Genomic DNA, 56,831 nt, shown 5'->3' with positions numbered 1-56,831 from the left:
CATTAGATATGGGTACAGTAGTAGCTGGGACAAAATATCGTGGTGAATTTGAAGATCGTTTGAAGAAAGTGATGGAGGAAATTCGCCAAGCAGGCAATATCATTCTATTCATTGATGAGCTTCACACATTAATTGGCGCAGGAGGAGCAGAAGGTGCGATTGATGCATCGAACATCTTAAAACCTTCTCTAGCTCGTGGAGACTTACAATGTATCGGAGCTACAACTCTAGAAGAATATCGTAAATATATTGAGAAAGATGCAGCCCTTGAACGTCGTTTCCAACCAATTCAGGTAGATGAACCTACTAATGAAGAGTCTGAACAAATCTTACAAGGCCTTCGTGACCGTTACGAAGCACACCACCGTGTGACGATCACAGATGAAGCAATCAAATCAGCTGTAAAACTTTCAGACCGATATATCCAAGATCGTTTCTTACCAGATAAAGCGATAGACTTAATTGATGAAGCAGCTTCTAAAGTTCGCTTACGTTCTTATACAGCACCACCAAACTTAAAAGAATTAGAACAGAAGCTTGAAGAAGTTCGTAAAGAAAAAGATGCAGCCGTTCAAAGTCAAGAATTTGAAAAAGCAGCTTCTCTGCGTGATAACGAACAAAAGCTTCGTGAAGAGTTAGATAAAACGAAAGATGAATGGAAGGAACAACAAGGTCAAGAAAACTCAGAAGTTACCACTGAGGATATTGCGTCTGTTGTATCTACATGGACTGGAGTTCCGGTTTCTAAGCTAGCCAAGGATGAAAGTGAGCGTCTTCTTAACTTAGAAGAAGTTCTCCACGATCGTGTCATAGGTCAGGGAGAAGCTGTCAAAGCTATCTCAAAAGCCATTCGTCGTGCACGTTCAGGTCTTAAAGATCCAAAACGACCGATTGGCTCATTCATATTCTTAGGACCAACAGGTGTAGGTAAGACAGAACTAGCACGCGCATTAGCAGAAACCATGTTCGGTGAAGAAGATGCTATGATCCGTGTTGATATGTCTGAGTACATGGAGAAACACTCCACGTCTCGACTAGTAGGTTCACCTCCTGGCTATGTAGGCTATGAGGAAGGTGGTCAATTAACGGAGAAAGTTCGCCAAAAGCCTTACTCTGTAATTCTGTTGGATGAGATTGAGAAAGCTCACCCAGACGTCTTCAATACACTGTTACAGGTATTAGAAGATGGACGCCTAACAGACTCAAAAGGTCGTACAGTGGACTTCCGTAATACGGTTATTATTATGACTTCAAACGTTGGTGCACAAGAGTTGAAATCCAACAAATATGCTGGATTTACAATGGATGACTCCGGCCAAGATTATAAAGACATGAAGTCTAAAGTAATGGAAGAAATGAAGAAAGCATTCCGTCCAGAGTTCTTAAACCGTATTGATGAAATCATTGTCTTCCACTCTCTTGAGAAGAAGCACATGAAAGACATCGTGAAACTGATGGTAGATCAGCTTCAAAAACGCTTAACAGAACTTGAGGTCGACTTCTCTCTTACAGATGCTGCTCTAGAAAAAATCGCAAATGAAGGCTTTGATCCTGAATATGGTGCCCGACCACTACGTCGCTCTATTCAGAAAAACGTAGAAGACCTTCTTTCTGAAGAGCTTCTAAAAGAATCGATCTCTCAAGGCGAAAATGTTGTAATTGATGTGAATAAAAACGATGAATTTTACGTTTCATCAAAATAAAACAAAAATTTCTGGTAGAAGCATCTATTGAAAATTTTATGAATCGGAAGGCGTTAGCCTTCCGATTTTTTTTCATATCCGATAAGATCAGGGTATATAGAATTTTAATACGTACAGTACACTTCATTACGTAAAAGAACGTAACGAGAATGTAAACGCATTGTAACCCAATACAAAAGGGATCGTATGAGATAATAAGAAGAGTAAGACTCTTCTTTAAGGAGAGAAAATAGAATGGCCAAGCAAAAATCGAAATTTGTATGTCAGGAATGTGGTTATGAGACGCCAAAATGGATGGGAAAGTGTCCAGGATGTCATAAATGGAACACTCTTGTAGAAGAGAGAGTAGCATCGAATACATCTGGTCGACATACATTTGTAACAGGGGATACTTCTGGTAAAGTAAAGCCGGAAAAGATAACAGAAATCGCATCCCAAAAAGAACCTCGAATTGAAACAGATATGCCAGAGGTGAACCGCGTACTTGGAGGAGGTATCGTACCAGGATCACTTGTCCTCATTGGTGGTGACCCTGGAATTGGTAAGTCTACCATTTTGCTTCAAGTTTCATCTCAATTAGCTCATAAAAAGAATAAAGTACTCTATATATCCGGTGAGGAATCTCCTAAGCAAACAAAGCTGCGAGCAGATCGTCTAGGGGTTTTATCAGATCACCTATATGTCTTGTCAGAAACCAATATGGCAGATGTTTCTCAAAATATTGATCAAATCCAACCATCGTTTGTTGTTATTGACTCGATTCAAACCATCTTCAAAGAAGAAGTAGCGTCTGCTCCGGGAAGTGTCTCTCAGGTAAGAGAATGTACAAGTGAATTAATGCGAATAGCTAAACAAAAAGGAATTCCGATATTCATTGTTGGACATGTCACTAAAGAGGGGTCTATTGCAGGTCCACGCTTACTCGAACATATGGTTGATGCTGTTTTATACTTTGAAGGAGAACGTCATCATACCTTCCGAATTTTAAGAAGTGTTAAAAACCGTTTTGGTAGTACCCACGAAATGGGTATATTTGAAATGAAAGAAGAAGGTCTGCGAGAAGTAGAAAATCCTTCTGAAATCTTTCTGGAAGAACGGTCGCAAGGTGCAGCTGGTTCCACAGTTGTTGCATCCATGGAAGGAACACGCCCGATTCTTGTGGAAATCCAATCTCTTATATCTCCAACAAGCTATGGCAATCCAAGAAGGATGGCCACAGGAGTAGACAGTAATCGTGTGCCACTTTTAATGGCAGTACTAGAAAAACGTGTTGGGTTGCTCCTACAAAATCAAGATGCTTATGTAAAGGTAGCAGGTGGAGTCAAGTTAGATGAACCTGCCATTGATTTGGCTGTAGCTGTAAGTATTGCCTCGAGCTTTCAAGACCGTGCATCCAAAGCAGATGATGTTTTGATTGGGGAAGTTGGATTAACAGGTGAAGTGAGAAGGGTTGCTCGAATTGAACAGCGTGTCCAAGAAGCTGCAAAGCTAGGTTTCAAGCGTGCAATTGTACCTAAAAAGAACCTTAGTGGCTGGACGTTCCCTGATAATATAGAGATTATCGGCGTGAATTCTGTTCAGGAGGCTTTGAAGCAGACGTTGGGAGGATCATAAATGGAATGGTATGAGCAGAAAGAGTCTATGATTGGAGATATATTACGATTTGTAGCTCCCGGTACTCCAATTCGAGAAGGAATAGAGAATGTATTAAGAGCTAATACAGGCGGGTTAATTGTCTTAGGATATAACGATAAGATGCTACATCTAGTAGATGGAGGCTTTCATATTCAGTCAGATTTCTCACCGGCAAACCTTTATGAACTGGCTAAAATGGATGGAGCGATTATTCTAAATGGAGATGGAACAGAGATATTATATGCAAATGCCCAGTTAATGCCCGACCCATCTATTCCATCAACGGAGACAGGAATGAGACATCGTACTGCTGAGCGTGTAGCAAAGCAAACGGGTAATCTGGTTGTTGCTATTTCTCAACGTCGTAATGTGATCACGCTGTATAAGGGCAGTTTACGATATGCACTTAAAGATATTGGCGTAATTTTAACAAAGGCTAATCAGGCTATGCAGACGCTTGAGAAGTACAAAAATGTGTTAGATCAAGGGATTACCAATCTTGGAGCTTTGGAATTTGAGGAGATGGTCACATTCTCTGAGGTCATACAGGTCATTCACCGCATTGAGATGGTGCTTCGTATTAAGAATGAAATGCTCAATTATGTGGATGAACTTGGAACAGAAGGGCGCTTAATTCAGCTCCAACTGACAGAGCTTGTTTCAAATGTTGAAGATGAAGCGGCTTTATTGATTAAAGATTATAGTAAACGCTCTGATTACGAACCGTATTATATGCTGAAAAAATTACAAGAAGTAAACCAAACAGAATTATTAGATGACGCACAAATTCTCAAATTATTAGGATATAGCTCAACTACAAAGTTAGAAGATCCTGTAATGCCTCGAGGGTATCGTATCCTGAATCGTATTCCACGCTTACCATCTCTAATCGTTACACACATCATTGATCGTTTTGGAACGTTGAATGAAGTGGTTAAAGCTTCTACGAAAGAGTTGGTTGTAGTAGATGGTGTAGGTGAAGTAAGGGCGGGTAAGATCAAAGAAGGATTAAATCGTATTCAAGAGCAATTGTTTATTGATCGAAATATTTAGTTTGAAATGAAATTGACATAATATCAAATACTATGTTAAGATTTAATGTTCTAAATTAATTGACTATTTTTGTAAATTGTGATACTGTTTCGTCAGACAATAAGATTTTTTATGACAATGGATTTATATCGATTAGATTTTAATATTATTGGTAATACTGCATGCTAGGAGGTGACCGTAGTGCTTAAACGAATTGTGCAATTATTTATTCTTATTGCAGGCGGAACGTTGGGCTTTTTGTATCTTCCGGATTTATTTGATAATTTTTGGAATGCAGACAATTGGCTTCATAGCGTGACCGGGATGATTACTGGAGCACTTATTCTTTATTTACTAACATTTTGGTTTGTCGATTATATTGTGGATTTCTTAAGATGGATTGAGGAAACGCTTGTACGCGTTCCTGTTGCTGATCTTTTATTTGGTAGCTTTGGATTACTAATTGGTTTATTAGTAGCTTATCTTGTGAACATAACCCTACAAGATATTGAGTTTACACTCGTATCTCAAGTACTTCCCATTTTCATAACAATCTTTTTAGGCTATTTAGGATTTCAAGTTGGTTTTAAACGTAAGGATGAATTTGTTAGTCTATTAACGATTGCGACGAAAAAGGAAAAGGACAAAGAAAAAACGAATTCCACTGATTCAGAGAATGATGATGAAAACACAGTAGACCAACCAAAAGCAAAAATTCTTGATACAAGCGTTATTATTGATGGACGCATCGCTGATATTTGTCAGACACATTTCCTTGAGGGAACAATTCTAATTCCTCAATTCGTATTGGAAGAACTACAGCATATCGCTGACTCTTCAGACGTATTGAAACGAAATCGTGGACGTCGTGGTTTAGATGTTCTGAATCGTATGCAAAAAGAAATCCCTGTAAACGTTGAGATCTATGAAGGGGATTTTGAAGACATTCAAGAAGTTGATAGTAAGCTTGTGAAACTTGCAAAATTAATCAATGGCGTGGTTGTAACGAATGATTTCAACCTGAATAAAGTATGTGAGTTTCAAAATGTACAAGTTCTAAACATCAATGATCTCGCCAATGCTGTTAAGCCAGTTGTTCTTCCAGGTGAAGAATTAACGGTGAACGTTATTAAAGATGGTAAAGAAGAAAATCAAGGTGTCGCTTATCTTGACGATGGAACGATGATTGTCGTTGAAGAAGGTAAGAGTTATATTGGCCAAACGATTGAAGTACTTGTAACGAGTGTACTTCAAACATCTGCTGGACGTATGATATTCGCAAAGCCAAAACTACTTGAAAAAGCGCTATAAAAACGGTATAAACAAATAGGAGCATACAAAAGTGATAACAGTTTATGTTATCGCTTTTGTTATTTCAGGAACATAATTATAGAATGGATCAATAGGGTGGCTTAACATGATTTCATATCAGGCGATTGTTTTAGCAGCGGGTCAAGGGAAGCGGATGCAGGCAGGACAGAACAAGCAGTTTCTAACGTTACAAGGAAAACCGCTCATCATACATACACTACTTATTTTTCACCAGGACTCTGCTTGTCAGGCCATAAAACTTGTGGTGAACCCACGAGAAGAAAACATAATACAGGAACTTATAGATCAGTATCAGCTTGGCGATAAGGTAGAAGTCGTACATGGTGGTAAAGAACGTCAGGATAGCGTTTATGAAGGCTTACGTGCTTGTGAGGGGGAAGGAGAAGTCGTACTTATTCACGACGGGGCTCGTCCTTTTGTGCAGCATGAAAACCTTCGTAAATTGACAGAACAAGCGATACAGAGTGGAGCGGCTCTATTAGCAGTACCGGTAACGGATACAATAAAGAGTTATCAAGAGGGCTCGCTTTCGACACTAGATCGGAAGCAGTTATGGGCTGCACAAACCCCTCAAGCTTTTCGTTTTTCCGTTATTAAAGATGCTCATGAAAAAGCAAAGCAAGAGGGGTATTATGGAACAGATGATACCTCTTTGGTGGAAAGACTCAACCAAAAAGTAGAAGTTGTAGCTGGAAGTTACGACAATATAAAACTAACGACACCTGAAGATATGGAAAAAGCCCATGCTATACTTAAAAAAAGAGCAAATGAACAGAAAAAGGAGAGGAACAGTATGTTTCGTATCGGACAAGGCTTTGATGTTCACCAATTTGCAGAAGATCGTCCTTGTATTATCGGAGGCATTGAGATTCCATATGAGAAAGGGTTGTTAGGACATTCTGATGCAGATGTGCTTCTTCATACTGTAGCGGATGCTTGTTTGGGAGCTATCGGTGAAGGTGATATCGGAAAACATTTTCCGGATACAGATCCATCTTTTAAAGATGCAGACTCACAAGCGTTGTTAAGTCATGTATGGAGTATCGTGAAGGATCAAGGGTATTCCCTGGGTAATATTGATTGTACAGTTATTGCGCAAGCTCCAAAGATGGCTCCATACATTGAAGATATTCGAAATAATATCGCACGCATATTAGAGGTAGAACCTTCGCAAATTAATGTCAAAGCAACAACGACAGAGAAACTAGGATTTCCGGGTCGAAAAGAGGGAATCGCAGCTCAAGCGGTTGTTTTACTCCAACGCTCATAATCGCTATAATATGCTAGGGAACAATGTTGAGGCAAAATAGATCCGTAGATGATAAAATAGAGGCAAATGCTTCGGAAGCACACGAAGGAAGGGGAAAAATTATGACAAACGAAGTTCGCGTACGTTATGCACCAAGCCCGACAGGCCATTTACACATAGGAAATGCGCGTACGGCTTTATTTAATTACTTATATGCTCGCCACCTAGGAGGTAAATTTGTAATCCGTATTGAGGATACAGATGAGAAACGTAATGTTGCTGGTGGAGAGCAGAGCCAGATGGAATTCCTGAAATGGCTCGGAATGGATTGGGATGAGAGCGTCGACGTAGGCGGCGACTATGGTCCTTATCGTCAAATGGAACGCTTAGATATCTATCAAAAATATATCGATGAATTGCTTGAAAAAGGACTAGCTTATAAATGCTATATGACAGAGGATGAGCTGGAAGCAGAACGTGAAGAACAACGCGCTAAAGGTGAGGTTCCGAAATATTCAGGGGCACATCGCGATTTAACAGAAGAGCAAATAAAACAATTTGAAGATGAAGGTCTTCAGCCGAGTATCCGTATTCGTGTGCCAGAAGGTAAGACATATACGTTTACTGATATTGTACGTGGTGAAATCACATTTGAATCAAGTGACTTTGGTGACTGGGTAATCGCGAAGAAAAATGGTACACCAACCTATAACTTTGCGGTAGCAGTCGATGATTACCTTATGAAAATCACCGACGTATTGCGTGGAGAGGAGCATATCTCAAATACGCCTAAGCAGATGATGGTGTATGACGCATTTGGTTGGGAAGCTCCAAATTTTGGCCACATGGCATTAATCTTAAATGAACAGCGTAAGAAATTAAGTAAGCGTGATGAACATATCCTTCAGTTCATCGGTCAATATGAAAAGTTGGGTTATTTACCGGAAGCGCTATTTAACTTTATTACACTTCTTGGCTGGTCTCCTGTTGGTGAAGAAGAAATTTTCACAAAAGATCAATTGATTGATATCTTTGATCCAGCTCGTTTATCTTCTTCTCCTGCTGTCTTTGACCCAGCGAAACTGAAGTGGATTAACAATCAATATATAAAAGCTGCTGATTTAGATCGTGTTGTAGAACTTGCTCTTCCTCATTTAGTAGAAGCGGGGCGTCTCCCTGAAAACATGAGCGATGACCAAAAGCAATGGGCACGTGAACTGATTGCTCTTTATCAAGAGCAATTGAATTACGCTGCTGAAATTGTTGAATTAACGGAGTTATTCTTCAAGCATGAGATTGAGTATGATGAAGAAGCAATGGAAGTACTTAAAGGGGAGCAAGTTCCAGAAGTACTTGAAACATTTAGTGCGAAGTTAGATGAGCTAGATGAATTTGAACCAGACGCTATTAAGAAAGCGATCAAAGCGGTTCAAAAGGAAACGGGCCACAAAGGGAAGAAATTATTCATGCCTGTTCGCGTTGCAACAACGGGTCAAACACATGGTCCTGAACTTCCAAATGCTATTCGTTTAGTTGGTAAAGATACTGTTCAAGCACGCCTTCAGAACGCAATCCAACAATTAAAAGCATAGAAGTTCACATTTTGAGGGAAATGTAATATAGTAAATATACAATATTGAACGTTGATGAGGAGAAGTAAAAAGTCGGAACCTTATCCAGAGAGGATCACCATCGGCTGGGAGTGATCTTAAGGAACTCTTTTGAAATGCACCTCAGAGTCTCTTGTAGAAAATAGTACACAAGAGCGGTTAGCTCACCGTTAACAGAGTTAAGTTGGAGATAGGCTTATATACACTCAGTCTATTCTCAAACAGAGTGGAACCGCGCAACCAAGCGTCTCTGTGTTAGATCTAACACAGAGGCGTTTTTTATTTAGAAAAGCGAAGGCTCATAGGAGCCGGAGCTAGACATAAAAAACAAAGGCGACGAACTAGGTTTTATTAAAGGAGGAGAAGCAAGTATGGGGAAACTTTTGAAGATGTTTAAAGAAGATGTCGACGTGGTGTTTGATCAAGACCCTGCTGCTAGAGGTCGATTCGAAGTTATTTTGACATATGCAGGCTTACATGCGATCTGGTCGCACCGTATTGCTCATGCTTGTTATAAAAGGAAATTTTTCTTTTTAGCTAGAGTGATCTCTCAAGTCAGTCGCTTTTTTACAGGTATCGAGATTCACCCAGGTGCACAAATTGGGCGTCGTTTTTTTATTGACCATGGTATGGGAGTAGTCATTGGCGAAACGTGTGAAATAGGAGATAACGTAACCCTTTTCCAAGGAGTTACACTTGGAGGGACAGGTAAGGAAAAGGGAAAACGCCACCCGACTTTAAAAGACAATTCCCTCGTAGCTACCGGTGCAAAGGTGCTAGGGTCGATTACAATTGGGGAAAACTCTAAAGTGGGAGCAGGTTCAGTTGTCTTACATGAGGTTCCGGATAATTCAACTGTTGTTGGGATCCCAGGAACTGTCGTTATGCAGGATGGAAAGAAAGTAAGTAAGAATCTAGATCATCACAAGATGCCTGATCCAGTCGCTGATAAAATAAATGAACTAGAACAACAAATTGAGTCGCTAAAACAAGAAATCAATGAACAAAAAGGAAAAAGGAGTGAGTGACGATGTCGATTAAAATCTATAACACTCTAACTCGTCAAAAGGAAACGTTCCAACCGATAGAGGAAGGTAAGGTAAAAATGTATGTATGCGGTCCGACTGTGTACAACTACATCCATATCGGTAATGCACGTCCAGCAATCGTGTTCGATACAGTTCGCAGGTATTTTGAGTATCAAGGTTATGAAGTGGAGTACGCATTAAACTTCACGGATGTCGATGATAAGCTCATTAAGGCAGCGAATGAAATGAATGAAGAAGTCCCAGATATTGCGGAGCGTTTTATTAAAGCTTACAAAGAAGATGTAGGGGCATTTGGAATTAGAGAAGCGGTACACCACCCTCGTGTAACAGAAAATATGGATGAAATTATTGAATTTATCCAAACCTTAGTTGATAAAGGTCACGCTTATGAATCAGGTGGAGACGTTTACTTCCGTACACGTTCCTTTGATTCTTACGGTAAACTTTCACACCAATCCATTGATGAATTACGCTCGGGTGCTCGTATTGAAGTTGGAGAGAAAAAAGAAGACCCAATTGATTTCACATTATGGAAAAGTGCTAAAGATAATGAAATCTCATGGGAAAGTCCTTGGAGTAAAGGGCGTCCTGGCTGGCATATCGAATGCTCAGCTATGGCCAAGAAATACTTAGGCGACACCATTGATATTCATGCTGGTGGACAGGATTTAACCTTCCCGCACCACGAGAATGAAATTGCGCAATCAGAAGCATGCAATGATAAGACATTTGCTAATTATTGGATGCATAATGGGTATATCAATATCGAAAACGAAAAAATGTCAAAATCGCTAGGGAACTTTGTACTTGTTAACGACATCATTAAACAGCACGATCCACAAGTTATTCGATTTTTCATGCTAACAGTTCATTATCGTCATCCGATTAACTTTAGCGAGGCATTACTTCAAGGCGCGAAAAGTAGTCTAGAACGAATTAAGAATGCTCATCAAAACTTAGAGCATCGTAAACAATCTAGTACAAACTTAAACGGAAAAGATGAAGAGTGGCTAACAAAGTTGGAAGAATTCAAGCAACGTTTTATGGATGAAATGAACGATGACTTTAATACAGCCAACGCCATTTCGGTTCTCTTTGATATCACAAAAGAAGCGAACGTTTACCTGCAATCTTCCCATACATCTCAAGAAGTAATTGAAGCATTCCAAAAGGCTATTGTCGATCTAGCAGGTGTACTAGGTGTTCAAATTGAAGAAGCGGATGAGTTACTTGATGATGAAATTGATGCATTGATTCAAGAACGTATTGATGCTCGTAAAAACCGTGACTTCCAACGAGCTGATGAAATTCGAGATAATCTAAAAGAGCGCAATATTATTTTAGAAGACACTCCTCAAGGTACACGTTGGAAAAGAGGTTAAGCATGAATCAACAAGAAGTAAATGCGAAACAAATGAAAAGCTTAACGCTCGCTTATATGGGGGATGTGGTCTACGAACAGTATGTTCGTGAACACCTTATTCGAAGCGGAAGCATTAAGCCACAGCAGCTTCATCAGGCTGCTGTGAAATTTGTTTCTGCAAAATCCCAAGCAAATGTATTGAGAAAATGGTTTGAGGAAGATCAACTTTCTGATGAAGAACAAGGGGTTGTTCGTAGAGGGCGTAATGCAAAATCTGGTTCTATACCTAAAAATACGGATGTACAGACGTATAAATATAGCACAGCATTTGAAGCATTATTGGGGTATCATTACCTTTCTGGCAACGAAGAGAGGCTTTATCAATTGGTTGGTCATGCCATTCAAATTGTAGAGGAGGGAAATCAACATGAGTGAAGAATGGGTAATTGGTAAAAATGCCGTACAAGAATCGTTAAGATCAGGACGAGCAATAAATAAAATCATGGTATCTGAGCATTTGCAACGTAAGGCTAGTCAGAATATCCATCAGCTTGCAAAAGAAAAAGGAATACAGGTGCAACAAGTACCTCGAAAAAAGTTAGATCAACTAGTAGATGGTAACCACCAAGGTGTAATTGCATCTGTTGCTGCTTATACGTTTAGCGAAATGGATGACATCTTTAAAAAAGCAGAAGAGCAAGGGGAAGCCCCTTTTCTCTTGATCCTTGATGAGATTGAGGACCCGCACAATCTGGGTTCAATCTTACGAACAGCTGATGCTGCAGGTGTGCATGGTGTGGTTATTCCGAAGCGGCGTTCTGTCGGCTTAACAACGACTGTAGCCAAAACATCTACAGGGGCAATAGAGTATATACCTGTTGTTCGTGTGACTAACTTATCCAGAACAATTGAAGAACTAAAAGAAGAACATGTATGGGTGGTTGGTACAGATGCAACTGGTGAAGAGGATTATCGTCAGCTTCAAGGAGATATGCCTATTGCGCTAGTCATTGGTAGTGAAGGGAAAGGAATTAGTCGTTTAGTAAAAGAGAAATGTGATTGGACTGTTCGTTTACCAATGGCTGGTCATGTTACGTCTCTGAATGCATCCGTCTCTGCAAGTTTATTGATGTATGAAGTGTTCCGAAAACGCCACCCATTAGGGGAATAAGAATGAATGTTCTAATTGTAGATGGCTACAACATTATTGGAGATTGGCCAGAACTCCAAGCACTTCGTAATAAAGACCTTGGTCAAGCTCGTGATTTACTGATTGATAAGTTAGCTGAATATAAAGCTTATTCGGGTGATCGAGTGATTGTGGTATTTGATGCTCACATGGTGCGCGGGATTGAGAAGAAAGACAAGAACCACAAAGTGGAAGTTGTTTATACAAGAGAGAATGAAACAGCAGATGAACGAATTGAAAAATTAACACAAGAAGTGAAAAATGTTCGAAATCAAGTTTATGTAGCAACATCTGATTACACAGAACAAAGGACGATCTTTGGGCAAGGCGCTTTACGTAAATCGGCTAGGGAACTCCATATTGAAGTGAATAATATAGAAAAAGAGATAGAAAAAGAATTAGAATCTCAAAAACAGGTTCAATATAAACCGAAAATTCCGATAAAAAAGGAAGTACTAGACGTTTTTGAAAAGTGGCGAAGAGGTGAAAAGTAGCCATAAGCGCTGTTGACGCTTTTGAAACGCTTACTGTATAATATTTCTATATCCAGGGAAGTACGGTCGGGGGGAATCCTTACGTGAGCATCGGACAATTGGAGACGGACATCACGGACTTAGAAAATCTAGCTGATGAGGATATTGTTGAATTTGTGCACAAAGGAGATAGTCGCGCACTTGAACATTTAATTAATAAATACAAGAATTTTGTGCGTGCTAAGGCTCGAACATATTTTCTCATCGGAGCGGATCGAGAAGATATTGTGCAAGAAGGCATGATTGGACTATATAAGGCGATACGTGACTATCAAGAGGACAAGCTCTCTTCGTTTAAAGCCTTCGCCGAACTATGTGTCACCCGCCAAATTATTACTGCAATTAAAACAGCCACCAGACAAAAACATATTCCACTCAACTCATATGTTTCTTTAGACAAGCCCATTTATGATGAAGAATCCGATCGCACGTTGCTTGATGTGATCTCGGGTGCAAAAGCATTAGATCCTGAAGAATTAATTTTGAACCGAGAACGATTTGGTGATATGGAATTAAAAATGTCTGAATTGTTAAGTGATTTAGAACAAAAGGTCCTTACACGCTATTTAGATGGACAATCCTATCAAGAGATTTCAAAAGAGCTAAACCGACATGTAAAATCCATTGATAATGCACTTCAGAGGGTGAAAAGAAAGCTTGAACGCTACTTAGAAGTAAGTGAAATCACATTGTGAAGACAGCGTTGACACGGTTTTGAGAGCATGATACAGTAATGAAAGTTATGAACCCTGATAAGGGGGAGAGAGAAGTATGAGTAAGAAAATCGTCTTAGCATGCATCGAGTGCTTGAGCCGAAATTATACCACTGATAAAAATGCTACTACTCAATCTGAACGACTCGAAGCTCGAAAATTTTGTAAAAAATGCGGTAAACATACCCTACATCGGGAGACAAAATAAAAGACGAAGCCGTTTTTGGTGAAAGTTTGGGGGTACCATCATTGTTTAAATTTCTTAAAAATGTATCTCGAGAGATGCAAAAAGTTAGTTGGCCTAAAGGCAACGAATTGACTAAGTATACAATTACTGTTTTGACAACAGTAGCATTTGTAGCTATCTTTTTCGCAGCCATAGACCAAGGAATTTCAATGATTCTGGAATTATTTTTCGAATAAAGCACTGATCTTTATGTTATAATGATACTAAATATGTTTCATGCTCAAAAACCCGTTCTACGGGTTTTTTCATGTGGTTAAAAAATCTAAGTACACGACAAGGGAGGGAAGGGCAACCATTTGTCCTAACACTATGGAAAAAAGATGGTATGTCGTTCACACCTATTCTGGTTATGAGAATAAGGTAAAAAAGAATTTGGAAAAACGTGTGGACTCAATGGGAATGGAAGATAAAATTTTCCGTGTTCTAGTTCCAGAAGATGAAGAAACGGAAATTAAAAACGGAAAAAGAAAGACAGTAAACAAAAAAACGTTCCCGGGTTATGTTATAGCTGAAATGGTTATGACAGATGATTCCTGGTATGTTGTGCGCAACACACCTGGAGTAACTGGTTTCGTTGGATCAACTGGATCAGGGTCCAAGCCAATCCCTCTCTTACCAGAAGAAGCTGAGGCAGTGCTGAAACGCATGGGTATGGATGAGCCTATTCATGACATTGACTTTGAAGTGAAAGAAAGCGTCACTGTAACAGATGGTCCGTTTGCAAACTTTACTGGTACAATCGAGCATATTGACTTGGACAAGCAGAAGGTGAAAGTTCACGTCAACATGTTTGGCCGTGAAACACCAGTCGAGCTAGAGTTCTCTCAAATAGAAAAATTATAAGAATCCCCCTTGCATTCTTTTTGTCATAATGATAGAATTTTTATGTTCTTTATGCCTCGAGCAAAGAGGATTCATGTTATATGAAAAGAGTGGGAGGGGTTAACCCCCAGTAACCACATCACGGACTTAAGGAGGTGTGTCTCGTGGCTAAAAAAGTAGTTAAAGTTGTAAAACTTCAAATCCCTGCAGGTAAAGCAAACCCAGCACCACCAGTAGGACCAGCACTTGGTCAAGCAGGTGTTAACATCATGGGTTTCTGTAAGGAATTTAACGCTCGTACAGCAGATCAAGCTGGCATGATCATTCCGGTAGAAATCACGGTTTTTGAAGACCGTTCATTTACATTTGTTACTAAAACTCCACCTGCTGCTGTTCTTCTTAAAGAAGCAGCTGGAATTAAATCCGGTTCAGGTGAACCAAATCGTAACAAAGTTGCCACAATCAAGCGTGACAAAGTACGTGAGATTGCGGAAACGAAAATGCCTGACCTTAACGCTGCTGACGTAGATGCAGCTGTGCGTATGGTTGAAGGTACAGCGCGCAGCATGGGAATCATTGTCGAAGACTAATCCCACAGCGGCTCTGGATTGAGAGAAGGTTGCGAGCATGGGGGATTTCCATATCGCAACCTTTATTCGTGGGAGGTAAAACCGTTAAAACCACAATTAGGAGGATGTAAAAAATGGCAAAACGAAGCAAACGTTATGAAGATCTTTTAAAATTAGTTGATAAATCAAAAGCTTATGAACCAAAAGAAGCTGTTGAACTTGTAAAAGAAACTGCTAAAGCTAAATTTGATGAAACAGTAGAAGCTGCTTTCCGTCTTGGCGTTGACCCTAAGAAAGCTGACCAGCAAATCCGCGGCGCAATGGTATTGCCTCACGGTACTGGTAAATCCCAACGCGTTCTAGTATTCGCAAAGGGAGATAAAGCGAAGGAAGCAGAAGCTGCAGGTGCAGATTTTGTTGGTGAACAAGATCTTATCAACCAAATCAACCAAGGCTGGTTCGACTTTGACGTAGTTGTTGCTACACCAGACATGATGGCAGAGGTAGGTAAGCTTGGTCGCGTACTTGGACCTAAAGGCTTAATGCCAAACCCTAAAACTGGTACAGTAACTTTCGAAGTAGAAAAAGCTGTTAACGAAATCAAAGCCGGTAAAGTTGAATACCGTGTAGATAAAGCAGGAAACATTCACGTACCAATCGGTAAGGTTTCATTCGATACTGATAAGCTAGTAGATAACTTTGACGCAATCACTGAAACACTTATGAAAGCGAAGCCTCAAGCTTCTAAAGGAACTTACATGCGTAACGCATCTGTTGCGTCTACAATGGGTCCTGGTGTTCGTGTTGACGTTTCTAATTACAAGAAATAATTTGTTGTTGACTTTTCAATAACGATTAGCTATAATTTTTCATGTTGTAAATAAATACGTTATACCGTAGACAGTGGGTGCGAACCAATCGCTTAATTTCCTACCGAGGTGTGTTGATATAAGAGAACGCCGTTCGTAAAACACGTTCTCTCAACCAAAGTGCCTCTATGTCTACTCATAGAGGCACTTTTTTTCTCTGAACGGTATGATGAAAAGTCAATAGGAGGTGGGACGATGAGCAGAATCATAGAGCACAAAAAGCAAATTGTGTCTGACATTGCTGAGAAGCTTCAAAATAGTAAATCTACAATCCTAGTCGATTATCGCGGCCTAGACGTAGAAGCTGTTTCAAGCCTTCGCGAACAGTTGCGTGAAGCTGGTGTAGAATTCAAGGTTTACAAAAACACGATGACTCGCCGTGCAACTGCAGAAGCAAACCTTACAGATCTTGATGAAACATTGCAAGGACCAACTGCACTTGCTTTCAGTGCGGACGATGCAGTAGCTCCTGCGAAAATCATCAACAACTTTGCTAAAGAAAACAACAACCTTGAGATCAAAGGTGGTGTAGTTGAAGGTTATGTAGCTTCCCTTGAACAAATCAAGGAGCTTGCAGAACTTCCAAACCACGAAGGTCTTGTATCTATGCTACTATCTGTACTTCAAGCACCAATGCGCAACTTCGCGCTTGCTACGAAGGCAGTGGCGGAACAAAAAGAAGAACAAGGCGCTTAATAGCCTGACGTTTTCGGTCATATAAACTAAAAACAAAAATTCTAAGGAGGATTTATCATGACTAAAGAACAAATCATCGACGCGATTAAAGAAATGAACGTTCTTGAACTTAACGATCTTGTAAAAGCAATTGAAGAAGAATTTGGAGTAACTGCTGCTGCACCTGTAGCTGTAGCTGGCGGAGGCGGCGAAGAAGCTGCTGAAGAGCAAACTGAATTTGACGTAATCCTAGAAGACGCTGGTTCTTCTAAGATCAAAGTTGTTAAAGCAGTTCGCGAAATCACTGGTCTTGGTCTTAAAGACGCAAAAGATCTAGTTGACAACACTCCAAAAGCAGTTAAAGAAGGCGTTTCTAAAGAAGAAGCTGAAGAAATGAAAACTCAGCTTGAAGAAACTGGCGCTAAGATCGAACTTAAGTAAAACAAAAGTACAACACAAAGCTCGCTGTTCATCGGCGAGCTTTGCTATTGTTATGACTTTAAAATGATAGTGGGTAACCTTTCTGGTTATATCCTCATGGACTAGTGATTTAAGAGGTTGCCGCCGATTTTTATAAATTTGAGTGGGTAGGTGTATGGGATGGCTGAACATTACTTTTCAAAAAATCCCGGATCGAAGAGTACTCCGAAACAATGGTCCTTTACGTTAAGAGGGAAAGACCTAAATCTTAGCACGGATCAAGGAGTATTTTCTAAAAATGAAGTAGATTTTGGTTCGAGAACATTAATTGAATCTTTCGAAGAACCGAGTGTAGACGGAGAATTTCTTGATCTAGGCTGTGGTTACGGTCCGATAGGTATATCCCTTGCTAAGGATTTTCCTAATCGTAACATTGTTATGGTAGATGTGAATGAACGCGCAATTGAGCTTTCAGAACTAAATGCCGAACAAAATGGTGCGACCAACGTAGAAATCCTGCAAAGCGATCGTTTCCAGGCACTCGAAGGTCGTTCTTTTGCATCAATACTAACCAACCCGCCTATACGTGCTGGTAAACAAACAGTTCATGCCATGTTGGAGGAGAGTTATCATCACCTTCTTCCGTCAGGTGAATTGTGGGTAGTTATGCAAAAGAAACAAGGGGCGCCATCTGCTCAAAAATTATTGCAAGATTTATTTGGTTATGTTGACGTAGTAAAACGAAATAAAGGCTATTACATTCTTAAAGCAAAAAAAGTTTGACTCGGTATTTTCTGTGTGATAACATTGAAAAATGCCAATATGTCACTTTTGGCATTGTCAAGAGAAATTTTTACTTTTTTACGTATATTTCATTTCTCGTCGGCAAGACTGGTAAAATCGAATGAAATGAATGAGGAAATGCGGTTTTTATAAACCCTTTTTTTCTTTTTGTCTAACGTTAGAGAAAACGAAAACTTATTTACAATTACATTCGCTTCGGTGAATGTATAATATACCTTTAACTCGCATAGTGGTCAAGATCTTTTCTGTGTGAGTCAGTTCGACATGTCTTTTGTGTCGAACGATTTTTTCTTTATTAAAATGCTTGATTTGAGGGGTGAATCAGTTGACAGGTCAACTAGTTCAGTATGGACGACATGCCCAACGCAGAAGTTATGCGCGCATCAATGAAGTGTTAGACTTACCAAATCTAATCGAAATTCAGACCGCTTCTTATGATTGGTTCTTAGAAGAAGGTTTGAAAGAAATGTTTAAAGACATTTCTCCAATTGAAGATTTTACAGGAAATCTTTCTCTTGAATTTGTGGATTACACATTAGGAGAGCCGAAGTACCCTGTAGATGAATCTAAAGAGCGAGATGTCACCTATTCCGCTCCTCTTCGCGTAAAGGTTCGCTTACTTAACAAGGAAACTGGCGAAGTGAAAGAGCAAGAAGTATTTATGGGTGATTTCCCATTAATGACGGACACTGGTACTTTCATTATTAATGGTGCAGAACGTGTAATCGTTTCGCAGCTTGTTCGTTCACCAAGCGTGTACTTTAGCCCGAAGGTAGATAAAAACGGAAAGAAAGGGTACACAGCTACCGTTATTCCGAACCGCGGAGCTTGGTTAGAATTTGAAACAGATGCAAAGGACGTTGCGCATGTACGTATAGATCGTACACGTAAACTTCCAATCACAGTTCTGTTGCGTGCTTTAGGGTTTGGTACAGACCAGGAAATCATTGACCTAATTGGTGAGAATGAATTTCTTAAAAACACGCTAGAAAAAGATAATACGGAAAACAGCGAAAAAGCTCTATTAGAAATTTATGAGCGACTTCGCCCTGGTGAGCCACCAACCGTAGAAAATGCGAAGAGTTTATTAGTCTCTCGTTTCTTTGATCCAAAGCGCTATGACCTTGCACACGTTGGTCGTTATAAGATTAATAAGAAGCTTCATATTAAAAACCGTCTCTTTAACCAAGTACTAGCAGAAACACTAGTGGATCCTGAAACAGGTGAAGTGTTAGCTAATGAAGGCGATAAGTTAGATCGTCGCTTGTTAGATAAAGTTCTACCATATCTATCTGGCCAAGATGAAAACCTTGGTGAAGCTGACATTGAACCACAAGATGGGGTTCTAGATGAACCTATCAGAATTCAATCGGTTAAAATTATCGACCCAACTGATCCAGAAGGCGAAAAAACGCTGAATGTTATCAGTAACGGTGATGTTGACGAAGATACGAAGAATATTACGCCAGCTGACATTCTATCAGCAGTTAGTTATTTCTTTAACTTATTGCATGATGTTGGTGGAACAGATGACATTGACCACTTAGGTAACCGTCGTCTTCGTTCTGTAGGCGAATTACTTCAAAATCAATTCCGTATTGGTCTATCTCGTATGGAACGTGTTGTTCGTGAGCGTATGTCCATCCAAGACACAGCTTCAATCACGCCACAGCAACTAATTAACATTCGCCCGGTAATTGCATCAATTAAAGAATTCTTTGGTAGCTCACAGCTATCCCAGTTCATGGATCAGACAAATCCGCTTGCAGAATTAACGCATAAGCGTCGTCTATCTGCACTAGGACCTGGTGGTTTAACGCGTGAACGTGCTGGTTTCGAAGTTCGTGACGTACACTACTCTCACTATGGTCGTATGTGTCCGATCGAAACGCCGGAAGGACCGAACATCGGCTTGATTAACTCTCTATCAAGTTATGCGAAGGTTAATAAATTTGGTTTCATAGAAACACCTTTCCGTCGCGTAGACCCTGAGACGAATAAAGTAACACCACAAATCGATTATCTTACAGCTGACGAAGAGGACAACTATGTTGTTGCTCAGGCTAACGCCAAGTTAGAAGAAGATGGATCCTTTACAGATGATGAAGTTATTGCTCGTTTCCGTGGTGAAAACACGGCTGTGAAACGTGACCGTGTTGATTACATTGACGTTTCTCCGAAGCAGGTTGTATCTGCTGCGACTGCATGTATTCCGTTCTTAGAGAACGATGACTCCAACCGTTCCCTAATGGGTGCGAACATGCAACGTCAGGCAGTACCATTGATGGAACCGGAATCTCCAACTGTAGGTACAGGAATGGAGTACGTTTCTGGTAAAGACTCAGGTGCTGCTGTTCTTGCACGCCATGAAGGTGTTGTAGAACGTGTAGATGCGAAAGAAGTACTTGTTCGTCGCATCTCTGAAGTAGATGGCAAAGAGGTACAAGGTGACCTTGATCGCTATCGTTTACAGAAGTTTATCCGTTCCAACCAAGGAACTTGTTATAATCAGAAGCCAATTGTCAGCACGGGCGATCGTGTTGAACAAGGTGAAATTTTAGCTGATGGCCCGTCTATGGAAAAAGGTGAGCTTGCTCTAGGTAAAAACCCACTTGTAGCATTTATGACATGGGATGGGTATAACTATGAGGATGCTATCATCATGAGTGAACGTCTTGTAAAAGATGATGTTTACACATCTATTCATGTTGAAGAATATGAATCAGAAGCTCGTGATACAAAATTAGGGCCTGAAGAAATCACACGTGATATTCCAAATGTGGGTGAAGAAGCTCTTAAGAACCTTGATGACCGCGGAATTATCCGTGTTGGTGCAGAAGTTACAGATGGAGACCTTCTTGTAGGTAAAGTAACGCCTAAAGGTGTAACAGAACTATCTGCAGAAGAACGTCTATTACACGCTATCTTTGGTGAAAAAGCGCGCGAGGTTCGCGATACTTCCTTACGCGTTCCACACGGAGCTGGCGGAATTGTTCTAGATGTGAAGATCTTCAACCGTGAAGATGGAGATGAACTTCCTCCAGGAGTGAATCAACTTGTACGTGTTTATATCGTGCAAAAACGTAAGATCTCTGAAGGGGATAAAATGGCTGGACGTCACGGTAACAAAGGTGTTATTTCTCGTATTTTACCTGAAGAAGATATGCCTTATTTACCAGACGGAACTCCAGTAGATGTCATGTTAAACCCTCTTGGTGTACCTTCTCGTATGAACATTGGGCAGGTACTTGAGATGCACCTTGGTATGGCTGCTCGAGAGTTAGGTATCAAAGTTGCCACACCAGTATTTGATGGTGCTCGTGAGGAAGATGTGTGGGAAACACTTGAAGAAGCTGGAATGGCGAGAGATGCAAAAACAGTTCTTTACGATGGTCGTACTGGTGAGCCATTCGATAACCGTGTATCAGTAGGTGTCATGTATATGATTAAACTTGCTCACATGGTTGATGACAAACTTCACGCTCGTTCAACTGGACCATATTCACTTGTAACGCAACAGCCATTGGGCGGTAAAGCTCAATTCGGTGGACAGCGTTTCGGTGAGATGGAGGTGTGGGCACTAGAAGCATATGGTGCCGCTTATACACTACAAGAAATCCTTACGGTTAAGTCGGATGATGTAGTTGGACGTGTGAAAACGTACGAATCGATCGTTAAAGGATCAAATGTTCCTGAACCTGGCGTACCTGAATCCTTCAAAGTATTAATTAAGGAACTTCAGAGCTTAGGTATGGACGTTAAGATGTTATCCTCTGACGAGTCAGAAATCGAAATGCGTGATATCGAAGAAGAAGAAACACAATCCGCTGATAACCTTAGCATTGAGGAAGCTGAAAAAAACGTTGAATAATAGCTTTTCAGCACAAGATTCATTGTTTAAGGTAGAACCTGGATACTATAAGGGAGGTAGGCCCCTTGCTAGATGTTAATAATTTTGAATATATGAAGATAGGTTTAGCTTCTCCAGATAAGATCCGCTCATGGTCTTATGGTGAGGTTAAAAAACCAGAAACGATTAATTATCGTACGTTAAAGCCTGAAAAAGATGGATTGTTCTGCGAACGTATCTTTGGACCTACAAAGGATTGGGAATGTCATTGTGGGAAATACAAACGAGTTCGTTATAAAGGAATTGTTTGTGACCGCTGTGGCGTAGAAGTAACAAAGGCGAAAGTTCGCCGTGAGCGTATGGGGCACTTAGAATTAGCTGCCCCTGTCTCTCACATTTGGTACTTCAAAGGGATCCCAAGTCGTATGGGTCTTGTCCTAGATATGTCTCCACGTGCTCTAGAAGAAGTTATTTACTTCGCTGCTTACGTGGTAACAGATACAGGTGATACAGCACTTGAGAAGAAGCAACTTCTCTCTGAGAAAGAATACCGTACGTACCGCGAAAAGTACGGAAACACTTTCCATGCTGCAATGGGTGCTGAAGCAATCCGTAAACTTCTTCAAGACATTGATCTTGAAGGGGAAGTAGATACGTTAAAAGAAGAGCTTAAAACAGCACAAGGTCAACGTCGTACACGTGCTATTAAGCGCTTAGAAGTATTAGAGTCGTTCCGTGGTTCAGGAAATGACCCATCTTGGATGATCCTTGATGTACTTCCTGTAATCCCACCTGAATTACGTCCAATGGTTCAGTTGGATGGTGGACGTTTTGCGACTTCTGACTTAAATGATTTATATCGTCGTGTGATTAACCGTAACAACCGTTTAAAACGTTTGTTAGACCTTGGAGCTCCTACGATTATCGTTCAAAACGAAAAACGTATGCTTCAAGAAGCAGTTGACGCACTTATTGATAATGGCCGTCGTGGTCGTCCTGTAACAGGACCGGGTAATCGTCCGTTGAAGTCTCTTTCTCATATGCTGAAAGGTAAACAAGGACGTTTCCGTCAGAACCTTCTTGGTAAACGTGTTGACTACTCAGGTCGTTCTGTAATCGTAGTTGGACCAAGCTTGAAGATGTATCAAGCAGGTTTACCAAAAGAAATGGCTTTAGAATTATTTAAACCATTTGTAATGAGAGAACTTGTAGACCGAGGTCTTGCTCATAATATTAAATCAGCTAAACGTAAGATCGAGCGCATTCACCCAGAAGTATGGGACGTTCTAGAAGATGTTATTAAAGAACACCCAGTACTATTAAACCGTGCGCCTACCTTGCACCGTTTAGGAATCCAGGCGTTTGAGCCAGTGTTGGTTGAAGGGCGCGCAATTCGTCTTCACCCACTTGTATGTACAGCATATAACGCGGACTTTGACGGTGACCAAATGGCTGTTCACGTTCCATTATCAGCTGAAGCACAAGCGGAAGCACGAATTCTAATGCTTGCTGCTCAGAACATCCTGAATCCAAAAGACGGTAAGCCAGTTGTTACACCTTCACAGGACATGGTATTAGGTAACTATTACCTGACTCTTGAACGTGAAGATGCAATTGGTGAAGGTAAAGTCTTTAAAGATACTGAAGAAGCTTTAATTGCTTATCAGAACGGGTATGTTCACCTACACACTCGTGTAGCTGTATATGCTGGTTCGTTACAGAATCAGACATTTACTCAAGAACAAAATGAACAACTTCTTCTTACAACTGTAGGTAAGTTGATTTTCAATGAAATACTTCCAGAGTCGTTCCCTTATATCAATGAACCGACACAGGATAACTTAGAAAAACTTACTCCTGAAATGTACTTCATTCCAAGAGGAACAGATGTTAAAGAAGAGATTAAAAAGCGTGATATTGTAGCACCATTCAAGAAAGGTATCTTAGGAGATATCATCGCAGAAGTGTTCAAACGCTTTAAGATCAGTGAAACATCCAAGATGCTTGACCGCATGAAGGATCTCGGCTTTGCTTATTCTACAAAAGCTGGTATTACCGTAGGTGTATCTGACATTGTTGTATTACCTGAAAAACAAGAGATTCTTGATGAAGCGCAAGAAAAAGTCGACAAGGTTATGAAGCAGTTCCGTCGTGGTTTAATCACGGATGACGAACGCTATGACCGTGTAATTGCGATTTGGTCTGCGGCTAAAGATGACATTCAAGAGCGCTTGATGAAATCCTTAGACCCTACCAACCCAATCTACATGATGAGTGATTCTGGTGCCCGTGGTAACGCATCTAACTTCACACAGCTAGCAGGTATGCGTGGTCTGATGGCAAACCCATCCGGTAAGATCATTGAACTACCGATCAAGTCCAGCTTCCGTGAAGGTCTAACAGTACTTGAGTACTTTATTTCTACACACGGTGCTCGTAAAGGTCTAGCCGATACAGCTCTAAAAACAGCTGACTCAGGTTATCTAACACGTCGTCTTGTTGACGTTGCCCAAGACGTCATTGTCCGTGAAGATGATTGTGGAACAGACCGTGGCTTAGAAGTAGAGTCTCTAACTGAAGGTACTGAAATGATTGAGCCATTAATCGACCGTCTAATTGGACGTATTGCATTTAAGACAGTACGTCACCCAGAGTCAGGGGAAGTAATGGCGAAACCTAACGAGTTAATAACTGAAGACAAAGCAAAACAAATTGTTGATGCAGGTGTTGAGAAAGTTGTTATCCGTTCTGTATTCACATGTTCTACACGTCATGGTGTATGTAAGAAGTGTTATGGCCGTAACTTAGCAACTGGTTCTGAAGTAGAAGTAGGAGAAGCAGTAGGAATTATTGCAGCACAATCAATCGGTGAGCCAGGTACACAGCTTACGATGCGTACATTCCACACAGGTGGTGTAGCAGGAGATGACATTACACAAGGTCTTCCGCGTATCCAAGAGTTGTTTGAAGCTCGTAACCCGAAAGGTCAAGCTGTAATCACTGAAATCTATGGTACTGTAGAAGATGTTGCTGAAGTAAAGGATAAGCTTGAAATTACTGTTCAAGGCGAAGTAGAGAAACGTAGCTACACTGCACCTTATGGAGCTCGTATGAAAGTATCAATCGGCGACTCTGTCATTGCAGGAGATGCTCTAACAGAAGGTTCCATTGATCCGAAAGATCTCCTTAAGATCCAAGGTATGGAAGGTGTAGAAGCTTACCTTCTAAAAGAAGTGCAGAAGGTATATCGTATGCAGGGTGTTGAAATCGGAGATAAGCACGTAGAGGTTATGGTTCGCCAGATGCTACGTAAAATCCGAGTGCACGATGCAGGTGAAACTGATGTGCTACCTGGTTCCTTACTTGAAATTCACCAATTTAAAGAAGCGAACCAAAAAGCATTAATAGAAGGAGAGCAACCAGCAGTTGGTCGTCCTGTACTATTAGGTATCACAAAAGCATCTCTTGAAACAGATTCATTCTTATCAGCAGCGTCCTTCCAGGAGACTACTCGTGTCCTAACAGATGCTGCGATTAAAGGTAAACGCGATGAGCTTCTAGGCTTGAAAGAGAACGTTATTATTGGTAAGCTTGTTCCGGCTGGTACAGGAATGCCGAGATACCGTAGTATCGAGCCTGCTTCTGATGAATTAACTGAAGATATGAAATCTGCACCAGAACAACCAGAAGAAATCACACAGTCATAATTGTGTAATGATAAGGAAGCAAGTGATAAGCTGGGAAGTATCTTGATAAAAAATCACATCACAACGTTGACATACAATCGAGTGAGTGATAATATATTCAAGGTGCTTCCATTTATCCTTGTTACTTTGGAGGATATATTAAATGTCTTATGATAAAGTAGCACAGGCTAAGCCGAATATTGTAATCGGAACTAAGCAAGCCATGAAAGCAATGAAACATGGCAAAGTCAATGAAGTTATCATTGCTGATGATGCTGATCAGCAAGTAACTGTTAAAGTGCTGCGACTCGCTCACGAGTTAGCAACTCCTGTATCGCAAGTAGATTCTAAAGAGAAACTTGGAAGAGCATGTGGTATTGATGTGGGAGCAGCTGTAGTGGCGATAAAGCAATAAAGTTTTGGCGTTATGCAGTAAGCATTCGCGAAAGCTTTGTTTTTTGCCTATTTATGAACCACCTGGATGTGTGGTTTTACTAAAGCAATTTTGAAGGGAGGATAATAGAATGCCTACTATTAACCAATTAGTACGTAAAGGACGCGTTTCTAAGACGTCTAAGTCTGACTCACCAGCATTGAATAAAGGTTACAATAGCTTCAAAAAGCAATTCACTGATCTTTCTTCTCCACAAAAGCGTGGTGTTTGTACACGTGTTGGTACGCTAACACCGAAAAAACCAAACTCCGCACTTCGTAAATACGCTCGTGTACGTCTTACAAACAGTATTGAGGTTACTGCGTATATTCCTGGTATCGGCCACAACCTACAAGAGCACAGTGTTGTTCTTATCCGTGGAGGTCGTGTAAAAGACTTACCAGGTGTGCGTTATCACATTGTTCGTGGTGCGCTTGATACTGCAGGAGTTGAAGGCCGTATGCAAGGTCGTTCTAAATACGGTACGAAGAAACCTAAAAAATAATGTAAGTTAACTTGCATTTAACTAAGTATTAATAAATGAAATATAAACTGAAAGGGGGAGACCATATGCCACGTAAAGGACCAGTACCAAAGCGTGATGTATTGCCGGACCCAATGTACAACTCTAAGCTTGTTACACGCTTAATCAACCAAATCATGATTGATGGTAAGCGCGGTAAAGCTCAGAAAATTCTATATAGTGCGTTTGAACTTGTTCAGGAGCGTAGCGGTAACGATGCTATGGAAACTTTCGAACAAGCACTTAAAAACGTAATGCCAGTACTAGAGGTTAGAGCACGTCGTGTAGGTGGATCTAACTATCAAGTACCAGTAGAAGTACGTCCGGAACGCCGTCAAGCACTAGGACTTCGTTGGTTAGTAAACTATTCCCGTCTTCGCGGTGAGAAGACAATGGAAGAGCGTTTAGCTAATGAAATTCTTGATGCAGCGAACAACACTGGCGCAGCTGTTAAGAAGCGCGAAGATGTTCACAAGATGGCTGAAGCGAACAAAGCATTCGCTCACTACCGTTGGTAATCACAAACAAAATAAACCAAGCAATAGGAAGGAGAAAGATTCATGCCTAGAGAGTTCTCCTTGGAAAAGACACGTAATATCGGCATCATGGCTCACATCGATGCCGGTAAAACAACAGCTACAGAGCGTATTCTTTTCTATACAGGACGCATTCACAAAATTGGTGAAACGCACGAAGGTGCTTCCCAAATGGACTGGATGAGCCAGGAGCAGGAACGTGGAATTACAATCACTTCCGCTGCGACTACGGCTCAATGGAAAGACCACCGTATCAACATCATTGATACACCAGGACACGTAGACTTCACAGTAGAGGTTGAACGTTCCCTTCGTGTACTTGATGGTTCAGTGGCTGTACTAGACGCACAGTCTGGTGTAGAACCTCAGACAGAAACAGTATGGCGTCAGGCGACAACTTACGGTGTTCCACGTATTGTTTTCATTAACAAGATGGACAAAGTAGGCGCTGACTTCCTATACTCAACTTCAACTCTAAACGATCGTTTAGGTGCTAATGCTCACCCAATTCAGCTTCCTATCGGTGCTGAAGATGAGTTTGAAGGAATCATCGATCTAATTGGAATGCAAGCATTCTATTACATGGATGACCTTGGTACACGTGCAGAAGCTCGTGAAATCCCTGATGAGTATAAGGAACAAGCTGAAGAGTATCGCTTGAAGCTTATCGAAGCTGTTGCTGAATCAGATGAAGAGCTTATGATGCGTTACCTTGAGGGAGAAGAATTTACAAATGAAGAGTTAATGGCGGCTATCCGTACAGCAACTCTAAACGTAGATTTCTACCCTGTATTATGTGGTTCTGCATTCAAAAACAAAGGTGTTCAACTTCTAATTGATGCGGTAATTGATTACCTACCATCACCGTTAGATGTACCTCCAATTGAAGGTCACGTACCACGTACTGAAGAAGAAGTAGTTCGTAAAGCGGACGACAACGAGCCTTTCTCTGCTCTTGCCTTCAAGGTAATGACAGATCCATATGTAGGTAAGTTGACATTCTTCCGTGTGTATTCCGGTCTCCTTAGCTCCGGTTCATACGTTAAAAACTCTACAAAAGACAAGCGTGAACGTGTAGGTCGTATCCTACAGATGCACGCAAACTCTCGTGAAGAGATCTCTCACGTATATGCAGGTGATATCGCAGCTGGTGTTGGTCTTAAAGATACAGCAACAGGTGATACGCTATGTGATGAGAAGAGTCTTGTAATCCTTGAGTCTATGGAATTCCCTGAGCCAGTTATCTCTGTTGCGATTGAACCAAAATCAAAAGCAGACCAAGATAAAATGGCTGTAGCTCTAGCGAAACTTGCTGAAGAGGATCCAACATTCAAAACTGAAACAAACGTAGAGACTGGCCAAACGATTATCTCAGGTATGGGTGAACTTCACCTAGACGTTATCGTTGACCGTCTGAAGCGTGAGTTCAAAGTTGAAGCGAATATCGGTAGCCCGCAAGTTGCTTACCGTGAAACTTTCCGTGGTTCTGCACAGGTTGAAGGTAAGTTCGTACGTCAGTCTGGTGGTCGTGGACAATACGGTCACGTTTGGGTTGAGTTCGAACCAAACGACGAAGGCGCTGGCTTCGAATTCGTAGACAAAGTAGTTGGTGGTGTAATTCCACGTGAATACATCAACTCAGTACAACAAGGTATCGAAGAAGCTATGGAAAACGGAGTAGTTGCTGGCTATCCATTAATTGATATTAAAGCAACACTATTCGATGGTTCTTACCACGATGTAGACTCCAGTGAAATGGCTTATAAAGTAGCAGCTTCTATGGCACTTAAAGACGCGAAAAACAAGTGTAAACCTGTTCTACTTGAACCAATGATGAAGGTTGAAATTGTTATTCCAGAAGAGTACATGGGAGACATCATGGGTGACGTAACAGCACGTCGTGGACGTGTAGACGGTATGGATACTCGTGGTTCTGCTCAGCTTGTAAAAGCATTCGTACCTCTATCTGAAATGTTTGGTTATGCAACAAGCCTACGTTCTAACACACAAGGTCGCGGAACGTACACTATGCACTTCTCACACTATGATGAAGTACCGAAGAGCATTTCTGATGAAATTGTTAAGAAAAATGCTGGTGAATAATTGATTTTTTCACCATCTTCAAGTATAACTTGTATTGTAGCCGTAGATGCATATGAGGTGCTTGACACCTCGTGTGCTTCTATGACACAAATAAATTATTAAAAATACATTTTCTTATATTTAAAGGAGGAAGTTTTCATGTCTAAGGAAAAATTCGACCGCTCCAAGTCCCACGTTAACATTGGGACTATCGGACACGTTGACCATGGTAAAACTACATTAACAGCAGCAATTACTACAAGCCTGCACGCACGTTCAGGTTCTGGTGAAGCACGCGCTTACGATACTATCGATAACGCTCCAGAAGAGCGCGAGCGTGGAATCACAATCTCAACAGCACACGTTGAGTACGAAACAGAAAACCGTCACTATGCACACGTTGACTGCCCAGGTCACGCTGACTATGTTAAAAACATGATCACAGGTGCAGCACAAATGGACGGTGCGATCCTAGTAGTATCCGCAGCTGATGGCCCAATGCCTCAGACTCGTGAGCACATCCTACTTTCTCGTCAGGTTGGTGTACCTGCGATTGTAGTATTCCTAAACAAAGTTGATATGGTAGACGACGAAGAGCTTCTTGAGCTTGTAGAAATGGAAGTTCGCGATCTTCTATCTGAATATGAATTCCCTGGCGACGATGTACCAGTTGTTGCAGGTTCTGCTCTTAAAGCTCTTGAAGGTGAAGAAGAGTATGTAAACAAAATTTATGAACTAATGGATGAAGTTGATAACTACATCCCAACACCTGAGCGTGACCACGATAAGCCATTCATGATGCCAGTTGAGGACGTATTCTCAATCACTGGTCGTGGTACAGTTGCAACAGGTCGTGTTGAGCGTGGATCAGTTAAAGTCGGTGACGAGATCGAAATCATCGGTATGGCTGAAGAAGCATTCAAGACTACTGTTACAGGTGTAGAAATGTTCCGTAAGCTTCTTGACTATGCAGAAGCTGGTGACAACATTGGTGCGCTACTTCGTGGTGTTAACCGTGACGACATCAACCGTGGACAAGTACTAGCTAAGCCTGGTACTATCAATCCACACCGTAAGTACAAAGCTGAGGTTTATGTACTTTCTAAAGAAGAAGGTGGACGTCATACTCCATTCTTCAACAACTACCGCCCACAGTTCTACTTCCGTACTACGGACGTAACTGGCGTTATCCAGCTTCCTGAAGGTGTAGAAATGGTTATGCCTGGCGATAACGTAGAGATGACAGTTGAGCTTATCTCTAAAGTAGCTATCGAAGACGGTACGAAGTTCTCTATCCGCGAAGGTGGACGTACTGTAGGCGCTGGCGTTGTTTCTGAGATCATTGAGTAATAACTCAAATTGATTTATAAAAGCAGCAGACACTTTGTGTCTGCTGCTTTTTTTAACTTTCTTACCGTTTTTACAATTAAATGTACGTACTTATCTAACTTTCATTGATTTGAAGTGACTATATATATAGAAGAAACTCAATAACTGGATTGAAAATCAAAAAATACCTCTACACAACTATATTGTATCTTGTTATAATTTTGAATGTGTTATAGATAGCCACTATAATAATTCTTCATTTATTCATTCAATTTATTTATCCGCATTTCTACATAAATAATTAACCCACATGTAAATTTCATACCATAATCATCTTCCTCTAATATGAATCTGTGAAAATTGTCTTGAAATTTAATAAAACCTTGAAAATATGGCTATACCTTTGTATAATATGAAAAGTGCGAATTCATACGGAAAATATCGAATTTGCTGTTGCATTAGGCCGCATGAACCTTTATAATGAGTAATGTTGGTCATAAAAGGCGATGAAGCGAAAGGTTGCTGACACACCCGGCCCCTTTGCCATGGCAAGGTTGTCAGGATAAATTTTCGCGGAGAAAGTCTATTATAAAATGGGCGATAAAGGAGGGAAAATAATGGCAAAAGAGAAGATCCGTATCCGTTTAAAGGCGTATGATCACCGTATTCTAGATCAATCCGCTGAGAAGATCGTTGACACAGCGAAGCGTTCAGGAGCTAATGTTTCTGGTCCAATCCCGCTTCCGACTGAGCGATCCATTTACACAGTTCTTCGTGCGACACACAAATTCAAAGATGCTCGTGAGCAATTTGAAATGCGTACGCACAAACGTCTAATCGACATTGTTAATCCAACACCACAAACGGTTGATTCACTAATGCGTTTAGATCTACCATCTGGTGTGGATATCGAAATTAAACTATAAATCAGAACAAAATAGGAGGTGTAACGGATGACGAAAGGAATCTTAGGTCGTAAAATCGGTATGACTCAGCTATTTGACGAGAATGGAGAGCTAACTCCAGTAACTGTTGTTCAAGCTGAACCGAACGTAGTTCTTCAGAAAAAAGAAGATAACAACGATGGTTACGAAGCGATCCAGCTTGGTTTTGCTGATGAAAAACATGCAAACAAGCCACAAAAAGGTCATGCTGAAAAAGCACAGACTAACCCTAAGCGCTTCATTCGTGAAATCCGTAACGCTAACGTTGAAGACTACGAAGTTGGTCAAGAAGTTGGCGTGAATGTATTTCAACAAGGTGATGTAGTTGATGTAACTGGGACTTCTAAAGGTAAAGGTTTCCAAGGTGCTGTTAAGCGTCACGGTCATAACACTGGACCAAAAACACACGGTTCCCGCTACCACCGTCGCCCAGGTACATTAGGTGACATCAACTCAATGCACGTATTCAAAGGTATGAAGCTACCTGGTCAAATGGGTGGTAATACCGTAACAATCCAAAACCTAGAGATTGTAAAAGTTGACGAAGAGCGTAACCTTCTTCTTATCAAAGGAAACGTTCCTGGTGCGAAGAAGTCTTATGTAGAAGTCACTTCTGCAATCAAAGGTAACTAATCACCAAACGAAAGGAGGATAAGTCATGCCTAAAGTATCTTTATACAACCAAAGCGGTTCTCAAGTAGGCGATGTTGAGCTGAATGAATCTGTTTTTGGTATTGAACCAAATCAACATGTAATGCATGAGGCAGTAGTGATGCAACGCGCAACACTTCGCCAAGGTACTCATGAAGTTAAAAATCGTTCAGAAGTGAGCGGTGGAGGACGCAAACCATGGCGTCAAAAAGGAACAGGCCGTGCACGTCAAGGTTCTATTCGTTCCCCACAATGGGTAGGCGGTGGAACAGTATTCGGTCCTACTCCACGTAGTTATAGCTATAAGCTTCCAAAGAAAGTTCGCCGTTTAGCTCTTAAATCTGCTCTTTCCCAAAAAGCAGTAGAAAACAACCTAATCGTTCTTGAAGATTTATCTATTGATGCTCCAAAAACGAAAGAGGTTGCAAGCCTTCTTAAAGGTGTAGAAGCTGAAAAAGCGGTAATTGTTACAGCAGACGTGAATGAAAATGCTGAACGCTCAGCAAACAACATTCCTGGCGTAAAAGTTGTAACTGTAGCACAAGTAAACGTACTTGATGTATTAACGCATGACAAGCTGATCTTTACAAAAGAAGCAGCTGACAAAGCAGGGGAGGTGCTTGCATAATGAAAGACCCACGTGATATTATTAAGCGCCCCGTTATCACAGAGCGTTCTGCTGATTTAATGGCTGAGAAAAAGTACACTTTTGAAGTTAGCAACAAAGCTAACAAAACTGAAATCAAAGAAGCAATTGAAACGATCTTTGATGTAAATGTTCAAAAAGTAAACACGATCAACCTTAAAGGTAAATTCAAGCGTATGGGCCGTTATGGAGGTTACCGTGCGGATCGTAAAAAAGCGATCGTTCAGTTAACTCCAGACAGCAAAGAACTTGAATTCTTCGAAGGTGCATAAAAAATAAACCTAATTAAAAAGGAGGGAAACAAAGATGGCGATTAAAAAATACAGACCAACCACTAACGGTCGTAGATTTATGTCCGGTTCAGATTTCGCTGAAATCACTACGGATCAACCTGAAAAGTCTTTATTAGCGCCCCTTCACGGAAAAGGTGGACGTAACAATAAAGGTCGTTTAACAGTTCGTCATCAGGGCGGAGGTCATAAGCGTCACTACCGTATGATTGATTTCAAACGTGATAAAGATGGAATACCAGGCCGCGTTGCTACAATCGAGTACGATCCAAACCGTTCCGCTAACATTGCGCTTGTTAACTATGCTGACGGTGAAAAGCGCTATATCCTAGCTCCGAAAACTCTTACAGTAGGTGCTGAAATCATTTCTGGTGAAGAGGCAGATATCAAAGTAGGTAACGCTCTTCCACTTAAAGACATTCCAGTTGGTACTATTGTACACAACATTGAACTTAAGCCAGGACGTGGAGGACAACTTGTACGCTCCGCTGGTGCTTCTGCTCAAATCTTGGGCCGTGAAGGTAAATACACTCTAGTTCGCTTGAAATCTGGTGAAGTACGCTTGATCCTAGGAACTTGCCGCGCTACAGTAGGTCAAGTTGGTAACCTAGAGCATGAGCTTATCACAGTTGGTAAAGCTGGACGTTCCCGTTGGAAAGGCATTCGCCCAACAGTACGTGGTTCTGTTATGAACCCTGTTGATCACCCACACGGTGGTGGTGAAGGTCGCGCTCCAATCGGACTTCCATCTCCTATGTCTCCATGGGGTAAACCGACACTTGGTAAGAAAACTCGTAAGCGTAACAAAGCATCCGATAAATATATCGTTCGTCGTCGTAAAAAATAAACGGGGTTAGACGTCGGGCATGAGTTGCCCGAGCGTCAATCACGAAAGGAGGTTTATGTATGGGTCGCAGCCTAAAAAAGGGACCTTTCGTAGATGACCATCTTATGAAGAAAGTTGAAGGTTTAAACGAAGAAGGTAAGCATCAGGTTATTAAAACTTGGTCTCGCCGTTCAACGATTTTCCCTAACTTTGTCGGACACACAATCGCGGTTTACGATGGACGTAAACACGTACCTGTTTTTGTCACAGAAGACATGGTAGGACACAAGCTTGGTGAATTCGCACCAACTCGTACGTTTAAAGGCCACAGTGGCGATGATAAGAAAACAAAACGCTAAATGAGAGGAGGCACACATGATGCAAGCAAAAGCCGTTGCGAAATCCGTTCGTATTGCTCCTCGTAAAGTTCGTTTGGTAATAGATTTGATTCGAGGAAAGAACGCAGGTGAAGCGATTGCGATCCTACGTCACACTCAACGCGGAGCTTCTCCAGAAGTTGAGAAAGTCCTAAACTCTGCTATTGCAAACGCTGAGCATAACTATGAAATGGACCCGGATAATTTAGTGATTTCTGAGGCGTTTGTTAACGAAGGTACTACACTTAAACGTTTCCGCCCACGTGCGATGGGACGCGCAAGTCAAATTAACAAACGTACCAGCCATATCACAGTTGTTGTATCAGAAAAGAAGGAGGGATAATCAGTGGGTCAAAAAGTTAATCCAGTAGGTCTGCGTATTGGCGTTATCCGTGACTGGGAGTCAAAATGGTACGCTGGCAAAGACTATGCAGATTTGCTACATGAAGATATTAAAATTCGTGAATATGTAGAACAACGTCTACACGACGCTGCTGTTTCTAGCATTGAAATCGAACGTGCTGCGAACCGCGTTAACATTACTATCCACACTGCGAAGCCAGGTATGGTAATCGGTAAAGGTGGTTCCGAAGTTGAAGCACTTCGTAAGAGCTTGAATGAACTAACTGGTAAGCGAGTTCACATCAACATCGTTGAAGTGAAGAAAGCTGACCTTGACGCAACTCTAGTTGCAGATAACATTGCAAAACAACTTGAAAATCGTGTATCATTCCGTCGTGCTCAAAAACAATCAATCCAACGTGCAATGCGCGCTGGCGCGAAAGGAATCAAAACACAGGTTTCTGGTCGTCTTGGCGGAGCAGATATCGCTCGCGCTGAATATTACAACGAAGGAACTGTACCACTTCACACACTACGTGCAGACATCGACTATGGTACTGCAGAAGCTGACACAACTTACGGTAAGTTAGGTGTCAAAGTGTGGATCTATCGTGGAGAAGTCCTTCCATCTAAAAAGAACTAAGGAAGGGGGATATGCATTATGTTAATGCCAAAACGTGTTAAATATCGTAAGCAACACCGTGATAGTCTAGGTGGCCGTGCTAAAGGCGGTACTTCCGTAGCATTCGGCGAATTTGGACTACAAGCTGTAGAACCAGCACGTATCACAAGCCGTCAAATCGAGGCAGCTCGTATTGCGATGACTCGTTACATGAAACGTGGCGGTAAAGTATGGATTAAAATCTTCCCAGACAAACCTTATACTGCAAAACCCCTAGAAGTACGTATGGGTTCAGGTAAAGGTGCTCCTGAAGGTTGGGTAGCTATTGTGAAGCCTGGCAAGATCATGTTTGAAGTTGCCGGAGTAAGTGAAGAGGTTGCTCGTGAAGCACTTCGTCTTGCATCTCACAAGCTTCCTATTAAAACGAAGTTCGTAAAACGTGAAGAAATTGGTGGTGAGATCAATGAAGGCTAATGAAATCAGAGAACTAACCACTGCCGAAATTGAACAAAAAGTGAAGTCTCTTAAAGAAGAGCTTTTCAACCTACGCTTTCAACTTGCTACAGGGCAACTTGAAAACACTGCGCGCATCCGTCAAGTACGCAAAGCGATCGCACGCATGAAAACTGTTGTTCGTGAAAGAGAGCTAGGCGTTAATAATCGATAAATCGAGAGGAGGTTAGCCTCAATGAGTGAACGCAACAATCGTAAGGTTTATACTGGCCGTGTTGTTTCTGACAAAATGGATAAAACCATTACTGTACTTGTTGAGACTTACAAGTTCCACCAGTTATATGGTAAACGTGTTAAGTACTCCAAGAAGTTTAAGACTCATGACGAAAACAATTCAGCTAAAATGGGCGATGTAGTTAAGATCATGGAAACTCGTCCGCTATCCGCTAACAAACGTTTCCGTCTAGTAGAAATCGTTGAAGAATCAGTAATTATATAATAAAGTTCGCTCGGGATGAAACCGAAGGGAGGTAACGACGGTATGATTCAACAGGAAAGTTCTTTAAAAGTTGCTGACAACTCCGGTGCACGTGAATTGCAGACCATTAAAGTACTCGGTGGATCTGGTCGTAAAACAGCCAACATCGGTGATGTTATTGTTTGCTCAGTGAAACAAGCAACACCAGGAGGCGTTGTCAAAAAGGGTGAAATTGTACGCGCTGTAATCGTACGTTCTAAAACAGGAGCTCGCCGTAAAGACGGTTCATATATCCGTTTCGACGAAAACGCAGCAGTAGTCATCCGTGACGATAAAGGCCCACGTGGTACTCGTATTTTCGGACCTGTAGCTCGTGAGCTTCGTGAGCACAAATTCATGAAGATCGTATCACTAGCTCCAGAAGTATTATAAATGCACGAATTATTGCCTTGTAAGGAGGTGCCACAAGCATGCATGTAAAAAAAGGTGACAAAGTTATGGTGATCACTGGTAAGGATAAAGGCAAGCAAGGTTCGATTCTTGAAGCTTATCCTAAAAATGAGCGTGTCCTTGTTGAAGGCGTGAATGTTGTTAAAAAACATGCGAAGCCATCACAAGACAACCCTCAAGGCGGTATCCTAAGCCAGGAAGCACCTATCCATGTATCAAATGTAATGCCAATTGACCCTAAGTCAGGGGAACCAACACGTGTCGGTTATGAGGTACGTGACGGTAAGAAAGTTCGTATCGCTAAAAAATCCGGTGAAGCAATAGATAAATAAATTAGCGACGAAAGGAGGGCTACTTGATGAACGAACTTAAGAAACAATATCAAGAAGAAGTTGTTCCATCTTTGATGAACAAATTTGAATATGATTCAGTTATGGAAGTACCGAAAGTTGAAAAAATCATCATCAACATGGGTGTTGGTGACGCGGTGCAAAACGCTAAAGCGTTAGATAATGCTGTAGAAGAGCTTGAGTTAATTTCTGGTCAGAAACCATTAATCACAAAAGCAAGAAAATCAATTGCAGGTTTCCGTTTACGTGAAGGAATGCCAATCGGTGCGAAAGTAACCCTTCGTGGTGAGCGCATGTATGAATTCCTTCAGAAGCTTATTGCGGTTTCCTTGCCACGTGTTCGTGACTTCCGTGGTATTTCCAACAAAGCCTTTGATGGCCGTGGAAACTACACACTTGGAGTTAAAGAACAGTTGATTTTCCCAGAAATCGACTACGATAAAGTAAGTAAGATTCGCGGTATGGATATCGTGGTAGTAACTACAGCTAACAACGATGAAGAAGCACGCGAATTATTAACACAATTCGGTATGCCTTTCCAAAAATAAGCCAATCGAGCTTTAAAAGGAGGGAAAATAGTGGCTAAAAAATCAATGATCGTGAAACAACAAAAGCCAGCAAAGTTCAAAGTACAGGAGTACACTCGTTGCGAACGTTGCGGACGTCCACACTCAGTACTACGTAAATTCAAGCTTTGCCGCATTTGTTTCCGTGAACTTGCATATAAAGGTCAAATTCCTGGTGTCAAAAAAGCAAGCTGGTAATCCCCGGATAGGGAAGGAGGTAAACACAAATGGTCATGACAGATCCAATTGCAGATATGCTAACTCGTATTCGTAATGCAAACATGGTACGTCACGAAAAGCTAGAAGTACCTGCTTCTAAGCTTAAAAAAGAAGTAGCAGACATTCTTAAGCGCGAAGGTTTTGTTCGCGATTACGAATTCGTTGAGGATGACAAACAAGGTATCCTACGTATTTTCCTTAAGTACGGTGCAAACAACGAGCGTGTAATCTCTGGTTTGAAGCGTATCTCTAAACCTGGATTACGTGTTTATGCGAAAGCTGATGAGCTTCCACGCGTATTGAACGGATTAGGAGTAGCTGTTGTTTCTACTTCTCATGGTGTACTAACAGACAAAGAAGCACGTCAACAAGCTATCGGCGGCGAAGTGCTAGCTTACGTCTGGTAATAGAATAGAAAGACAGGAGGTGCAAAAGAATGTCTCGTGTAGGATTAAAACTTTTAGAAATCCCTGAAGGTGTTGAAATCAATATCGATGGTGAGACTGTAACAGTTAAAGGACCTAAAGGTGAATTAACTCGTAACATCCACCCAGATATGACAGTTAAAATCGAAGATAACGTTCTAACGGTAGAACGTCCATCTGACAAAAAAGCACACCGTGAATTACACGGTACCACTCGAAGCCTTATCGGAAACATGGTTGAAGGAGTTTCCAAAGGATTCGAAAAGAGTCTTGAAATTCAAGGTGTAGGTTACCGCGCTCAAAAGCAAGGTGACAAAGTTATCGTAAACGCTGGATACTCTCACCCTGTTGAGGTTGAAAAACGTGAAGGTATCGACATTGAGGTACCATCCCAAGCTAAAATCACCGTTAAAGGTATCGATAAAGAGCTAGTTGGTGCGGTTGCTGCTAATATCAGAGCCATTCGCCCACCTGAACCTTATAAAGGTAAAGGTATTCGTTACGAAGGTGAACATGTGCGTCGTAAAGAAGGTAAGACTGCGAAATAATAACCGCTCGTAGGGAACAGAAAGGAGTGACCTAGATGATCACAAAAGCTGATAAGAATGCAGTACGTAAGAGAAGACATGCACGCGTACGTAAGAAAGTAGCTGGTACTCCGGAACGTCCACGTTTAAACGTTTATCGTTCAAACAAGCACATTTACGCTCAACTTATTGATGATGTAAATGGTGTAACAGTAGCTAGCGCTTCTACCATGGAAAATGGTTTCGATCTAGACAACACTAGTAACGTTGAAGCTGCTACAAAAGTAGGCGAACTTGTTGCAAAGCGTGCACAAGACAATGGTTACAAATCGATCGTATTTGATCGTGGTGGTTATCTATATCATGGACGTGTTAAAGCATTAGCTGACGCTGCTCGCGAAGCAGGTCTAGAATTTTAATTGCAAAAGGAGGGACAGACATGAGTACAAACGTTGTAGATCCAAACAAATTAGATCTTGAAGAACGTGTTGTTACTGTCAACCGTGTAGCTAAGGTTGTTAAAGGTGGACGTCGTTTCCGCTTTGCAGCATTGGTTGTTGTTGGAGATAAAAATGGTCATGTTGGTTTTGGTACTGGTAAAGCACAAGAAGTACCAGAAGCAATTCGTAAGGCAATTGAAGACGCGAAGAAAAATCTAATTAGTGTACCAACTGTTGGTACTACTATCCCGCATGAAATCAATGGACGCTTCGGCGCTGGTAACATCTTATTGAAGCCAGCAGCAGAAGGTACCGGAGTTATCGCAGGTGGCCCTGTACGTGCAGTACTTGAACTTGCAGGTGTAGGTGACATCCTATCAAAATCATTAGGTTCAAACACACCTATTAACATGGTGCGTGCGACTCTAAACGGACTTAGCGAATTGAAGCGTGCTGAAGATGTAGCGAAGCTTCGTGGAAAGTCTGTAGAAGAACTGTTAGGATAAGGAGGGAAATCACATGTCTAAAAAATTAGAAATTACCCTCACGCGCAGTGTAATTGGCCGAAAAGAAGATCAGCGTTCAACAGTGAAGGCTTTAGGTCTTAATAAAATTCGCCAAACCGTTGTTCATGACGATACTCCTGCCATCCGAGGAATGGCTGAAAAAGTATCCCACTTAGTAACGGTAAAAGAAGCTTAATAGACGAATAGCGTAAAGAGGAGGTGCTCCAATGAAACTTCATGAACTGAAGCCTAATGAAGGTACTCGTAAAGAACGTAACCGTGTAGGTCGTGGAATGTCTTCAGGTAATGGAAAAACGTCTGGTCGTGGTCACAAAGGTCAAAAGGCTCGTAGTGGCGGCGGCGTACGTCCAGGATTTGAAGGAGGTCAAATGCCTCTATTCCAACGCCTTCCGAAGCGTGGATTCACAAATATTCATCGTAAAGAATTTGCCATCGTTAACCTTGACGCGTTAAATCGTTTTGAAGATGGCACAGAAGTCACTCCTGAGCTTTTACTTGAAACAGGTGTGGTTAGCAAACTTAAATCAGGTGTTAAGATCCTTGGAAAAGGTAACGTTGAGAAGAAACTAACTGTAAAAGCTCAAAAGTTCTCTGCTTCCGCGAAAGAAGCGATTGAAGCAGCGGGCGGTCAAACAGAGGTGATTTAATGTTCCGGACAATCTCCAATTTTATGCGCGTGAGTGATATACGAAGCAAAATCCTATTCACTCTTATGACATTAGTCATTTTTCGCCTCGGAACATTTATCCCTGTTCCGTTCACTGATAAAGATGCCATTAACTTTATGAATGAAAATAACGTTTTCGGTTTCTTGAATACTTTTGGTGGTGGGGCATTGAAGCAATTCTCGATCTTCGCGATGGGAATCATGCCTTACATCACAGCTTCCATCATCATGCAGTTATTGCAGATGGATGTTGTGCCAAAGTTTACAGAGTGGAAAAAGCAAGGTGAAGTAGGACGTCGTAAACTAGCTCAGTTCACCCGCTATGGTACAGTTGCTCTTGCATTCATCCAAGCAATTGGAATGTCAATCGGGTTTAACGCTATGTCTGGTGGGCAACTAATTGCTAACCCTGGCGCAATGAAATTTGCTGTCATTGCAATTGTTTTAACGAGTGGAACAGCATTCTTAATGTGGCTAGGTGAACAAATCACAGCACATGGTGTTGGTAACGGTATTTCAATCCTGATCTTTGCAGGTATTGTTGCTGGTATTCCAACAGCAGTTAACCAACTCTATGAGAAGTATATTAATGGGGCTGGCGAACAATTATTCATAAATCTCGTAATTATTGCATTGATTGCATTAGCTACTGTTTTAATCGTAGTCGGTGTAATCTTCATCCAACAGGCGTTGCGTAAGATTCCAATCCAGTATGCTAAGAGATTGGTTAACCGCACACCAGTTGGTGGACATTCAACGCACTTACCGATTAAAGTAAATGCGGCAGGAGTTATTCCTGTAATCTTCGCGATTTCCTTCATTATTGCACCACGTACAGTGGCTGGATTCTTTGAAGGTAGTAAAATCGCTGATACAGTCCAGTACATTTTCAACTATGAAAACTGGCCTGGTATGATTATCTATGTTGCATTAATCATTGCATTCACGTATTTCTACACCTTCGTTCAAGTTAACCCGGAGCAAATGGCCGAGAACTTGAAGAAACAAGGTGGATATATTCCTGGTATCCGTCCAGGTCAAAACACGGAAACGTATTTAACTCGTGTTCTATACCGACTAACATTTGTTGGGGCGATCTTCTTAGCACTTATTGCTGCTTTACCGATCATTTTAGGCTCTCTAGCTGATATCCCACAAAGTGTTCGTATCGGAGGAACGAGTCTACTCATCGTAGTTGGTGTTGCACTAGAAACGATGAAACAATTAGAAAGCCAATTAGTGAAGCGTCACTATAAAGGCTTCATTAAATAAAGGTTTGTTTTAATAGCAACCAACCAATGAGAGCGAGGGGAACATTTTGAACTTAATCTTAATGGGTCTTCCTGGTGCTGGTAAAGGTACTCAGGCAGAACAAATCGTTGATAAATATCAAATCCCTCATATCTCAACAGGAGATATGTTCCGTTCTGCGATCAAAGAAGGAACACAACTTGGTAAAGAGGCGAAATCCTATATGGATAAAGGTGAGCTTGTACCTGATGAAGTAACCATCGGTATAGTTCGCGAACGCCTTGGTAAAGATGATTGCAAACAAGGTTTCTTGCTTGATGGATTCCCAAGAACGGTTGCACAAGCTGAAGCTCTGGAAAATCTGTTATCAGATTTAGGTACAACACTGGATTATGTGCTCCATATCGATGTTGATACCGAACAACTAGTTGAGCGTTTAACAGGACGTCGTATTTGTCCAACATGTGGCGCGACTTACCATGTTAAATACAACCCTCCAAAAGTGGAAGGTATATGTGACCACGATGGCTCTGAACTCATTCAACGTGATGATGACAAGCCAGAGACTGTTCGCAAGCGCTTGGAAGTCAACTTAGAAAATACAAAACCACTGTTAAACTTCTATGATGATAAAGGTTATCTTGTTACCATTAACGGAGATCAAGACATTGATCAAGTATTCCATGATATCGATGAAAAGCTCGGAGGCTTAGCTTAATGATCATTACCAAAACACCACGCGAAATTGAAATCATGCGTCATGCCGGTAAAATCGTCGCTCTGACGCACCAGGAATTGAAAAAGCATATACAACCTGGTATTACAACCAAGGAGTTGGATGAAGTGGCAGAAAACTTCATTCATAGTATGGATGCAATTCCTTCTTTTAAAGGTTATAATGGGTTCCGTGGTAGTATTTGTGTCTCAGTCAATGAAGAGCTGGTACATGGAATCCCGGGTGAACGCAAACTTAATGAAGGCGACATTATTTCAATCGATATTGGCGCTAAATATAAAGGCTATCATGGAGATTCCGCTTGGACTTATCCAGTAGGCGAGATTGATGAGGCGACCCAGGAGTTGCTTGATGTAACTGAAGAATCCTTATTCAAAGGTTTAAATGAGGCAAAACCAGGCGAACGCCTTTCAAATATATCTCATGCGATTCAAACATTTGTGGAACCAAAAGGATTCTCGATTGTTCGAGAATATGTAGGTCATGGAGTAGGGCAGGAGCTTCACGAAGATCCTCAAATCCCTCACTTTGGGCCACCTAATAAAGGACCACGTTTGAAACCTGGAATGGTTTTAGCCGTAGAACCAATGGTTAACGCAGGTGAGCGATATGTTCGTACGCTTGCTGACAATTGGACGGTTGTAACGGAAGATGGCAAAATGTGTGCCCACTTCGAGCATACTATTGCTATAACAGAAGAAGGTTTTGAGATTTTAACTAAAGCCTAAGTGAAGGTGATCGTTGTTGAACGAAGCAGAGTCGAGTCCACGAATAGGTCAAGTTGTTCGTGTCTTGCAAGGACGTGAAGTAGAACAGTATATGATTATCATCGGGATCGTTGATGATCGTTTTGTGCTGCTTGCAGACGGGGAGAAACGAAAGTATGATCGTCCAAAGAAAAAGAACGTTCATCACATTGAATTCTCAGACTTCGTCTCTCCAGAAGTCCAAAATAGCCTTCTAGAAACTGGTCGCGTAACGAATGGCAAACTACGCTTTGCCTTATCAAAATTTGTGAATGAAGAAGTGACTGCTTTAGAGAAGGGAGATCAACTCGATGGCGAAAGAAGATGTAATTGAAGTAGAAGGTACCGTTGTTGACACATTGCCGAACGCAATGTTTAAAGTGGAGTTAGAGAACGGTCATACCGTTCTAGCTCATGTTTCCGGTAAAATTCGTATGCACTTCATTCGTATTTTACCTGGAGATAAAGTAACGGTTGAACTTTCTCCTTATGATTTAAGTAGAGGACGTATTACGTACCGCTATAAATAGGAATACTCCGATACAAAAGGAGGTATGGATGATGAAGGTAAGACCATCTGTAAAACCAATATGTGAAAAATGCAAAGTTATCCGTCGTAAAGGCAAAGTCATGGTAATTTGCGAAAACCCTAAGCATAAACAAAAACAAGGATAATTCTGAAGGAGGTGCACTGCTGAATGGCACGTATTGCTGGTATTGATATTCCACGTGACAAACGTGTAGTTATCTCATTAACCTATGTATACGGTGTTGGTCACACAACAGCTCAACAGGTTTTAGCTGGTGCTGGTGTAGATGAGAACACACGCGTTCGCGATCTTACTGAGGACGAATTAGCTAAGATCCGTAAAGAATTAGAGAACTTCACTGTAGAAGGTGACCTTCGTCGTGAAAACTCTCTAGACATTAAACGTTTAATCGAAATTGGTTCTTATCGTGGAGTCCGTCACCGTCGTGGCCTTCCACTACGCGGTCAAAAGACGAAGAACAACTCTCGTACGCGTAAAGGACCTCGTCGTACAATCGCTAACAAGAAAAAGTAAAGTAAAGGAGGTAAGCGAATCCTATGGCACGTAAAACAAACACTCGTAAGCGTCGTGTGAAAAAGAATATAGACACGGGAGTTGCGCATATTCGTTCAACATTTAACAACACAATCGTAACGATCACGGACTCCCAAGGTAACGCTATTAGCTGGAGTAGTGCTGGTGCGCTAGGCTTCAAAGGTTCTCGTAAATCAACTCCATTCGCAGCTCAAATGTGTGCAGAAGCTGCTGCAAAAGACTCAATGGAGCACGGTATGAGATCTCTTGAGGTAACGGTAAAAGGACCAGGTGCTGGACGTGAAGCTGCTATCCGTGCACTTCAGGCTGCAGGCCTTGAAGTAACGGCCATTGTTGATGTTACACCAGTACCTCACAATGGTTGCCGCCCACCAAAACGTCGTCGTGTGTAATTTACCTGTATAGAATTTGTCACCCTGTCTATAATGGGTTATGATAGCTAAAACAGCATCGCATAAACACAAATTTATATGTATAGTCAAATATGCATAAACGGGGACTGCCTACCTGAGGAATTTCGGTTAGACAATAGTCTAACCGGGGTTTCGACGTTTTGAAGGAGGGGTTATTTAATGATCGAAATTGAAAAGCCAAAAATTGAAACGGTTGAGATCAGCGATGATGCAACATTTGGAAAGTTGGTCGTCGAACCGCTTGAACGTGGGTATGGTACAACACTTGGGAACTCCTTGCGTCGTATCCTACTATCCTCACTTCCTGGCGCTGCTGTAACTTCCGTGCAAATGGATGGAGCGCTACACGAATTCTCCACGATCGATGGCGTGGTGGAAGATGTAACAACCATCATTTTGAATTTAAAGAAGTTAGCTCTGAAGATTTATTCCGAAGAGTCTAAAACTCTAGAAGTTGATGTACAGGGAGAAGGAACTGTTACGGCTGCAGATATTACGCATGACAGTGATGTCGAGATTTTAAACCCTGAGATCCACATTGCAACGTTACAATCGAATGCTACTCTACGTATGAAAATTACGGCAGAGAAAGGTCGAGGGTATCGTCCAGCAGAAGCAAACAAACACGATGAACAACCAATTGGCGTCATCCCAGTTGATTCCATCTTCACACCAATTTCACGTGTAACCTACCAAGTGGAGAACACTCGCGTAGGCCAGGTGACAAATTTTGATAAGCTAACGTTAGACGTATGGACTGACGGAAGCATTCGACCAGAAGAAGCCGTTTCATTAGGTGCTAAAATCTATATGGAACACTTAAACATTTTCGTTGGACTTACTGATGAAGCACAAAATGCTGAAATCATGGTTGAGAAAGAAGAAGACCAAAAAGAAAAAGTCCTAGAAATGACGATCGAAGAACTTGACCTATCTGTTCGTTCTTACAACTGCCTCAAGCGTGCTGGTATCAACACGGTTCAGGAACTTGCTCAAAAGTCTGAAGAAGACATGATGAAAGTTCGTAACCTTGGCCGTAAATCCCTTGAGGAAGTTAAGCACAAGCTCAACGATCTTGGCTTAGGCTTACGTAAAGACGACTAACGATAGAGTCGTTTGATAGAAGAGTTTCTCAGCAAAGGAGGGAACTGATATGGCTAGAAAGTTAGGTCGTACAACTGACGTACGTATGGCATTACTACGTAATTTAGCAACAGACCTTATTATTCATGAGCGTATTGAAACAACTGAAGCAAAGGCAAAAGAGCTTCGTTCTGTTGTTGAAAAAATGATTACACTTGGTAAGCGCGGAGATCTTCACGCTCGTCGCCAAGCTGAATCATTCCTATACAAAGCGCAAGCAGATGAAGATAGCGAAGAAACCGCTCTTCAAAAGCTATTCTCAGACATCGCTACGCGTTATGAAGACCGTCAAGGTGGTTACACTCGTATCCTTAAAGTTGGTCCTCGTAAAGGTGACGGTGCGAAAACAGCGATTATTGAACTTGTATAATTCTAGTTCGAAAAAGGGCAGGACAGAATCTCTTTTGAGGTTAATCCCAGCCCTTTTTTTATTTATGTAAAATGAAATTTCAGTAGAATTTTCGACAATATTCCCAGGGAAATAAAGTATGAGTTGAGGAGAGGAGGGGGAAAATGGAACGTAGTTTTTTAACGTTTAACAACGTATCGTTCCAGTATAGAGAGGACTACCCATGGGTATTGCAAAACGTTACGCTAAACGTCAAACCAAATGAATGGGTGGCCATTATCGGACACAATGGATCCGGGAAATCAACTATGGCTAAATTAATGAACGGATTATTATTCCCCCAGCATGGTAGTGTAGTCGTTGACGGAGAAGAGCTAGCTGAGGAAACGATCTGGGAAATCCGTAAGAAAGTCGGTATGGTATTTCAAAACCCTGATAATCAATTTGTTGGAACCACTGTAAAAGATGATGTTGCATTCGGTCTTGAAAACCATGGTGTACCACGAGAAGAAATGATTAAACGAATTCAACAAAGTTTAGAAACAGTAGGAATGTCTTCTTATGAAAATCAAGAACCACATCGATTATCAGGAGGACAGAAACAAAGAGTTGCCATTGCTAGTGTGTTGGCTGTGTCACCTGAACTAATCATATTCGATGAAGCGACAGCCATGCTTGATCCAAAAGGTAGACGGGAAATTATGAATACAGTCAATCATCTACGTCGTGAACGTGATGTGTCTATTATCACAATTACACACGATTTGAATGAGGTTGCTATGGCAGATCGAGTCATTGTAATGAATAAAGGTGAAGTATGGCATGAGGGGACGCCACGAGAAATTTTTGCTAAGCAAGCAGAGCTGACAGACATTGGGCTTGATGCTCCATTTGTCACCAAGCTCGCACATGAATTAAAGGATATGGGATTGGATTTAGAAATGGAACCCATAAATCATGAAGAAATGTTGGATGCACTATGCAAATATCATTTAAAAACGTAAGTTATATCTATCAACCCAAAACCCCTTTTGAATACAAAGCCTTGCAAGACCTTTCATTTACAATACCATCAGGATCATTTGTTGCAGTTATTGGTCACACTGGTTCTGGAAAGTCAACATTACTTCAACACTTAAATGGATTATTAGCACCTACACACGGAGAAGTGGAAATTGGAGACTATAAGATTCAGGCTGATGAAAAGAATAAACAGTTAAAATCTTTACGTGAACAAGTTGGCGTAGTATTTCAATATCCAGAGCACCAACTCTTTGAAGAAACTGTCTATAAAGATATTGCTTTTGGACCAACCAATTTTGGTGTGGAGAAAGACGAAATTGATGATCGAGTGGAGCGTACCATTGATTCTGTAGGGTTATCATCAGATATGCTAGAGCGTTCTCCATTTGATTTAAGTGGAGGTCAGATGCGCCGAGTCGCAATAGCAGGCGTTTTAGCGATGGAACCAAGTGTTCTAGTACTCGATGAGCCCACTGCAGGGCTTGACCCTAGAGGACAAAGAGAAATGATGGACATGTTCTATCAACTTCATCGAGACCAGCAGCTTACCACCGTGTTGGTTACGCATAGTATGGAGGATGCTCTCGCCTATGCTGATTATGTCCTGGTTATGGACCAAGGACAACTCTATATGGAAGGTGAACCACTCGAAGTTTTTCATCAAAAAGAAGCTTTGAATGATGTTGGGTTAGATGTACCTGAAATCATCGAGTTTATAACAAAATTTGAACAGAAATTTGATACTTCCATGCAATACACCAACCAACCCCTGTCTCAGTTTGCTGAACAATTAAAGAACAAACTGAAGGGGGGACATCATGATGAATGATTCTATGATTATCGGACAATATGTACCTGGGCAATCACTCGTTCATAGAATGGATCCACGGATGAAAATGACGATCATCTTCTTCTTTGTTATTGTTGTCTTTTTCGCAAACTCTTTTGGAAGTTATGGCTTGTTAACGCTTTTCGCATTTGTGAGCGTAGCTATCACGAGAATACCGCTATCATTTATCTTAAAAGGGCTAAAGCCAGTCTGGTTTTTAATTCTATTTACCTTTTTATTGCATGTGTTTTTTACAAGGCAGGGAGACGTTCTATTTGAGATATTCTCATTCCCTGTTTATGAGGAAGCAATTGAACAAGGAGTTAAAATCTCCTTACGCTTCTTCCTGTTAATTCTATTAACATCCTTACTGACTCTAACAACGACACCCATTTCGATAACTGATGCGATCGAAAGTATGTTTCACCCTTTGAAAAAGGTAAAATTCCCTGTTCATGAACTTGCTTTAATGATGTCTATTTCTTTACGATTTATCCCGACACTTATGCAGGAAACAGAGAAGATTTCGAAGGCACAGGCATCAAGAGGTGTGGACTTTCGTAGCGGCCCAATTAAAGAGCGTGTGAAGGCGATTGTTCCATTACTAGTACCATTATTCGTCAGCGCATTTAAGCGTGCTGAGGACCTTGCTATGGCTATGGAAGCAAGAGGCTATCAAGGTGGAGAAGGGCGCACAAAATTGAGAGAACTTACTCTCACCAAAGAAGATATCGCTGCCCTAGTTTTATTTGTCGTTGTAATGGTCGGTGTCTTTATTTTACGAACGTAGAGGTGTGACGCTTATGGAGCGTGTGTGTTGTGTTGTTCAATACGATGGCACAAACTATTCGGGCTTTCAAATCCAATCCAATTCAAACCGTACGATCCAAGAAAAAATTGAAAAAGCCTTAACAAAAATGCATAAAGGAAAGCCAATGAAAATTATTGCTTCGGGCCGCACTGATGCTGGAGTCCATGCATATGGTCAGGTCTTTCACTTTGATTCAGATTTGTATATCCCTGAGTACAATTGGAAGAAAGGATTACAAACCCTTTTACCGTCTGACATCCAAATTGTAGAAGTGCATAAGGTTTCTATGGATTTTCATGCTAGATATGATACTTCTCAAAAAGAATATCGATACCGTGTGCTTAACACTAAAGATAAAGATGTTTTTAGACGTAATGTTACCTACCATGTTCCCTATGATCTAAATATCGGTAAAATAAAAGAAGCATGTAAGTATATTGAGGGTACTCATGATTTCACGTCTTTTAGTTCAACTAAAACGAGAGTACGTGGAGAACGTGTACGAACAGTATATGAGGCGACCTGTGAAATACAAGGTGACGAGCTTCTGTTTATTTTTCGTGGAGATGGATTTCTCTACAATATGGTAAGGATTTTAGTAGGGACTCTGATTCAAGTTGGGAGAGGGCGTCGTGAACCTGAAGATATACCAGTGATCATGGAAGCTAAAGAACGAACAAAAGCAGGCGTCACAGCTCCTGCTCAAGGGTTGTTTTTATGGAAAGTGGATTATAAAGGTCAGGGGTAGATTATTGGTATATTCTACGGATCCTGAAATTTTAGTAGCAGCATCATCTAGCTCCAGCGCCCAGCGACGTATGGACTTGGGCCCACATGATGTGGGTCAGATCGACGTTGTCACAGGACGTGACGAAATTGGGCCCACACGACGTGGGTCAGATCGGCGTAGTCACAGGATGTGACGAACTTAGCCGATCATCCTTATCCCTTTATTACTCCGTGCGATAAGTCAACATCGAAGCGCCTAAAGGCTCTTCGTGTTTCCTTTATCGCCCTGCGGTTCAGTCCAGTCCATCCGTCGCTAAACGGGCGCTTACGCTTTTGTTTATAAAAACAACGTATCCAGGTGTAACATTCCCTTGACATAAGGTATGTAAGTATTATAATATGATCTATGGCATTTTATTTCATTACCATGATTAGCCCCGGAACTAATTATGTTGATAATAAGATAATCGTTTAAAAGAATGAATGAATATTAGGAGGGAACCGACCATGCGCACAACTTTCATGGCCAACGAAAATAACGTTGAACGCAAATGGTATGTTGTTGATGCTGAAGGTCAAACACTAGGTCGTTTGGCAAGCGAGGTTGCATCTATCCTTCGCGGAAAGCATAAAGCAACATACACACCGCATGTTGACACGGGTGATCACGTGATCCTTGTGAACGCTGAAAAAATTGAACTAACTGGTAAGAAACTAAATGACAAGATGTATTACCGTCATTCAAATCACCCAGGTGGTTTAAAAGAACGTCGTGCATACGAAATGCGCAATAACTACCCTGAGCAAATGCTTGAGCAAGCTGTAAAAGGTATGCTACCAAGCGGAAGCCTAGGACGTGAAATGGGCAAGAAACTTCACGTATATCGTGGACCTGAACACAAACATCAAGCACAAAAACCAGAAGCACTTGAGCTTCGCGGTTAATTAAAAGGAGGTAGACTGAGTTGGCACAAGTACAATACTACGGTACTGGACGTCGTAAAAGCTCAACAGCTCGTGTACGTTTAGTTCCAGGCACAGGCCGTGTCGTTATTAATAAACGTGATGCAGAAGATTATTTCCCATACGAAACGCTACGTGTAATCACTAAGCAGCCTTTAGCTCTAACAGAAACTGAAGGAACTTATGATGTTCTTGTAAACGTTGATGGCGGAGGTTTCACTGGTCAAGCTGGTGCTATCCGTCACGGTGTTGCACGTGCGCTATTAGAAGCAGACCCTGAATACCGCACTTCTCTTAAGCGCGCAGGTTTCCTAACTCGTGACGCTCGTGAGAAAGAACGTAAAAAGTACGGTCTTCGCAAAGCACGTCGTGCGCCACAATTCTCAAAGCGTTAATATGGTTTTTCGCTTACAAATCCCTTGGTCTTTTGACCAGGGGATTTTTTGTGTTTTAGGTTAAGTTAAAGGAACTGTGCAAATGAATATAAATGAGAAATTATGCTCTAACATATTCCACTAAATCCCCCTTATGTGGAAGACTTGGAATCGAGATAAAGTGCGGTGGAGGTCCGTTGCCGGAAAGAGAGTAAGGGGTTCAGGGAAACGGCAATACTCCTGCGGAAGACCGGCCGAGCTTCCTCGTTCGCAAGCTCTCTGCGGGATCTCGTTCGTCCGCAGGAAAGTAACCCATTTCCCAGCACGCCGCACTCCATATAAGCAACGGAACCACCCCGCACCAGCTTATTCAAGATAACTGCATTTTACTGAATAAGTTTACATTAGGTAAATCATCTTTTTTCCATATCAGGTAACTGCCGTGACCTCGAATCGTTCTTATGCATACCGAATAAACTAATACCATTATGGAGGTGATTCGGTATGTCTGTCGTACCAATAGAACGATTACGATTAAACAAACAAATTCAATTTGAACGTAGTTTACTACGCGAACTTACATTACAAGAAGTGCAACAGGATGTCTCACAATCCTTTCAGAAACTTTTTCATTCATATACCGTATTTGAATCTGCCATCCAAGAAGAAGCTATTGAGCAAGCTATGGAGGCTTATTTACTTGGAGCTGAAGCTAGTCAATTTATTTTATCTGGTGACCAAAAAGAGGATGTCATAAATCGTTATGAAGTTGAACTTAATACGATCTCCGCAGACTTTGCGGATTATCTGGATTACTGGCATCATGCAACAGAATCACACTCTTGGTTAATTCAACGAGCAGGAACTATATGTGAGAAATTTTTTAAACGGTGGTGGATGGCAGGCTTGGAGCGTGGTGAAAGAAGAAGGCGCTTAAAGCTTCATTAATGATAATCATAATTCCCATTCTTGTCCCATATATTGGACTGTAGCTACAATTAGGAGGAGACAAGAATGGGAAAAACGCTTAAAATTGCAAGCTGGATCTTAGGACTTTTGATATTAATCGTACTGATCCGATACCCGATTGAAACAAAGGATTCATGGCAAACCTGGTCCCTTCCCCTTGCCGGACAAATCATTGTACTTGATCCTGGACACGGTGGAGTAGATGGGGGTGCCGTTGGTGCGGATGATACATTAGAGAAAGACATTGCCCTACAAGTGTCCAAGCATTTACGTGACTACTTGCAGCAAGCGGGCGCACTTGTCTATTTAACACGTGAAAAAGATGTTGATTTGGCAGACGAAGATATCAAGAGCTTATCTAAACGAAAGTCTCAGGATATACGTAGACGCGTACAACTGATTGATGATAAAGAAGCTGATTTTTTTGTGAGTGTTCATTTAAATGCGATTCCTTCAACGAAATGGCATGGTGCACAATCCTTTTATAATCCAACATCACCAGAGAGTGAAAGGCTTGCGAAGTTTATCCAAACAGAAATTAAACGTAACTTAGAAAATACAACGCGTAATGCTCTCGCCAAGAATAATATGTACCTTTTAAAACAAACAGAGCCACCAGGAGCACTTGTAGAAATTGGGTTTTTATCTAATGTACATGAACGCGATCTTCTTAAAACGGATTCTTATCAGAAGAAAGTGGCTGCTTCAATCTATGAGGGGATCTTGAGGTACGTAACCGAGGAGAAAGTTCCTGAAGGTTCGTAATTCGATTATGAATTCGAAACCTTGTGTGTAATGGTGTTGCCAATATATATGTTATACTAACAATTAGACTATTTCAGTAAAGGTTGGTGGCACACATGGTAACAAAAGAACAAGTTGTGGACTTGCTTCATAAAATTGAAGATCCGCATTTACATAGAACACTTGAAGAAACAGGCGGCATTGGTGAAATCACTATTAAAGAAGAGAAAAATCATGTCAGCGTGAAAATAGCGATTGCGCAACCTAATACAGCTGAGCAAATGCAATTACAACAAGAAATTGTAAACGTTTTAAAAGGTGCTGGAGCAGCAACTGTTGGCTTACGTTTTGAACAATTGCCTGATGAGGTTATTCAGCAATATGCGAATACATCTGGACAATCAGAAGGTGGATCCTTGTTAGAAAGCGGGGATACTACGTTTATTGCTGTGGCAAGTGGTAAAGGGGGAGTTGGTAAATCAACAGTTACCGTAAACTTAGCAACATCCCTTGCTCGTTTAGGCAAAAAAGTCGGTATTATTGACGCGGACATTTATGGATTTAGTGTTCCAGACATGATGGGGATCGAAGAACGTCCTGTAGTACGTGGCGAACATATTATACCCGTAGAGCGATTCGGTGTAAAAGTTATTTCTATGGGCTTCTTTGTGGAGGATAATTCTCCAATTATTTGGCGTGGACCTATGCTTGGAAAAATGCTGACAAGCTTCTTTAAAGAGGTTGAGTGGGGCGATTTAGATTACCTTCTTCTAGACCTACCACCTGGAACAGGAGATGTAGCTTTAGATCTCCATTCTATGCTGCCATCCTGTAAAGAAGTAATCGTCACAACACCACACCCGACAGCTGCATTTGTAGCAGCTCGTGCAGGTCAAATGGCCATTAAAACAGAGCATGAAATTCTCGGTATTATAGAAAACATGTCTTACTTTGAAAGTAAGTTAACTGGTCAAAAAGAATATGTCTTTGGTCAAGGGGGCGGGGACAAGCTCGCTGAACAACTTCAGACGGATATACTCGGAAGGCTACCTCTTCAACAGCCTTATGAAGAGGAAGATGTATTTGCGCCGGGCGTGTACCAGGCTGATCATCCAACTGGTAAGATCTTCTTGTCTGTAGCAAACAAAATGATTAACAAAATGGAATAGCATTAATCAAAAAAGATCCTGCTCAGCAGGATCTTTTTTTGATAAGAGAATTAGGAACTTTCACCCTGGCCACCGTCTTCCTCTTGGCCACCTTCTTCTTTCTTTCCTTCAGATTGCTTTCCACCCTGACTTTTTTCTTGTCCTTCTTGTGATTGTTTACCTTCACCGCCACCAGACTTCATCTCTTCTGCTGCTTTAAGAACAATTTCGCTCATTTTAGCTTTGAACATCGGAGTATTCATTGTTTCCTGAATGGTTTTCTCTAAATGCTCACGGAATTTCTGGCTTGTCATGACTGAGGACATCTGTTTTTCCATTTCTGGATTCTTCATTAGTTCAAGCATACTTTTTTGGAACTGTGAATCATTCATGAGTTCCTTCATTACTTTTTTCTGTTGGTCCGTCATGGATTGAGCAAAGGTTTTCGTGAACTCAGGGTTTGAGAAAAGTTCTTTCCAAAACTTTTTTCCTTTATCGGATGAAACAGTTTCTTCAATGGACTTTTTAACCACTTCAGAATCTAACACAATTTGTTGTTTCATTTTTTGATCCGTTAATACTTGTGTAATGGCTTTTTTTCCTTCATCTGTCTTAAGAATATCGACAACCATTTTCTTTGTGGTCTCATAACCCGTTTGGTCGCCGCCTGATGAATTTCCGGCACAGCCACCAAGTAAAAGTATTATTGCTACTATAAAGGCAAGGCTCCTCATATGTCGCATGAGTACGCTCCTTTCGTATCGATTCCTATGCTTAATATGAGATATCTGTTGAAAAATATACACACGAACAGGAGGAAAAAAGAGCTACTTCATGATAAAATACGGAAGAGTTGCATTATAGACATATCAACATTGAAATCGTTTAATTGGATAAGATAAAAGGTAGGAGGATCATTGTGACGAGTCGAAAATGGGTGCGGTTATTCTTAACGACGCTGCTTTGGGGTGGACTTTCCGGAGTTATTGTTAGCTTTTTTGCTAAAAGTGATACATACGCAAAGGCGTTGGAGCCGTTTAGCATATTTGAAGTATTAGGGTTAATGTTTATGTTTCTTGGCCTAGGGTTTATTTTTAGTGTGATTAGTCAAATGGGTTTTTTCGCTTATCTAACGGTACACCAATTTGGTCTAGGGATGTTCCGTAGAATCTGGCCATTGGTCCAAGTCGTACTGATTGCATTTACACTGTTTGACTTTGTGTATTTCCGTTATAAAGAAGCGGATGGAGAGGTAGCGCTGTGGACTTTCTTTGTTATTCCAATTGCTTTACTCATATATGGCTTAGCTGTGTCGTACGTAAAGGCAAAAGAAACAAACCAAAAAGCATTTATTCCAGCGTTATTCTTTATGGTGGTTATCACTTCTGTAGAATGGATACCAGCTATACGTGCAAATGACCCAAGCTGGATGATGCTTATGCTTGTACCACTTCTAGTTTGTAATACGTATCAGCTCCTTGTCCTTCACCGAATTACAGGTGAGAGTCAAAACAAAACAGAAGCGGCTGACACTACAAATCAAAAGAAGTCTTCTGGAAACGCTAAATCAAAAAAGAAAAAGAAAAAAAAGAAGAAAAAATAAATTCGCATGCTCAGGCATGCGAATTTTTTCATAGTAGATACTCATTTAGTCAATCTCTTCTGACTGAGCTTCCACTTTCGATATCATTTTTGATATGGACACAAACGAAAGTCCCTTATTTTTAATACCAGGTAAGATGGTCTTTAATGCATCATTTGTTTGCTTAACAGAATCGGAAGCATGCATTACAATAATATCTCCCCCGGAAGTTTCCTTCATTACTTCATCCACAATCGTTTGCGTTCCAGGATTCTTCCAATCACTTGGGTTTACATTCCATTTAATAACCTTAAAACCTAACTTATCTGCTAGTGAAAGGACCTCTTTGTTAAAATGGCCGCTCGGAGTACGAAGAAGTTTTATATCTTCATACCCTAACTTTTGAAAGATGTCTTTAGCATATAAGAGATCTTTCCTTACCTGTTTGATATCTTGCTTCACATAGCTTTTGTAACGATAACCCATCATCCCAATCTCGTGATCATTTTTCTTGATCTCTTCTAAGATATCAGGGTGGCGTTCTGCCCACTCTCCACTAACAAAAAATGTCGCTTTAACATCGTGTTCTTTTAAAGTATCTAATATGGGGAAGACCTGCTCTTGTCCCCAACTAATATTAAACGTTAAAGCGACATCCTTACCTTTAGAGCCACTACTAATTAACGCTCTTGGTCCATCATCTGTCGTGAATACAGAAAAAGAACTATCACGCTCAACCCAAAGAAAAATTGCACAAAAAAGGGCAGCAAAGACAACAAGTCCCCATTTTTTCGCACGGTTAACTTTCCATACATAAAAGTGCTGCAAGCTTCCCCTCTCCCTATCCTATAAATTAGTTCCTTATTTTAATCTATGTAGGGGTTGGACAAATATGAACAAGCCTTTTTTATCATTGAAGATAGAAACGGGAGCTTACGCTTTTCTTTTGGTTGTCTATTTTTTAATAAATTACTAATAAATGGGACACAATGTAAGAAAGCCATTTAATTTTATAGAGGTGAGCCAATGTTAGGATTGATGATCAATGAAATCGAGCAAAAAGAAATCGAGTACTTATTAAAAAGAGAAATGGAAGAATTGCTCCTTGACTTGTCAGATTCACGCATCGATCATATTGTCAAAAGAGCAATGGAAGAGAGATATCAAATCCTCTATAACTTATTTCGACGCTTTGTATCGGAAAAAGAAAGTCTCAAATATATTCCTCCGAAGCGGAAGCATAAGTAATATAAAAGTTAATTTAAAACCTTCTCGCACTTAGAGAAGGTTTTTTGATAGAAAAAATAAAGATGATTTTAATGAAGGGGAAGTTGTGTGAATGCCTTGAAATTGAGGATGTAGAGGTATATTCCATTTATTTGAACAAGATTTTTATAAAAAAATCCTCAAATATCCTTGCACAAATATAAAATCCTATGCTATATTATTTTTTGTTGTCAGCAAGGCAACGCAATCACAAAATAACACAGCAAAAACGATTTAATATTTTTTGCAGAAAAGTTATTGACTTTATATCGACACCATGATATATTAAATTGCGTCGCTGAAAGACAGCGCACATTTTGATCCTTGAAAACTGAACGAAACGACATGTTACGTCAATGAATTACTTTTTATTTTTTTAAAGCCAGACATCATTTTGATGCAAAGGCGAACTCTTATGGAGAGTTTGATCTTGGCTCAGGACGAACGCTGGCGGCGTGCCTAATACATGCAAGTCGAGCGCGTGAAACAACATGATCCCTTCGGGGTGATTGTTGTGGATCGAGCGGCGGACGGGTGAGTAACACGTGGGTAACCTACCTGAGAGATCGGGATAACCCCGGGAAACCGGGGCTAATACCGAATAATCGTTGGAACCG

The 56,831-nt window shown here is 41.1% G+C and carries 71 protein-coding genes, 1 rRNA gene and 2 other annotated features (1 of these 74 running past the window's edge); of the genes, 70 read left to right on the top strand and 2 right to left on the bottom strand.

Annotation, left to right across the window (positions count from 1 at the left end; all coding sequences use genetic code 11):
• The 67 genes from clpC to H514_RS0108080 all read left to right on the top strand — a co-directional run.
• Positions 1–1,703, top strand: partial view of an ATP-dependent protease ATP-binding subunit ClpC gene (clpC, locus tag H514_RS0108410; protein ID WP_027446566.1) — the 3' portion only. Its footprint begins 727 nt before the window's first position; only the last 1,703 of its 2,430 coding nucleotides appear in the window; its start codon lies off the left edge, out of view; its stop codon occupies positions 1,701–1,703.
• 234 nt (positions 1,704–1,937) lie between these two features.
• Positions 1,938–3,317: a DNA repair protein RadA gene (gene radA, locus H514_RS0108405; RefSeq protein WP_027446565.1), complete on the top strand. Its 1,380-nt coding sequence runs from the start codon at positions 1,938–1,940 to the stop codon at positions 3,315–3,317.
• A complete protein-coding gene (gene disA / locus H514_RS0108400; protein WP_027446564.1) occupies positions 3,318–4,391 on the top strand; it encodes a DNA integrity scanning diadenylate cyclase DisA in 1,074 nt (357 codons plus the stop codon). It abuts the gene before it with no gap.
• A 180-nt stretch (positions 4,392–4,571) separates the two neighbouring features.
• The gene (locus H514_RS0108395; protein ID WP_027446563.1) at positions 4,572–5,681 is read left to right on the top strand and encodes a PIN/TRAM domain-containing protein; all 1,110 of its coding nucleotides are present in this window, start codon (positions 4,572–4,574) and stop codon (positions 5,679–5,681) included.
• Positions 5,682–5,787: 106 nt separating this feature from the next.
• Positions 5,788–6,972, top strand: a complete 1,185-nt coding sequence (locus H514_RS0108390) for a bifunctional 2-C-methyl-D-erythritol 4-phosphate cytidylyltransferase/2-C-methyl-D-erythritol 2,4-cyclodiphosphate synthase (RefSeq protein WP_027446562.1) — start codon at positions 5,788–5,790, stop codon at positions 6,970–6,972.
• 101 nt (positions 6,973–7,073) lie between these two features.
• On the top strand, positions 7,074–8,543 hold the full coding sequence (gene gltX, locus H514_RS0108385) for a glutamate--tRNA ligase (protein WP_027446561.1): 1,470 nt from the start codon (positions 7,074–7,076) through the stop codon (positions 8,541–8,543).
• A gap of 42 nt (positions 8,544–8,585) precedes the next feature.
• Positions 8,586–8,816, top strand: a binding site (T-box leader).
• Positions 8,817–8,932: 116 nt separating this feature from the next.
• Positions 8,933–9,589 (top strand): serine O-acetyltransferase, encoded by a 657-nt coding sequence (gene cysE, locus H514_RS0108380; protein ID WP_027446560.1) that lies wholly within the window; start codon positions 8,933–8,935, stop codon positions 9,587–9,589.
• A 2-nt stretch (positions 9,590–9,591) separates the two neighbouring features.
• The gene (gene cysS / locus H514_RS0108375) at positions 9,592–10,992 is read left to right on the top strand and encodes a cysteine--tRNA ligase (RefSeq protein ID WP_027446559.1); all 1,401 of its coding nucleotides are present in this window, start codon (positions 9,592–9,594) and stop codon (positions 10,990–10,992) included.
• A 2-nt stretch (positions 10,993–10,994) separates the two neighbouring features.
• A complete protein-coding gene (locus H514_RS0108370; protein WP_027446558.1) occupies positions 10,995–11,408 on the top strand; it encodes a Mini-ribonuclease 3 in 414 nt (137 codons plus the stop codon).
• Complete coding sequence (gene rlmB, locus H514_RS0108365) at positions 11,401–12,144, top strand: 23S rRNA (guanosine(2251)-2'-O)-methyltransferase RlmB (protein WP_027446557.1); 744 nt, start codon at positions 11,401–11,403, stop codon at positions 12,142–12,144. The genes H514_RS0108370 and rlmB overlap by 8 nt, the downstream gene beginning before the upstream one ends.
• A 2-nt stretch (positions 12,145–12,146) precedes the next feature.
• Positions 12,147–12,656, top strand: coding sequence for an NYN domain-containing protein (locus tag H514_RS0108360; protein ID WP_027446556.1), 510 nt, complete (start codon positions 12,147–12,149; stop codon positions 12,654–12,656).
• An 83-nt stretch (positions 12,657–12,739) separates the two neighbouring features.
• Positions 12,740–13,390, top strand: a complete 651-nt coding sequence (gene sigH / locus H514_RS0108355; protein WP_036842073.1) for an RNA polymerase sporulation sigma factor SigH — start codon at positions 12,740–12,742, stop codon at positions 13,388–13,390.
• Positions 13,391–13,466: 76 nt separating this feature from the next.
• On the top strand, positions 13,467–13,616 hold the full coding sequence (gene rpmG, locus H514_RS0108350) for a 50S ribosomal protein L33 (RefSeq protein ID WP_027446554.1): 150 nt from the start codon (positions 13,467–13,469) through the stop codon (positions 13,614–13,616).
• Between the two features lie 41 nt (positions 13,617–13,657).
• On the top strand, positions 13,658–13,831 hold the full coding sequence (secE, locus tag H514_RS0108345) for a preprotein translocase subunit SecE (RefSeq protein ID WP_027446553.1): 174 nt from the start codon (positions 13,658–13,660) through the stop codon (positions 13,829–13,831).
• Between the two features lie 133 nt (positions 13,832–13,964).
• A complete protein-coding gene (gene nusG, locus H514_RS0108340; protein ID WP_027446552.1) occupies positions 13,965–14,498 on the top strand; it encodes a transcription termination/antitermination protein NusG in 534 nt (177 codons plus the stop codon).
• A gap of 143 nt (positions 14,499–14,641) precedes the next feature.
• Positions 14,642–15,067, top strand: a complete 426-nt coding sequence (gene rplK, locus H514_RS0108335) for a 50S ribosomal protein L11 (RefSeq protein WP_027446551.1) — start codon at positions 14,642–14,644, stop codon at positions 15,065–15,067.
• A gap of 113 nt (positions 15,068–15,180) precedes the next feature.
• Positions 15,181–15,876 carry a 50S ribosomal protein L1 gene (gene rplA / locus H514_RS0108330; protein ID WP_027446550.1) on the top strand — a complete coding sequence of 232 codons (696 nt, stop codon included), beginning with the start codon at positions 15,181–15,183 and terminating at the stop codon, positions 15,874–15,876.
• 46 nt (positions 15,877–15,922) lie between these two features.
• Positions 15,923–16,078: a sequence feature (ribosomal protein L10 leader region), on the top strand.
• 32 nt (positions 16,079–16,110) lie between these two features.
• Positions 16,111–16,611 carry a 50S ribosomal protein L10 gene (gene rplJ, locus H514_RS0108325; protein WP_027446549.1) on the top strand — a complete coding sequence of 167 codons (501 nt, stop codon included), beginning with the start codon at positions 16,111–16,113 and terminating at the stop codon, positions 16,609–16,611.
• A 57-nt stretch (positions 16,612–16,668) separates the two neighbouring features.
• Positions 16,669–17,031 carry a 50S ribosomal protein L7/L12 gene (gene rplL, locus H514_RS0108320; RefSeq protein WP_027446548.1) on the top strand — a complete coding sequence of 121 codons (363 nt, stop codon included), beginning with the start codon at positions 16,669–16,671 and terminating at the stop codon, positions 17,029–17,031.
• A gap of 159 nt (positions 17,032–17,190) precedes the next feature.
• Positions 17,191–17,793: a class I SAM-dependent methyltransferase gene (locus H514_RS0108315; RefSeq protein ID WP_027446547.1), complete on the top strand. Its 603-nt coding sequence runs from the start codon at positions 17,191–17,193 to the stop codon at positions 17,791–17,793.
• A gap of 346 nt (positions 17,794–18,139) precedes the next feature.
• The gene (gene rpoB / locus H514_RS0108310; RefSeq protein WP_027446546.1) at positions 18,140–21,685 is read left to right on the top strand and encodes a DNA-directed RNA polymerase subunit beta; all 3,546 of its coding nucleotides are present in this window, start codon (positions 18,140–18,142) and stop codon (positions 21,683–21,685) included.
• A 65-nt stretch (positions 21,686–21,750) separates the two neighbouring features.
• Positions 21,751–25,371, top strand: coding sequence for a DNA-directed RNA polymerase subunit beta' (gene rpoC / locus H514_RS0108305; RefSeq protein ID WP_027446545.1), 3,621 nt, complete (start codon positions 21,751–21,753; stop codon positions 25,369–25,371).
• 142 nt (positions 25,372–25,513) lie between these two features.
• Positions 25,514–25,765 (top strand): 50S ribosomal protein L7ae-like protein, encoded by a 252-nt coding sequence (locus tag H514_RS0108300; RefSeq protein ID WP_027446544.1) that lies wholly within the window; start codon positions 25,514–25,516, stop codon positions 25,763–25,765.
• Between the two features lie 109 nt (positions 25,766–25,874).
• Entirely contained in the window at positions 25,875–26,288 is a 414-nt protein-coding gene (rpsL, locus tag H514_RS0108295; protein WP_027446543.1) for a 30S ribosomal protein S12, read from the top strand.
• Between the two features lie 65 nt (positions 26,289–26,353).
• The gene (gene rpsG, locus H514_RS0108290) at positions 26,354–26,824 is read left to right on the top strand and encodes a 30S ribosomal protein S7 (protein ID WP_027446542.1); all 471 of its coding nucleotides are present in this window, start codon (positions 26,354–26,356) and stop codon (positions 26,822–26,824) included.
• A gap of 42 nt (positions 26,825–26,866) precedes the next feature.
• Positions 26,867–28,945: an elongation factor G gene (gene fusA / locus H514_RS0108285; protein WP_027446541.1), complete on the top strand. Its 2,079-nt coding sequence runs from the start codon at positions 26,867–26,869 to the stop codon at positions 28,943–28,945.
• Positions 28,946–29,083: 138 nt separating this feature from the next.
• Positions 29,084–30,274 carry an elongation factor Tu gene (tuf, locus tag H514_RS0108280; protein WP_027446540.1) on the top strand — a complete coding sequence of 397 codons (1,191 nt, stop codon included), beginning with the start codon at positions 29,084–29,086 and terminating at the stop codon, positions 30,272–30,274.
• A gap of 596 nt (positions 30,275–30,870) precedes the next feature.
• The gene (gene rpsJ / locus H514_RS0108275; protein ID WP_027446539.1) at positions 30,871–31,179 is read left to right on the top strand and encodes a 30S ribosomal protein S10; all 309 of its coding nucleotides are present in this window, start codon (positions 30,871–30,873) and stop codon (positions 31,177–31,179) included.
• Positions 31,180–31,206: 27 nt separating this feature from the next.
• Positions 31,207–31,830, top strand: coding sequence for a 50S ribosomal protein L3 (gene rplC, locus H514_RS0108270; RefSeq protein WP_027446538.1), 624 nt, complete (start codon positions 31,207–31,209; stop codon positions 31,828–31,830).
• Positions 31,831–31,855: 25 nt separating this feature from the next.
• On the top strand, positions 31,856–32,476 hold the full coding sequence (gene rplD, locus H514_RS0108265; protein WP_027446537.1) for a 50S ribosomal protein L4: 621 nt from the start codon (positions 31,856–31,858) through the stop codon (positions 32,474–32,476).
• Entirely contained in the window at positions 32,476–32,766 is a 291-nt protein-coding gene (rplW, locus tag H514_RS0108260; protein WP_027446536.1) for a 50S ribosomal protein L23, read from the top strand. The genes rplD and rplW overlap by 1 nt, the downstream gene beginning before the upstream one ends.
• Before the next feature lie 34 nt (positions 32,767–32,800).
• Positions 32,801–33,631, top strand: a complete 831-nt coding sequence (gene rplB / locus H514_RS0108255; protein WP_027446535.1) for a 50S ribosomal protein L2 — start codon at positions 32,801–32,803, stop codon at positions 33,629–33,631.
• A 59-nt stretch (positions 33,632–33,690) separates the two neighbouring features.
• A complete protein-coding gene (gene rpsS, locus H514_RS0108250) occupies positions 33,691–33,969 on the top strand; it encodes a 30S ribosomal protein S19 (protein WP_027446534.1) in 279 nt (92 codons plus the stop codon).
• 19 nt (positions 33,970–33,988) lie between these two features.
• Complete coding sequence (rplV, locus tag H514_RS0108245) at positions 33,989–34,330, top strand: 50S ribosomal protein L22 (protein WP_027446533.1); 342 nt, start codon at positions 33,989–33,991, stop codon at positions 34,328–34,330.
• Positions 34,331–34,333: 3 nt separating this feature from the next.
• Positions 34,334–34,972, top strand: a complete 639-nt coding sequence (gene rpsC, locus H514_RS0108240) for a 30S ribosomal protein S3 (protein WP_027446532.1) — start codon at positions 34,334–34,336, stop codon at positions 34,970–34,972.
• An 18-nt stretch (positions 34,973–34,990) separates the two neighbouring features.
• Positions 34,991–35,425, top strand: a complete 435-nt coding sequence (gene rplP / locus H514_RS0108235; RefSeq protein WP_027446531.1) for a 50S ribosomal protein L16 — start codon at positions 34,991–34,993, stop codon at positions 35,423–35,425.
• Entirely contained in the window at positions 35,415–35,618 is a 204-nt protein-coding gene (gene rpmC, locus H514_RS0108230) for a 50S ribosomal protein L29 (protein ID WP_027446530.1), read from the top strand. Before rplP ends, rpmC begins: the two co-directional genes overlap by 11 nt.
• A gap of 21 nt (positions 35,619–35,639) precedes the next feature.
• Complete coding sequence (gene rpsQ / locus H514_RS0108225; RefSeq protein ID WP_027446529.1) at positions 35,640–35,903, top strand: 30S ribosomal protein S17; 264 nt, start codon at positions 35,640–35,642, stop codon at positions 35,901–35,903.
• A 42-nt stretch (positions 35,904–35,945) separates the two neighbouring features.
• Entirely contained in the window at positions 35,946–36,314 is a 369-nt protein-coding gene (rplN, locus tag H514_RS0108220) for a 50S ribosomal protein L14 (RefSeq protein ID WP_027446528.1), read from the top strand.
• 38 nt (positions 36,315–36,352) lie between these two features.
• Positions 36,353–36,664 (top strand): 50S ribosomal protein L24, encoded by a 312-nt coding sequence (gene rplX / locus H514_RS0108215; RefSeq protein ID WP_027446527.1) that lies wholly within the window; start codon positions 36,353–36,355, stop codon positions 36,662–36,664.
• Positions 36,665–36,690: 26 nt separating this feature from the next.
• On the top strand, positions 36,691–37,230 hold the full coding sequence (rplE, locus tag H514_RS0108210) for a 50S ribosomal protein L5 (protein WP_027446526.1): 540 nt from the start codon (positions 36,691–36,693) through the stop codon (positions 37,228–37,230).
• A 30-nt stretch (positions 37,231–37,260) separates the two neighbouring features.
• Complete coding sequence (locus H514_RS0108205; RefSeq protein ID WP_027446525.1) at positions 37,261–37,446, top strand: type Z 30S ribosomal protein S14; 186 nt, start codon at positions 37,261–37,263, stop codon at positions 37,444–37,446.
• Positions 37,447–37,475: 29 nt separating this feature from the next.
• Entirely contained in the window at positions 37,476–37,874 is a 399-nt protein-coding gene (rpsH, locus tag H514_RS0108200) for a 30S ribosomal protein S8 (protein WP_027446524.1), read from the top strand.
• Between the two features lie 29 nt (positions 37,875–37,903).
• Entirely contained in the window at positions 37,904–38,440 is a 537-nt protein-coding gene (gene rplF, locus H514_RS0108195; RefSeq protein ID WP_027446523.1) for a 50S ribosomal protein L6, read from the top strand.
• A 35-nt stretch (positions 38,441–38,475) separates the two neighbouring features.
• The gene (gene rplR, locus H514_RS0108190; RefSeq protein WP_027446522.1) at positions 38,476–38,838 is read left to right on the top strand and encodes a 50S ribosomal protein L18; all 363 of its coding nucleotides are present in this window, start codon (positions 38,476–38,478) and stop codon (positions 38,836–38,838) included.
• A gap of 20 nt (positions 38,839–38,858) precedes the next feature.
• Positions 38,859–39,365 carry a 30S ribosomal protein S5 gene (gene rpsE, locus H514_RS0108185; RefSeq protein ID WP_027446521.1) on the top strand — a complete coding sequence of 169 codons (507 nt, stop codon included), beginning with the start codon at positions 38,859–38,861 and terminating at the stop codon, positions 39,363–39,365.
• Between the two features lie 13 nt (positions 39,366–39,378).
• Complete coding sequence (gene rpmD, locus H514_RS0108180; RefSeq protein ID WP_027446520.1) at positions 39,379–39,561, top strand: 50S ribosomal protein L30; 183 nt, start codon at positions 39,379–39,381, stop codon at positions 39,559–39,561.
• Between the two features lie 31 nt (positions 39,562–39,592).
• A complete protein-coding gene (gene rplO / locus H514_RS0108175) occupies positions 39,593–40,033 on the top strand; it encodes a 50S ribosomal protein L15 (protein WP_027446519.1) in 441 nt (146 codons plus the stop codon).
• The gene (secY, locus tag H514_RS0108170; RefSeq protein ID WP_027446518.1) at positions 40,033–41,325 is read left to right on the top strand and encodes a preprotein translocase subunit SecY; all 1,293 of its coding nucleotides are present in this window, start codon (positions 40,033–40,035) and stop codon (positions 41,323–41,325) included. Before rplO ends, secY begins: the two co-directional genes overlap by 1 nt.
• A 46-nt stretch (positions 41,326–41,371) precedes the next feature.
• Complete coding sequence (locus tag H514_RS0108165) at positions 41,372–42,022, top strand: adenylate kinase (RefSeq protein ID WP_027446517.1); 651 nt, start codon at positions 41,372–41,374, stop codon at positions 42,020–42,022.
• Entirely contained in the window at positions 42,022–42,768 is a 747-nt protein-coding gene (gene map / locus H514_RS0108160) for a type I methionyl aminopeptidase (protein WP_027446516.1), read from the top strand. Before H514_RS0108165 ends, map begins: the two co-directional genes overlap by 1 nt.
• Before the next feature lie 16 nt (positions 42,769–42,784).
• A complete protein-coding gene (locus H514_RS0108155) occupies positions 42,785–43,120 on the top strand; it encodes a KOW domain-containing RNA-binding protein (protein ID WP_027446515.1) in 336 nt (111 codons plus the stop codon).
• Positions 43,098–43,316, top strand: a complete 219-nt coding sequence (infA, locus tag H514_RS0108150) for a translation initiation factor IF-1 (protein ID WP_027446514.1) — start codon at positions 43,098–43,100, stop codon at positions 43,314–43,316. The genes H514_RS0108155 and infA overlap by 23 nt, the downstream gene beginning before the upstream one ends.
• Before the next feature lie 31 nt (positions 43,317–43,347).
• Complete coding sequence (gene rpmJ / locus H514_RS0108145) at positions 43,348–43,461, top strand: 50S ribosomal protein L36 (protein ID WP_003156543.1); 114 nt, start codon at positions 43,348–43,350, stop codon at positions 43,459–43,461.
• Between the two features lie 23 nt (positions 43,462–43,484).
• Positions 43,485–43,850 carry a 30S ribosomal protein S13 gene (gene rpsM / locus H514_RS0108140; protein WP_027446513.1) on the top strand — a complete coding sequence of 122 codons (366 nt, stop codon included), beginning with the start codon at positions 43,485–43,487 and terminating at the stop codon, positions 43,848–43,850.
• Positions 43,851–43,873: 23 nt separating this feature from the next.
• Complete coding sequence (gene rpsK / locus H514_RS0108135; protein WP_027446512.1) at positions 43,874–44,263, top strand: 30S ribosomal protein S11; 390 nt, start codon at positions 43,874–43,876, stop codon at positions 44,261–44,263.
• A gap of 180 nt (positions 44,264–44,443) precedes the next feature.
• Positions 44,444–45,388, top strand: a complete 945-nt coding sequence (locus tag H514_RS0108130; protein WP_027446511.1) for a DNA-directed RNA polymerase subunit alpha — start codon at positions 44,444–44,446, stop codon at positions 45,386–45,388.
• A 49-nt stretch (positions 45,389–45,437) separates the two neighbouring features.
• Positions 45,438–45,797: a 50S ribosomal protein L17 gene (rplQ, locus tag H514_RS0108125; protein ID WP_027446510.1), complete on the top strand. Its 360-nt coding sequence runs from the start codon at positions 45,438–45,440 to the stop codon at positions 45,795–45,797.
• Positions 45,798–45,940: 143 nt separating this feature from the next.
• Positions 45,941–46,780: an energy-coupling factor ABC transporter ATP-binding protein gene (locus H514_RS0108120; RefSeq protein ID WP_027446509.1), complete on the top strand. Its 840-nt coding sequence runs from the start codon at positions 45,941–45,943 to the stop codon at positions 46,778–46,780.
• Entirely contained in the window at positions 46,756–47,628 is an 873-nt protein-coding gene (locus H514_RS0108115; RefSeq protein WP_027446508.1) for an energy-coupling factor ABC transporter ATP-binding protein, read from the top strand. Before H514_RS0108120 ends, H514_RS0108115 begins: the two co-directional genes overlap by 25 nt.
• Entirely contained in the window at positions 47,621–48,418 is a 798-nt protein-coding gene (locus H514_RS0108110; RefSeq protein ID WP_027446507.1) for an energy-coupling factor transporter transmembrane component T family protein, read from the top strand. Before H514_RS0108115 ends, H514_RS0108110 begins: the two co-directional genes overlap by 8 nt.
• A gap of 13 nt (positions 48,419–48,431) precedes the next feature.
• A complete protein-coding gene (truA, locus tag H514_RS0108105) occupies positions 48,432–49,187 on the top strand; it encodes a tRNA pseudouridine(38-40) synthase TruA (RefSeq protein ID WP_027446506.1) in 756 nt (251 codons plus the stop codon).
• 488 nt (positions 49,188–49,675) lie between these two features.
• A complete protein-coding gene (gene rplM / locus H514_RS0108100) occupies positions 49,676–50,113 on the top strand; it encodes a 50S ribosomal protein L13 (protein WP_027446505.1) in 438 nt (145 codons plus the stop codon).
• A gap of 20 nt (positions 50,114–50,133) precedes the next feature.
• Positions 50,134–50,526, top strand: coding sequence for a 30S ribosomal protein S9 (rpsI, locus tag H514_RS0108095; RefSeq protein WP_027446504.1), 393 nt, complete (start codon positions 50,134–50,136; stop codon positions 50,524–50,526).
• Between the two features lie 483 nt (positions 50,527–51,009).
• Positions 51,010–51,453: a DUF2521 family protein gene (locus H514_RS0108090; protein WP_027446503.1), complete on the top strand. Its 444-nt coding sequence runs from the start codon at positions 51,010–51,012 to the stop codon at positions 51,451–51,453.
• Between the two features lie 66 nt (positions 51,454–51,519).
• Positions 51,520–52,239, top strand: a complete 720-nt coding sequence (gene cwlD / locus H514_RS0108085; protein ID WP_027446502.1) for an N-acetylmuramoyl-L-alanine amidase CwlD — start codon at positions 51,520–51,522, stop codon at positions 52,237–52,239.
• Positions 52,240–52,334: 95 nt separating this feature from the next.
• Entirely contained in the window at positions 52,335–53,387 is a 1,053-nt protein-coding gene (locus tag H514_RS0108080; protein WP_027446501.1) for an Mrp/NBP35 family ATP-binding protein, read from the top strand.
• Positions 53,388–53,437: 50 nt separating this feature from the next.
• Here the strand turns inward: H514_RS0108080 and gerD are convergent, their stop codons facing one another.
• Complete coding sequence (gene gerD / locus H514_RS22780) at positions 53,438–54,109, bottom strand: spore germination lipoprotein GerD (protein ID WP_231566580.1); 672 nt, start codon at positions 54,107–54,109, stop codon at positions 53,438–53,440.
• Positions 54,110–54,285: 176 nt separating this feature from the next.
• Between gerD and H514_RS0108070 the strand changes: the two genes are divergently transcribed.
• Positions 54,286–54,969 carry a KinB-signaling pathway activation protein gene (locus tag H514_RS0108070; protein ID WP_027446500.1) on the top strand — a complete coding sequence of 228 codons (684 nt, stop codon included), beginning with the start codon at positions 54,286–54,288 and terminating at the stop codon, positions 54,967–54,969.
• Between the two features lie 45 nt (positions 54,970–55,014).
• Here the strand turns inward: H514_RS0108070 and pdaB are convergent, their stop codons facing one another.
• Positions 55,015–55,776 (bottom strand): polysaccharide deacetylase family sporulation protein PdaB, encoded by a 762-nt coding sequence (gene pdaB / locus H514_RS0108065; RefSeq protein WP_027446499.1) that lies wholly within the window; start codon positions 55,774–55,776, stop codon positions 55,015–55,017.
• A gap of 198 nt (positions 55,777–55,974) precedes the next feature.
• On the opposite strand from pdaB, the gene H514_RS0108060 reads away from it, so the two are divergent.
• Both H514_RS0108060 and H514_RS0108055 read left to right on the top strand, forming a co-directional pair.
• Complete coding sequence (locus H514_RS0108060; RefSeq protein WP_027446498.1) at positions 55,975–56,196, top strand: hypothetical protein; 222 nt, start codon at positions 55,975–55,977, stop codon at positions 56,194–56,196.
• Positions 56,197–56,626: 430 nt separating this feature from the next.
• A 16S ribosomal RNA gene (locus H514_RS0108055) occupies positions 56,627–56,831 on the top strand; the annotation flags it as partial.

Origin of the sequence: Pontibacillus marinus BH030004 = DSM 16465 (assembly GCF_000425225.1) — a bacterium.
GTDB lineage: Bacteria > Bacillota > Bacilli > Bacillales > BH030062 > Pontibacillus > Pontibacillus marinus.
The sequence above is the reverse complement of the archived record's forward strand: the minus strand, read 5'-3'. Positions and strand labels throughout refer to the sequence as shown.

Bases quoted from the DNA above. Each gene is read 5' to 3' on its own strand.
- rplV (WP_027446533.1), top strand. From the start codon at position 33,989: ATGCAAGCAAAAGCCGTTGCGAAATCCGTTCGTATTGCTCCTCGTAAA.
- H514_RS0108370 (WP_027446558.1), top strand. From the start codon at position 10,995: ATGAATCAACAAGAAGTAAATGCGAAACAAATGAAAAGCTTAACGCTC.
- H514_RS0108390 (WP_027446562.1), top strand. From the start codon at position 5,788: ATGATTTCATATCAGGCGATTGTTTTAGCAGCGGGTCAAGGGAAGCGG.
- truA (WP_027446506.1), top strand. From the start codon at position 48,432: ATGGAGCGTGTGTGTTGTGTTGTTCAATACGATGGCACAAACTATTCG.
- rplJ (WP_027446549.1), top strand. From the start codon at position 16,111: ATGAGCAGAATCATAGAGCACAAAAAGCAAATTGTGTCTGACATTGCT.
- map (WP_027446516.1), top strand. From the start codon at position 42,022: ATGATCATTACCAAAACACCACGCGAAATTGAAATCATGCGTCATGCC.
- rpsM (WP_027446513.1), top strand. From the start codon at position 43,485: ATGGCACGTATTGCTGGTATTGATATTCCACGTGACAAACGTGTAGTT.
- tuf (WP_027446540.1), top strand. From the start codon at position 29,084: ATGTCTAAGGAAAAATTCGACCGCTCCAAGTCCCACGTTAACATTGGG.
- rpsQ (WP_027446529.1), top strand. From the start codon at position 35,640: ATGAGTGAACGCAACAATCGTAAGGTTTATACTGGCCGTGTTGTTTCT.
- gltX (WP_027446561.1), top strand. From the start codon at position 7,074: ATGACAAACGAAGTTCGCGTACGTTATGCACCAAGCCCGACAGGCCAT.
- rpmG (WP_027446554.1), top strand. From the start codon at position 13,467: ATGAGTAAGAAAATCGTCTTAGCATGCATCGAGTGCTTGAGCCGAAAT.
- rpsJ (WP_027446539.1), top strand. From the start codon at position 30,871: ATGGCAAAAGAGAAGATCCGTATCCGTTTAAAGGCGTATGATCACCGT.
- rplQ (WP_027446510.1), top strand. From the start codon at position 45,438: ATGGCTAGAAAGTTAGGTCGTACAACTGACGTACGTATGGCATTACTA.
- rpmJ (WP_003156543.1), top strand. From the start codon at position 43,348: ATGAAGGTAAGACCATCTGTAAAACCAATATGTGAAAAATGCAAAGTT.
- rpsH (WP_027446524.1), top strand. From the start codon at position 37,476: ATGGTCATGACAGATCCAATTGCAGATATGCTAACTCGTATTCGTAAT.
- H514_RS0108300 (WP_027446544.1), top strand. From the start codon at position 25,514: ATGTCTTATGATAAAGTAGCACAGGCTAAGCCGAATATTGTAATCGGA.
- rplO (WP_027446519.1), top strand. From the start codon at position 39,593: ATGAAACTTCATGAACTGAAGCCTAATGAAGGTACTCGTAAAGAACGT.
- rplP (WP_027446531.1), top strand. From the start codon at position 34,991: ATGTTAATGCCAAAACGTGTTAAATATCGTAAGCAACACCGTGATAGT.
- rplF (WP_027446523.1), top strand. From the start codon at position 37,904: ATGTCTCGTGTAGGATTAAAACTTTTAGAAATCCCTGAAGGTGTTGAA.
- fusA (WP_027446541.1), top strand. From the start codon at position 26,867: ATGCCTAGAGAGTTCTCCTTGGAAAAGACACGTAATATCGGCATCATG.
- H514_RS0108080 (WP_027446501.1), top strand. From the start codon at position 52,335: ATGGTAACAAAAGAACAAGTTGTGGACTTGCTTCATAAAATTGAAGAT.
- gerD (WP_231566580.1), bottom strand. From the start codon at position 54,109: ATGCGACATATGAGGAGCCTTGCCTTTATAGTAGCAATAATACTTTTA.
- rplM (WP_027446505.1), top strand. From the start codon at position 49,676: ATGCGCACAACTTTCATGGCCAACGAAAATAACGTTGAACGCAAATGG.
- rpsL (WP_027446543.1), top strand. From the start codon at position 25,875: ATGCCTACTATTAACCAATTAGTACGTAAAGGACGCGTTTCTAAGACG.
- rplW (WP_027446536.1), top strand. From the start codon at position 32,476: ATGAAAGACCCACGTGATATTATTAAGCGCCCCGTTATCACAGAGCGT.
- rpsE (WP_027446521.1), top strand. From the start codon at position 38,859: ATGAGTACAAACGTTGTAGATCCAAACAAATTAGATCTTGAAGAACGT.
- rpsS (WP_027446534.1), top strand. From the start codon at position 33,691: ATGGGTCGCAGCCTAAAAAAGGGACCTTTCGTAGATGACCATCTTATG.
- cysE (WP_027446560.1), top strand. From the start codon at position 8,933: ATGGGGAAACTTTTGAAGATGTTTAAAGAAGATGTCGACGTGGTGTTT.
- rplL (WP_027446548.1), top strand. From the start codon at position 16,669: ATGACTAAAGAACAAATCATCGACGCGATTAAAGAAATGAACGTTCTT.
- rpmC (WP_027446530.1), top strand. From the start codon at position 35,415: ATGAAGGCTAATGAAATCAGAGAACTAACCACTGCCGAAATTGAACAA.
- rplE (WP_027446526.1), top strand. From the start codon at position 36,691: ATGAACGAACTTAAGAAACAATATCAAGAAGAAGTTGTTCCATCTTTG.
- H514_RS0108130 (WP_027446511.1), top strand. From the start codon at position 44,444: ATGATCGAAATTGAAAAGCCAAAAATTGAAACGGTTGAGATCAGCGAT.
- secY (WP_027446518.1), top strand. From the start codon at position 40,033: ATGTTCCGGACAATCTCCAATTTTATGCGCGTGAGTGATATACGAAGC.
- rplC (WP_027446538.1), top strand. From the start codon at position 31,207: ATGACGAAAGGAATCTTAGGTCGTAAAATCGGTATGACTCAGCTATTT.
- rpsG (WP_027446542.1), top strand. From the start codon at position 26,354: ATGCCACGTAAAGGACCAGTACCAAAGCGTGATGTATTGCCGGACCCA.
- H514_RS0108090 (WP_027446503.1), top strand. From the start codon at position 51,010: ATGTCTGTCGTACCAATAGAACGATTACGATTAAACAAACAAATTCAA.
- H514_RS0108360 (WP_027446556.1), top strand. From the start codon at position 12,147: ATGAATGTTCTAATTGTAGATGGCTACAACATTATTGGAGATTGGCCA.
- H514_RS0108120 (WP_027446509.1), top strand. From the start codon at position 45,941: ATGGAACGTAGTTTTTTAACGTTTAACAACGTATCGTTCCAGTATAGA.
- H514_RS0108060 (WP_027446498.1), top strand. From the start codon at position 55,975: ATGTTAGGATTGATGATCAATGAAATCGAGCAAAAAGAAATCGAGTAC.
- rplX (WP_027446527.1), top strand. From the start codon at position 36,353: ATGCATGTAAAAAAAGGTGACAAAGTTATGGTGATCACTGGTAAGGAT.
- rpsK (WP_027446512.1), top strand. From the start codon at position 43,874: ATGGCACGTAAAACAAACACTCGTAAGCGTCGTGTGAAAAAGAATATA.
- rplA (WP_027446550.1), top strand. From the start codon at position 15,181: ATGGCAAAACGAAGCAAACGTTATGAAGATCTTTTAAAATTAGTTGAT.
- nusG (WP_027446552.1), top strand. From the start codon at position 13,965: ATGGAAAAAAGATGGTATGTCGTTCACACCTATTCTGGTTATGAGAAT.
- cwlD (WP_027446502.1), top strand. From the start codon at position 51,520: ATGGGAAAAACGCTTAAAATTGCAAGCTGGATCTTAGGACTTTTGATA.
- H514_RS0108110 (WP_027446507.1), top strand. From the start codon at position 47,621: ATGAATGATTCTATGATTATCGGACAATATGTACCTGGGCAATCACTC.
- rplB (WP_027446535.1), top strand. From the start codon at position 32,801: ATGGCGATTAAAAAATACAGACCAACCACTAACGGTCGTAGATTTATG.
- radA (WP_027446565.1), top strand. From the start codon at position 1,938: ATGGCCAAGCAAAAATCGAAATTTGTATGTCAGGAATGTGGTTATGAG.
- disA (WP_027446564.1), top strand. From the start codon at position 3,318: ATGGAATGGTATGAGCAGAAAGAGTCTATGATTGGAGATATATTACGA.
- H514_RS0108315 (WP_027446547.1), top strand. From the start codon at position 17,191: ATGGCTGAACATTACTTTTCAAAAAATCCCGGATCGAAGAGTACTCCG.
- rlmB (WP_027446557.1), top strand. From the start codon at position 11,401: ATGAGTGAAGAATGGGTAATTGGTAAAAATGCCGTACAAGAATCGTTA.
- rplD (WP_027446537.1), top strand. From the start codon at position 31,856: ATGCCTAAAGTATCTTTATACAACCAAAGCGGTTCTCAAGTAGGCGAT.
- cysS (WP_027446559.1), top strand. From the start codon at position 9,592: ATGTCGATTAAAATCTATAACACTCTAACTCGTCAAAAGGAAACGTTC.
- rpmD (WP_027446520.1), top strand. From the start codon at position 39,379: ATGTCTAAAAAATTAGAAATTACCCTCACGCGCAGTGTAATTGGCCGA.
- H514_RS0108115 (WP_027446508.1), top strand. From the start codon at position 46,756: ATGCAAATATCATTTAAAAACGTAAGTTATATCTATCAACCCAAAACC.
- rplR (WP_027446522.1), top strand. From the start codon at position 38,476: ATGATCACAAAAGCTGATAAGAATGCAGTACGTAAGAGAAGACATGCA.
- infA (WP_027446514.1), top strand. From the start codon at position 43,098: ATGGCGAAAGAAGATGTAATTGAAGTAGAAGGTACCGTTGTTGACACA.
- rplN (WP_027446528.1), top strand. From the start codon at position 35,946: ATGATTCAACAGGAAAGTTCTTTAAAAGTTGCTGACAACTCCGGTGCA.